Raw genomic sequence first — 57,671 nt, 5'->3', positions numbered from 1 at the left:
CAAACAACCATGTCGTCCGAAAAAGGTTTGATGAGGGTGCAATTGGATCACTACTCGAAATAAAATGGTGGGACTGGCCTTTAGAGAACATCAAACAAGCGATGAAAATTATGTGCAGCGGTGATATAGAAAAGCTCGCTAACTACTACGCTGAGCATATACAGTCACGTTAGAGAAGTCGGCAGCTAAACCCAAGTAGCTTTCAGATGCAGTATTCAGAGCGTCGCCACTGGCTCAAGTTCAAGTAAAACAACACTGTGTTGTAGCGAGCTCTTACCAAGTTATTTGAAACCGTAATCGGAGTAATGACACGCTTCCAAAGGGTTCCCTTTGCAAATAATAAGGGCCTTGGTTTGCTTGCTTTTCTGCCGATTTTTTATTTAAGCCCGCGAGACGTTTAAATCGCACCTGGGTATACGATATAAAATAGCCCAGTTCTGAACTGGGCTAAGTGTTTTTTACTCTAATCCTAAAGCTGAATGAGCGACGACAATTTATACTGCGACGTCTTCCTCTTCTAGGTTGGCTGCAACTTTGATCTCGTACTGATTGAAGCTAAAAACGCAGCCTCCATGTGTGCGCTTCGTGATCACTTGCTCATCACCAAACTGAACCGTTACGCGCGTAAAAACTCGCTCAGTGGCTTCTACAACATTTTCTTCTAGCAGAACTTCGAAATCAGTTTCTAACGTATTGAGTTTAGATTTGACGTCTTCAAGATGCTTATTATTGCGCTCTTTTAGACCATCAATTTGAGCTTGCTCCTCATCCGTTCGTTCCGCTTTTGGGCGCTTCTTAAATTCAAGTTCCTTACGAATGACTTCCATCGTACCTTCTTGAGCGAGTTTGTATTCCTCTTTTAACGAGCTGATTTTTTCTTTGTATGCCGTGTAGCGAGCAAAGGCTTCCACTTTTGTAGCCGTATCCCCCTCAACACCAAGCTGCAAACATTTTACCTTGTCGCCTACTTTTGCAACCCCACCACTTAAGGTTCCATTGCGCCCAGAAGCATCCAAGACGGTGAGATTATGGCCGCATTTAATATCATTATTCATGCTGTGTACGGCAAGCTCAATATCTTGGCCAGATTGAAGTTCACTAAACTGAGCGTAGTTAGCCTTGATCGACCCCTTGCTTTTGACATGGCAACTCTTGGGTTCACCATCGGGCACGGTATGACCAATAATGCCTTTACCTACTTCAATGTCACCTTGTGCTTGCACATCTGCCGACTCGATAAACCCACCGACGGTGACAGAGCCTGTCGCTTTTACAATCATACCAGACTCAATATCACCAGAAATAAACACATTTCCTTTAAACTTCACGTGCCCAGTATTAACGCCAACGCCATTAAGACACAATGCATTGTCTACCTCGATGGTTTTTTCTTTGATCATTGGCATGCCAGAGACCGTTGCCAGCAACAAGTTAGGATCATGTTTTGCTATTTCAGTGCCTTTACCTGGCTTGATTGGGCTATCCTTACCTGCCTGTGGGGGGATTATTTTCCCTTGAACAGTAAATCCTGGCGTCCCTTTCGTTGCTGGAGTCCGACGCATAACCTCATCACCCGCATCAACCGTAATGGTTTCACCCAGATTTTTTAAATCAATCTTATCGCTGTCTGAATTAGCTTGCTTGGGCTTGAGTACACGCTTGGATATATCTTTAACTAACGGCGTAAATATGGCGTCTTTGCCTTTTATGGGCTGCTTACCAACCGCAACAGGTTGGACAAAAGTTTCCCCAGGTTTGAGTTGCGAGCTGACTACCATGACTTTCTTTAGCGCCAATTTATTGATGCCTTTAGATACCTTAGCATTTGCCAACGCTTGCACTATCTCGGGACCACGCAAGCCGCGACCTCCATGTGCGCCTACAACACACATGCTCGCTAGCATGTCATTGTTGCTAAGTTCGACCGAGACTTCAGCATTACGTAATTCAGCAATGATGATGCCATCATAAGCTTCAGCTTTTCTCTCCCTAGCACAATTAATAAAGCGCACAACTTCGGCTTCATCGACAAACAACTTGCTTGCATCCATCTCAGCAAGTTGCTCAGGCAATTCCTTTTGATTTAGCTCACCACCCAGATCTACATCCCCGGGAATGTGAGCAATAATCTTCTTTTGGTCTTCAGACCATTTAAGACAGAGCTTCCACATATCAGCCACACCAGCTAAACATTTACTGCTTCAGTCTATCTAAAATCGTTTTTGGAACAAAACTCTCAACATCAAGAATCGGGCTCACATCACTAAAGGAGTGAACACTGATTTGTAAGCGTGTATTAAGGCCAGCAAACTATTATGAACTGCGTTTTACACTGTAAATCTCTTCACGATTTTTCCAACATCTTTGCATCGTTGCTCTTTTACATTATCTCTCATTGAGCTCAACGGTAATCGCCGTTGCAAAAACTTTTCATTTTAAGTTTACTTAAACTGGCTATAATAAGTTGATAGGAGGTTCTTTCGGTTATAGCTCAAATGCTGACTTTCATTGCCGAGTCTAACCAAAGAATGGAGAAAATCAGTCTGCATAGCAGTTCAGTTCATCAAGGTTTATCGTAGCGGTGACATTCCAATCGGGTGCTAGGACCTCATAGCCGGAAGAGACATGCGATGATCAATTGTGGAAAGTTTTAATCTATTTTGAGTTGGGGTATGAAGATGACTTGTTTTTAAGTTCAGAGCTGAGCGTAATGCACTTCGCCTATGTATTTAAAAGATGATAGCCATATGCGCCTAAGCCGCATCTAACTAGTCTACAGCCCACTCCCCTTCCCTTTGAACATTACTTGCAAAGCGACTTACGAGCGAACTCTAACAGCATAGACTTGCGTACCGTTTTGACCGTCCGATTAGTCCTTTCGGTCGTTTACACTGTAAATTTGGTTCTGCATCAACGGAGAATTTTTGGGGCCATAGCGATAGTAGGAGCCCTAAGTAGTTTGTTTGGATTTACAGTGTAAAATCAACGTGGCTAGTCGTCAGCGGTGGAGTACTGAAATACCGTTTACAGTGTAAATTTAATAGCCCCCTTTACTTTACACTGTAAATTTTGCCAGCATAACTTGTAGCTCAGAACGAAGTGTCGACTCTACTTGTTTTCGCCCCAATAGCCCGTATTGTCTTGCACACTGACTCCAGTCTTGATTTAACAGCAGCTTACTGATCATCAAATCAGACACTTCATCGAGGCCATTTTGCCAAAGCCATTGTTGAAGCCATACAGAGACAGATTCAAAACTATTTCCTCCGCAAGCATAATGCTCGATCAGAGATAGCTTTGTTTGATTCAATGGAGATACTTCCATTGGCAGAAAAAACAAACTACGGATTAAAGAAGGTTCTAATCGAGGATAAATTGAAGAAGCGCTCAACGAAATAAGTTCTTCGAATAGAGCTTTGGCCTCCTCAATCCAGCCTTGATAAGGTTGGGGACTGCACTGACGAATCATCAAAAGTGAATAGCAACCACTTGCAGCATCACGCATAGTTCCGAGGCGAATGGCGTCAAAACCAGAACGTTGCCAGAACCGAATCAACTCAGACGTCGCTCCAAAGCTGGTGGAAAGATAAGAGATATGAGATGGAGCATCCTCTTCCAGTTTTGCCAGCATCTGCTGGCCAATACCTTGCCCTTGAAACTCGGGATGAACAGCAATTCTCATCACACGAAGGGTAGAAAGCGCCCCAACTTCTGGATACCCGAGTTGATTAATAATGCTAACTGGAGCCAAATGCCCTTTGGGACGGCGTCTACCGAGTTGAATCTCTTTAACTAGGTTCTCATCAAGATTGCCCTCTTCCACTGTCATCATCACACCGACCACATCACTGTTATGTAGAGCAACGTAAATTTGGCTACATTCATCTTGCAATAAATGCAGTAAATCGCTAGGAGACGTTTGATAGTGCGCATTAACCAATAGTGCGAAACATGTATTCAACACGGAAGGATTAGAAATCAATTCTGACTTACGGAGATTGACCAATGTAATCTCGCCAATCTCAGCCACATTAATCGGTTCAAGCTCAGCGTTCAAAAGAAACGCCTCATATAACCATGTCTCTAGTTTGTCATTGGCGCTCCAACGGATAGGCTGTTGAAGATGGTGACTCTTCATTCCCGGTCTTTGTTCTTTCAACCATTCAACAAACTTAAGCGTAAACCCTCGACCACACCCTTCATAGCCATGTATCGTGCTCGAAAAGACCAAACGATGATAATGTTCCGTGATTTGCTTGAGCATTGGCACAGGGATCGCTGCGGCTTCATCGACCAGCAGTAAATCACAATCTGGTAAAGAAGAAAGTAACTCGTCGGGGGCAATAAATTGGATGTACCCTTGCCCTGCTTCCAATCGGTCTTTCTTAACTCGTTGTACGGTTGAAAGCAATCGCAAAGCATGCTGATAAACAGGTTCAACTGCTTTAATGTTTGGCGCAGTAACCAAAATACGCATTGCCTTTCGTTCAAGTAATTCCGCGCAAGCAATACCTAAAGCGCTGGTTTTACCTCGACCACGGTCAGCAGTCAGCACCAATGGACGCTTGCGATGTCCAGTTACAACTTTCTCAACCAAAGCTACCGCTTCTATTTGTTGCTCGAACTGGTTTTCCTTCGCACCAGATTGCACACTCGATAACTTCGGCAACGGACGGCTCTGGTCTATCACAGTTAGTTTTTGCCAATGCATTTGCATCCACAAATCAGCTTCGCTTGGATGCTCTGGTTTATTGGCGATAACAAGCAGCAATCCACCGCCAACCAAAGCACCAAGAGCAGCGGTAAAACTGTTGGCATCGACTCCGCTTCTCGCATCAAACAATAAAACATCGCACTCACGACCAAGCAGCATATTGCCTTGTTTGCCAGAGACACAAAAAGCCCCTTCAAGAGAACAATCACCGACACAGAACCAGGTCTGATTCGATTGATGTTTGTAAAAGTCAGTAATTAGCGCATCTTGCCATTCGGGTTCACCATAGATAGCCACGCCACGACGTTGAAACGTATCATGAGATTGAGTTTGAAGTTGAGAAAGGAATTCAGATTGAGCGAGCATTAGGTATATCCGAGTATTAAACCGACGCCATGTTATCACATCTCGATGCATGGAGACTTTGCCAAATTACAGACATAAAAAAACCGCCCGAAGGCGGTTTCAAAGAAGAAGAGATTTACTTCATTTTGCTCTCAACGAAAGCTAGAATCTCGTCCATCAAGCTGTCGTCAACTTTCTTCAAGTTAAGAGCAAGGTTGTTACCTTTGCGGCTGTAGCTTGCACGACCTTTAACAAGGTCGACTTTTTCAGCTTTCTTAGTCGGCTTCGCAGGTGCTAATTCTACAATCCAACTTTCAATGCTTTCTGTCACTTCTTTCGTTAAGCGAGCCACGCCTTGAGCCGTGCTTCGCTGCCACAAGTAGCCTTCGGACGTGCGGCACTTATCCAATAGATTTTGCTGCTGTTCACCCGTCAATGACGAAAATTGCTTATGCAGTTTCACGATAGTTGGTCGACCTAAGTCACCTACATTTGGGTAAGCTTGCAATAGTTCTAGAGGCAGAGCAGCCGCTTTTAATGCACCGCTCACTAAGGCTTCACTACACTGGAACATTTTAGCTAGCGCTTTCTGGTCTTCTGCTTCACCGCTTTCGAGCTTCGCCTGCATCTCTTTACCTTTTTCGTAGAGAGACAGAGGTTTGTGCGCGTTCGCTACATCAGAAAGGAACTTAGCATGATCGGTGTTGATACCATCAGCAACGTAAACCAAGAAGTCTTGTTCAGCCAAGATACAAGACATACGTCGACGGCTACCATCAAGAACTTCAATCTTTCCTTCTTGAGTACGACGACCAACCGCGGGATACTGCTGGCCACGCTCTTTCAATGTGACCAAAACATCCGACAGCGCATGTTCGTTTAAGAAGGACTGCTCACGTGCATTATCTGCAAATACCGTGGTATCTGATGCAACTTTATCTGCTGGGATACGAACCAATTCAAACTGAACTGTGTTCTCACCCGCAACGGCAAGTTCGATCGTTTGTGCTTTATCTTTTGCCGCCGTTTGCGCTTCTTGAGGTGTCGCAACACGACGCTTATTGGTTTTACCAAATAATTTCGCGTTTAATTCAGACGTTTTCAATGCCATTTATTCATTACCCCTGATTTAATGACGGCCAGTTAGAGTGCAGTACGCGCTCTAGTTCTAATGCACTCTTATGAACCGCATCTTGTGCCGTTGCGAGTGTTTTCTTACCACCTTCGAAGTCGCCTACGGTCAAGTCAAACACAGTACTGTAGGTGTCAGCACAGGTTTCGAATGCTCGACTACGAGGAATGGTTGCCATCATAACTTGGTCACCCAAAAGATAGTTCATTTCAGTTAGAACAGAAACTTGCTTCTTATTGTCGTCTTCAAACATGGTTGGCATCAGACGGACAAACTCGAGACCATTCCAATCTTCAGGGAACATCTCATAAACCGTAGGTAGGTGTTGGAAGAAGTTTACTGTTGAAGCCCAATCAAGACGCTTAGCTGCACAAGGAATCAATAGCGCGTTTGAAGCAAACATTGCATTCCAAACCAGCGGGTCAACGTGTGGACCTGTATCAATCATAATCACGTCGAAATCATTCGCGATTTTATCAATCAACTGCTCTTTCAAAAGACGAACGATGTCTAGTGATGGGTCTTCAGACAGAGTCTGCCACGCTTCAGCGTTGAACATTGCATCTTCTGGGAACGCTGAAATTGACTTCAAGTTCGGGTATTGCGTCGGCAACAGCACGTTCTTATGTAGGAATTCACGATCGATTTCAACGCCGTCAGGAACGTTGCCAAGCATGATATCAACCGCTGAGTAGATGTTGTCGTGCTCAGCCACACTGATTTGTGGGTTCAAGAACAGACGCAGAGAGCCTTGAGGGTCAAGGTCAATCAAACAGATACGATAGCGTTTATCTAGGTTTAGTGCCAGACACGCCGCTAAGTGAACCGCTGTCATCGATTTACCCGTACCACCCTTTTGGTTTTGTACGTTGATGATCCAGGGTTTATTCTCAGAATTCTTTTTGCGTTCGTGGAATTTTGGCACTTCTGCCGCATCCATTAGCATGTGTGCTTCTTCAAGCGTAATTGAATAATGGTTGGCATTATTCTTTGTGAATTGATGACCTTCCGCTTCCATCTTACCGATAGCATCATCCAGCTTACGGCGAGTCAAACCTGAACGGGTTTCCATCATTGCCTTAGACATTGGTGGGAAGTAGTTGTCACTACGCTCTTCCAAAACAATCTCAATACGGTCAGCTTGAACTTGTTGCGTAAGTTCTGCTAACTCTTGGAGATTTTCAATTGTTGTTTCTCTTTTCATGCCAAATTCCGTTGGAAGGATATCTGCATTTTATTGTACAGCACTGCAATCCAAAAACAACAAAAAGGTGCACAGACATTTTGAACAATCATCACACATAAAACACTAACAAACGACTGTTTTATGATTTAATCATAAAAATATAACAAAAATTAATCGAATATTAGCGAATAAAGCGATTGATACTTGTGTGGTTTTAAAGTGTTACGACGTCACTTATTTACAATGTAAATATAACGTTTTACCGGAACGATTATAAAAAGGTACTAAATTACGGATAGTGCGAGATGAATCTAGTATTTGATGATGATTCAGCTTTTTTATTTAAAAACACAAAAAGAACCGCCTTGATCATGCGTCCAGTACGTTTAAGTATGTAAAAGGGCAATATTAAACGGAAGTATGATCAAGGGTTCTTCATGATCATACTTCCAGTAAGAACAGAAAATACGAAAGCATGATCAAGGAACTTATGTGTCCTTGCGCGCGACATATCAATTTTTCATTGCGATCAAATTACCGGAAAAATGATCAAGCGCGTTTTGACCTCGGAAGCATGACTTTTCACGGTCAATTTACGGCAGAATGCAGATAGACTGGGGGATGGCAACAAAATAAAGACGTAAAACGCGGAACGATGAAATCAAGCATCATACAAAATGTAGCAAAGACAATCATGATCATGCTTTCGACGAATCCTTAAGAAACCTTTTCAGGTAACAACATTCAAATGAAAAAGCCAAGTTTTCACCAATTGAACATTTTACGCTCAATATTGAGAACAGAACGATGAAATACCTCTCTCTTGATCATCGATCCGGAGACAAAATGAGTCCACACAAGCGATAGTTGCTATAGAGTTCTCTTGGATTGACTCGATCTTCTGTGGATAAGTTGTAGAAAGATGATGATCATCGTTTCATGAGTGTTTTGATCATCTTTTCAGTGATTTAATGATCATGCTTGCGACATTCTTTGATCATGCTTTCTGCATTTCGTTGATCATTGTTTCGATAAAAACATGATCATAGTTCCGAAGAGGCACCCAAAAATAACCAAACAAAACAGTAAGTTACAGAGACTAAAATCACCAGATCAATAGATCATATAATCAAATAAGATCAGTTTAATCAAAAAGATCAGTTATTTAAAAACAAAGATTTTTTCTTTATTTATGATCTGTTTTTCTTTATTCTTCGGAACCATAGCAAAACTACGGCTAGTGTGATCTGGATCTAAAATGACAGCTGATGAAAAAATTCTGATTAAAGCACCAAGAAGCCATAAGGATGGACATCTTTTTGAGGTACACGAATCTTCTGCAGATTGGGTAGAACAATACCAACATTTCAAAGGGGTGACTAAAAGTATCTTAGAACTGCTTAATCTAATTTCATTACGTGGATTCAGTAGCAAAGATGGTTTAGTTTCTACGACAGAAATTGTAGAAGCCACAGATGGTCAGCTGACACGTGCGGCATTACAGCAACGTTTACGTGCAGCTGTAGGTATTGGTTTATTTACGCAAACCCCTGTTCGCTTTGAAGAAGGCCTTGCTGGAAAAACCATGCTTCATAAGTTTGTCAATCCTAACCAACTGATTTCTGCCTTGGGAGCCACCAGCTTGGTAACGGAGAAAGTTCGCCAAAATGAGAAGCAGAAACGCTCTAAGGCATTGGCACAAACGCAAGTAAACAAACGCTTACTTAATGAGCATGGCCTTAACACACCACCCATGATGAAAGATGAAGCGGATCAATTTGTTGTCTCGCCAACTAACTGGGCCGGGATCATCGACCAAGCACTAGCACCGCCTCGTACTCGTAAAAGCTATCAGAAATCGATGGTGTCGATCTCTGGTACTAAAGCTGTGATTGAAACGCGATCGTCGAAAAATATCATGACGGTGGACGATCTGATGACGCTGTTTGCGTTGTTTACGCTTACTGTACAATACCATGATCACCATAAAGATCAGTACCACATGGAAGCAGCTCATGTGCCAAATAAAACGCCTTTGTACATCACTGATATCCTATCGTTACGTGGCAAGAAAGACAGTGGCCCCGCTCGGGATTCAATCCGCGACAGTATTGATCGTATTGAATTTACAGATTTTCAACTGCATGAACTGACTGGTCGCTGGCTAAGTGAGAACATGCCAGAAGGCTTTAAGAGTGATCGTTTTCGCTTCATTGCCCGAACCATTACCGCATCGGAAGAAGCGCCTGTTGAAGGTGCCGACGGCGAAATTCGAATTAAGCCAAACTTATACATCCTAGTGTGGGAACCATCGTTTTACGAAGAACTGCTGACACGTGATTATTTCTTCTTGTTCCCACCAGAAATTCTGAAGCAGCATACCTTGGTATTCCAGTTGTATTCGTTCTTCCGTAGTCGAATGGTACGAAGACACACCGATTGCATGTTGTTAAGCGAGTTGAATCAAAAACTTGCTCGTAACATTGAATGGCGAAGATTTTCTATGGATCTGATCCGAGAGTTGAAGCGCTTGTCAGATGGTAAGGGAACGGAAGATCTTTTCGTCGTAAATCTTTGGGGATACCACTTAACGATCGAAACGATGATCCAAAGTGGAAAAGTCACGGATTACCAAATCGATATCAAATGCGATGTGGAAGAGGTGTTACGCTACTCTCGCGCCCGAACCACCAATGCAGGAAAGCGTAATATGGCGCCTACGCTGCCAAACCCACTTCGCAATGAAATGGTTACCCGGCAACAGCTAGACGAGCTCTCAGGTATCATAGACGGCGAATTTGAGCCTATTCAACGTAAAGCGCCTTCTCCACGGGGCAATTTGGGCCGCCGAGTGAAGCAGAAAAAGCACCTAGTAGAGATCAACGCAGATGAGATCACCATTACTCTATCCAAATACACCTCCCCAGAGGCGCTAGAACGCAGCATAACGGCTCTATCGGCAATGACAGGGCACTCCTATGCCTCAATTAAAGAAGAGTGTTCTGAGTTCATTGACAAGCTTGATTGGCTGAGAGTTGGAGAGGAACCACTTCCATACGAGACATTGAGTAAGACGGTTGAGCTATATAATGGTCAAAATGATATCAAGCATCTCACTATTGAACGTTTGATTGCCGGTTTGGCGGTTCGTCGTAAAGTATGTAGGCAGGTGTTTGAAGGTCATGTGGATGATATGGTAATTAGAGCGCTTGATGAAATGGCAATCTAATTACCTGCATTAAAGTGTTATTTGAGCAATAAGTATGACTGATTGATTCTAAATGTAACAATGATTTTCGCTGATAGAATCCAGACTTAACTCTTACAAGGGGCTGACATTGCAGTGCAATTCAGTGACTAATATCTATCTCGAATAGACAACCTTTTGTCCTTTCTGATGATTAATAGATTGGCTCATATTGTTACATTCATTCTGAATAGACTTCGCGAGTTTCCTTTTGGGGACTCGCTTTTTTTTTGCCTCAGCTTTGTTAAAGTGCATGAATATGCAAGTGATTTTTTATTGTTCGCAATGTTGCTTAATCTTGATGTTTCACTGCAATAATTGACTAAATGTCTGGAATGTATTTGGCTAAAATAGATTTTTACCGTGAATATTGATGCAAACTTAAGCTTTATTATTCATGTGGTACTTGGTTTCTTGCAAAATGATGACTTTTCTCTGACAAAATTGTCATTATGTTGCGTTAAATTTTGTGATGTGAGTCACGCGCTAACGTGCTCACGTTAACATGTTATTTTGGACCTTTTTGGACCATATTGTCATATTCAATAAGAATTGACTTAGCGAGTCTCTTGCGCAAGAGACTCGCTTTTTTTCATTTAAACTTCAGCTCAATTTACCTCTTAGTTAGCCATCTTTCTTTTCATTTCATTCCAACCAAGATAGCTCATCACCTTAACATGTGCACTGATTAGCGTGTCCGAGTTTACCTTCCAGAGGGCTTGCTCTTGTTCATTTTGCTGATTGCAAAACTCTAGCGACAGTACGGTGACATGCTGTAGCCGCTTTAAGCACCAATCTTTAATTAAAACATCAGTCATTGCATCACAAGCCGTATGCTCTAACTTTGCGCTAATGTACTGCAACGTTTGAAATGCTTTATATGGGTCCTGATGCCTGGCATGTTGAAACACTCTAAGTCCACCATCTAACCAACAGGCAATGGCTTTACTCTGTTCATCAGTTAGCTCTGGGCCAAACACCGAAACAGGTGCTTGATATAAGATCACTTCTAAGGTTTCTACTTGATCATGCTTCCGATTTTCATACCAATCTGAAATCTGATCTTGCCAGGTCATTAAGTCCATTAAGCTGCCTCAGTCCATTGTTTTACAAAGTGGTTTGGCCCAATTTGATCGTAGTCTTCTAGCACAATACTGCTGCGACTTCGGATCTCATCGGCATCTATGGAATAGTTTGGTTCACTTTCTACTAGGTTGCCAAATGGAAGATCAGGATCCGGTACTGCCGAGATCAATAACTTAGTGTATGGGTGCTGAGGGTTCATTAGGATCGCTTGCGTATCCCCCCCCACTCTACGATCTGTCCCTTGTACATAACTGCGGTTTCTTCAGCGATGTAATGCGCTGTTGCAAGGTCATGAGTGATGTATAAGAAACCGATACCCAGCTCTTGCTTCATACGTTGCATTAGATTCAATACACCCAAACGAATCGAAACATCCAGCATAGATGTGGGTTCATCAGCAAGAATGAGCTGCGAACCAACTGCAAGCGCGCGTGCTAGATTGACGCGTTGGCGCTGACCGCCACTGAGTTCATGAGGGAACTTATTCAGTGTTTCCTCTGGCAGTTCGACTAAATCCAGCAGCTCTAGTAGCTTAGCTGGGATTTCTTTGTCACTCTTCACTTGCTTATGAATCTTCAGTGGGCGAGCTAAGTGATGACGAATGGTATGGGTTGGATTCAAAGAGCCAAATGGGTCTTGGAATACCATTTGAACCTTACTGCGGTAGTCCTGGAGCTCAGCGCGAGCAGTAATGTCGTTGATGTTTTTTCCGTTAAAAAGGATCTCGCCATCACTGGCTGGATACACCTTGGTAATTAATCGCGCACACGTACTCTTCCCGCAGCCAGATTCGCCCACTAGCGCGAGCGTTTTACCTGCATAAAGATCAAAGCTCACGCCTTGAAGCGCGCGGAAGGTTTCTTCTTTGGCGAAGCCACCACCGACTTTGAATTCCTTGATCACATTTTTCATTTGGATGATCGGTTCACTCATGCTGGCGCTCCTTCCGTCTGCGGTTGTTTATGCACATCGTGGATATTCGGGAATGAAGCCCAAAGTTTTTGGGTGTATTCGTGTTGAGGGTGGTTACGGATTTCGTAGGAGCCGTTTACTTCGACAATCTTGCCATGCCGCATAATCGCAATGCGGTCGCACAATTGGCTCATTAGCGCTAAGTCGTGAGTGATGAAGAGTACCGAGAAACCAAATTCATCACGTAGCTGATAAATTTGCTGCAAAATCTCGCGTTGTACTACTACATCGAGAGCGGTAGTAGGTTCATCCATAATGATTAGTTTGGGATTGAGAGAAAGGGCAATCGCAATCACCAATCGCTGACGCATACCACCAGAGAACTGGTGTGGATACTCGCCCAAGCGGTTTCGGGGGATATTGACGAGATCGAGAAGCTTCTCGGCACGGTCCTTGGCTTGCTCGTTGGTTAATCCTTTGTGGTGGCGTAATACGTCGGCAAACTGTTCTTGAACGGTGAGAACGGGATTTAGCGAGTTCATGGCACTTTGGAATACCATCGCAATCTCGCTCCAGCGCAGCGTATTTAGCTCATTGTCAGGCAGACGAAGGATATCCTTGCCTTCAAATAGAATTTGTCCACCAGAGATAAACGCGGGCGGCTTGTGTAGACGGTTGATAGAGAAAGCAATGGTACTTTTGCCACAGCCAGATTCTCCAGCCAGGCCAAATATTTCGCCCTTTCCAATATCAAAGCTCACCGATTTAACAGCGTTGAAGTCACCGTTATCAGTGATGTAGTCCACGCATAAATCTCTGATCTGAATAACGGGATCAGAGTGGAATGCCTGGCTCAGGTTAAGTTCACTCATAATTACACCTTACCAATACAAAAGATAATTATTATCATTATCAGGTGTATGAGGTTTACGAAAGATAAAACCGTCTAATCAGTGAAGTGACTCGAAAGTTGAGTGTAATAAAAAGATTTTTTTCCGTTATGGAAGTGTGAACTAGTGAGGGAAAAATGAGAGCTGGATCAGCTTACTTTTCGTAGGGGGAATTCTTCAAATTTAATCGCTATAAACGTGGTTTGCAAAAACTAAATGATGAATCTATTAACGAGTTGATGAAAGGTCGAAAGGGGTCACATTTCCCCACAGTTTTTCTTACCTCAGCGGTAGGGGTTTGCTATAGATTAGCCATCGAAAACATGGTGTGTTCGGAGGAAATATGTCCATTAATTCTATCGACCATGAAGAGATGAGCAACATCGCTCACAAGTGGGAACTCCCAGAAGAAGAATCCGTTGTGAGACCTGAGAAAACTGTGAAGTCTGCCGAAGCAAGACGTCGTATTGAAGCACTTCGTGAAATCCGTGAAAGCGGCTTAAGCATCGAAGAAGCAAGGGAACTTGGCTTAATTCACTAATTCTCACACTGCGGAATAAAACCTTGGGGTAGTCATAAGGCTGCCCTTTTCATTTTCTGATTTACACCAAGTTGTTTGACTTTCTTATCCTGCGTTACTAAACATTATATCAATAGCGATATGCTTTTTGTTGACTATTGAATAGCAATGTCAGGAGTACGATTATGGTTGATCAGATCCTTTTTTATGAACCCGATGAATCTCACGGTTTCCTCTCCAACTTTTGCCAAGTTCCGATCAAAGTCTCTACCCAATTTTGGCCCACCAGCGAACATTATTATCAAGCTCAGAAGTTCAGCGACCCCGAACTAAAAAATAAGATTCTCATTGCTAAAAGTCCCGATGAAGCCTTTGCTTTAAGCCGCAAACATCAGCACTTAGTGCGTGAAGATTGGGATGAAGACAAGCTCTCTGTGATGGCGTTTATCGTACGTGAGAAGTTTCTGCAAAACCCTCAGCTTGCTAAAAAGTTGATGCAGACAGGGAGTGCATGTCTAACAGAGCATTCGCACAAAGATGCCTTTTGGGGCGACGGCGGTGATGGTTCCGGTCAGAATCATTTAGGTGAGATTTTAATGAACGTACGTGCTGAACTTAAACACCGAGAACCTTACAACTTGGTTCGCTTTGTCGATAGAGCCAAACTGCCCACTCAATGGGGGACATTTGTTATGCATGGCTTTATCGAGAATGCGACAGGAAAAGAGCATCTTGCGTTGGTGTATGGTGAGCCCTCAAAAAGAGAAGCGCCACTGATTCGTTTGCACTCAGAATGTTTAACCGGTGATGCGCTGTTCAGTACGCGTTGTGATTGTGGTTTTCAGCTTAATCGTGCATTGCAAAATATTGCGGAAGAAGGCTGCGGTGTGCTGCTCTATCTTCGTCAAGAGGGCAGAGGGATTGGCTTAATCAACAAGATTCGTGCGTATCATCTTCAAGATGAAGGTGCTGACACTGTTGAAGCCAATGAGCGTCTTGGCTTTGCTGCCGATATGCGTGATTACGCGTTTTGTAAGGGGATGCTGGAGCATCTTGGAATCGATGAAGTGCGTTTGATGACTAACAATCCACGTAAGCTTGCAGCGCTGAAGAAGGTGAGCATCAACGTAGTTGAGCGAGTGCCATTACAAGAAGGCAATAACCCCAATAACCAGCACTACTTACTAACCAAAGCCAACAAGCTCGGCCACATGTTCGACCCTAAGTTTGTAGAACAAGATTAGTTGCTGAAACGAGATAAAAATCAAACCGCCAGTTTTTTGAAGCTGGCGGTTTTTTCATGACTGATTAGGTGTGAACGGCTAGATGTATTTTTTGATGATATCGTCGATTTTCCCCGAACTTTTTAGTTCAGCCAGGCGCTTATTGATAAAGCTCTGTACTTTTGGATTCATCTTTGGAGAGAAAGCTAAATAGATAGGGTAGTCAGGAATCACAGTACTGAAAGATTGAATTTGGAAGTTTTCCATTGGCAGCTCTAAACGTTTTATGTTGTACACCACGCGCGATTCCATCTCGACAAAGGCGGTATCACCAGGAGTGCGTTGTAGGACGCGGTAAGCGGCGTCGTAGTCTTTCACGCGCATTTCATTGACGGTGCCGTTTTCAAAGAACGGACTTAAGTTCGGATAATCAAAGCCAAGCAACAGTACGATAGAGCGACCTTGCATGTGCTGCATATCGCTAAATTTGAATGGCGCTTTACTGCTCGAAACCAGTACGTGTTTTACAGTGTAAATAGGTTGTTCAGAGAGGTTTTCTGATTGCACCTTGCCCCAATTTGGGCTGCCATAAGTGACCCAATTCTCCTCGCCGCCCGCTTCAAGTACGGAAATCATGCGCTTAAATGGGTAAGTGTGGTATTTCACCTCATAATCGGATTCGGCAAAGATAGCACTGACGATGTCAGTCACAATTCCGGAATGTTGTTCACCTTGTTGTTCTATTTGGAATGGTCGAGCTTGCTCAGAGATAACGTAGTAGTTCACTTCGCTCGCCATGGTGTGTGCGCTTAAGGCCATAAAACTAAAGCCTAATGTACGTAAGAGTCCTTTCATCCTAACCTCGATTATTGTCGTGACGTGACTATATTTATAGTAGCGCATGTTTAAGGGAGCGATTTCATATGGAGACAAAAGAGCGAACTCAACGTCGGTTTAGTATCGGCAACCAGCTGATGCTGGCGATTTTTGCGTTGAGTTTAATCTTTACCGTGATCATTTCTTCCATCAGTTTGTATCGTGACTTCAACGATGATTTGGCTCGCTTGGATAAAGAACTGGAACAGGTGAAAACCAGCTACCTTTCTAGTTTTTCTGCCAGTCTGTGGGTAGAAGATAGAGAATTGCTGCACACCCAAGCAGAAGGGGCGATGCGCCTGCCCTCAGTGGACTACCTAAGAATCGCGACACCGGATGAAGTGATCTTCGAACTAGGCACTGCTTTGACTGAAGATCGGATCGAGCGACAGTGGCCTTTGCAATATGACACAGGGGCAAAAACGTATGATCTTGCTCAAGTGGCGGTGCAATCGGATCTCAGCCCGATCTACCAAGGGGTATGGCAAACCTTCTTTTTCCTCGTGATCGCGGAAGCGATCAAGATCTTTTTACTCATCCTAGGTGTTTTATGGGTCACGTTTCGTTTGATGGTGAAACCATTGCAGTTGCTTTCTGGTGCGGTGAGTGATTTCAGCGGTGGCCATGTACCAAGCAAGGTGCAGCTTCCTAAGCGTTGGTTTTTCGACGAAGTGGGTTTGTTAGAATGCAAATACAACCGCAGTGTTGAGCGTGTCAGTGAGCACCAAGTAGAAATCGAAGCTGCGCGCGACAAAGCCGAGATCGCAAACCGTAAGAAGAGCGAATTCCTTGCCACTATGAGTCATGAGATTCGTACACCAATGAATGGAATTATCGGTGTTGCCTCTTTACTCAGCGATACCAAGCTTGATGAACAACAAAAAGACTTGGTCTCCATTATCAACAGCTCGTCAAACTCGCTGATGGTAATCATCGACGACATACTCGACTTCTCCAAAATCGAAGCGGGCAAGATTGAACTGGAAAGCACGGTTTATAGCCTACTCGATTTGTTGCAGGAGGTGGGACGCCTTCACACTGTCAAAGCCCAACAGAAGGGGCTACAACTGGTTTGCGATATCGATCCTAAGTTACCGCTAGAAGTCGAAGGGGATGTTGGCAGACTTAAACAAGTGTTGAGCAACCTGCTCAGTAACGCGGTAAAGTTCACTGAGCGCGGGCACGTTAAGTTGATGGTGTCACAAGTGAGCCGAGAAGAGGGGGTTGCGAGCGTGCATTTTCGAGTGGTGGACTCTGGTATAGGCATCGCCAAAGAAAACCAACAAGCGGTATTTGAGAAGTTCCAACAAGCAGATGGCAGTACCACGCGTAAATACGGAGGCACAGGTCTTGGTTTAGCGATTTGTAGCAGTTTAGTTGAAGTCATGGGGGGGGAATATTCGCCTGACCAGTGAACCCGGCCTAGGAAGCTGTTTTGAATTCACCATTCCACTCAATATCGTCAGTGACAAGCTGATCGCCTCCAATACGATTAATGTCCTTGAGTTTCCAAATGGTGACACCAATACCTCTGAAAATACTGAGCTAAAGCCTGACAGTGGAAAACCATGGGTACTGGTGGTTGAAGATACTGAGGTCAATCAGAAAGTAGTGCGTATTATGTTGGAGAAACTCGGTATGCAAGTTCGAGTAGCTGAACACGGTGAGGAAGCACTTAAACTGTGCCAAGAGCATCAATTCGATCTGATTCTGATGGACTGCCAAATGCCAGTGATGGATGGTTTTGTTGCTACAGAGAACATTCGCAAGATGGGCGTTTGGGGTAAGCAAGTACCGATTGTTGCTTTGAGTGCGAACGTTATCAAAGAAGATCAGCGACGATGTTTTGCTATTGGGATGAATGAATTTGTTGCTAAACCAGTGACAAAAGAACGCTTGAAGCAAATTTTTGAGCAATACCTGCCGGAATCATTGCAAACGCGATCCAACCCCAAACATGCAACTTGAAATTGATCAAGTAAAGTGTGTTTCACTTCTTAAATGCTAAATCTGTGTGTTATAGTGCGCGGCTAGTATTTAAGTACCTTGAGGCTGTACATGTCGTTCAATCTATCCCTATTGCCGCCTGACGAGAAAAACAAAATCGAACTTGATAAGCAAGCGTCGTTTTTAGTTTGGAAGCTTAAAGAGGCGAAATCTGGTCCTGAGGTAATAGAAGAACAGCTGTCTAAGATTAACGATGCTGATGAGAAAGTGTTTTTTCAACAGGCAGTCGATAAGTACAAACGAGTGATGGGTGTCGCGTAGAGCGGAACGTGGCTATGGTGCAAATCACAGCGGCGAATGAGGTATTCTCCCCATTTCTTTGCAGGGTGAAAAGGTAAAATTCTTCACTCTTTGCTAAAATCCTTCGCATTAAATTTGAATTTAGAGAGACATCCCGATGGGAAGAAGTTTTGAAGTGCGCAAAGCCTCTATGGCGAAAACTGCAGGCGCAAAAATTAAAGTTTATTCCAAATACGGTAAAGAAATTTACATGTGCGCGAAAAACGGTGGTGGTGATCCAGACATGAACTTGTCTCTGAAGCACCTGATCGCAAAAGCGAAAAAAGACCAAGTTCCTGCACACGTTATCGATAAAGCGATCGACAAAGCGAACGGCGGCGGTGGTGAAGACTACACACCAGCGCGTTACGAAGGCTTTGGCCCTGGCGGCACAAGCGTGATCGTAGACTGTCTAACAGACAACGGTAACCGTACATTCCAAGACGTTCGCCAATGCTTTGTTAAAGTGGGTGCGAAAATTGGTGTTGAAGGTTCTGTTTCTCACATGTTCGATCACCAAGCGGTATTCCAATTCAAAGGCGAAGATGATGAAATCATCCTAGAAACGCTAATGATGGAAGACGTGGACGTTACTGACGTTGAGCTAGAAGACGGTGTTATCACTGTATTCGCACCTCATACTGAGTTCTTCAAAACAAAAACTGCGCTTAACGGTGCATTCCCAGATCTAACGATCGACGTTGAAGAAATCACATTTGTTCCTCAAACTCACACGCCAGTTGCGGGTGAAGATGCAGAGAAATTCCAGAAGTTCCTAGATCTTCTAGACGACTGTGACGACGTTCAACAGGTATACCACAACGGCGAACTATAATTCGGTTTTCCAGTTGTAAAAAAGGCTTCCCGAGGGAAGCCTTTTTTGATCGTATAGTTTGCCTGTTTTATTGTGACTAGCGTTTAGGTGTTTCGGTACTTGGAATAACACAGTGACATGATCACGCCAAAACAGATACCTTGGGTTAGCATCGCCGTACCACCGTAGCTAAAGAACGGTAGTGGGCTCCCCATAACCGGCAATAAGCCACTTACCATGCCTGTGTTGATGAAGGCGTAAAGGAAGAAGCTCATCGCCAATGCACCGCTCACTAAACGACTGAAAAAGTGCTCAGATTGGCACGCCAGCAGCATTACACGCGCGGTAATGAACAAGTACAATCCCAACAACACCACACAGCCAATAAAGCCCCATTCTTCTGCATAGGTCGAAAAAATAAAGTCGGTATGGCTTTCTGGAATAAAGCCTAGCGTGCCTTGAGTCGCATTCATCCACCCTTTGCCCTTCATGCCGCCAGACCCAATCGCAATCAATGATTGAATTATTTGGTAGCCTGAACCCAGAGGGTCCGACTCAGGATCTAGGAACTGGGTGACACGGCTTTTTTGATACGACTCCATGACAAAGAACCAGAGTATTGGAGCTAGTGTAAGGACGCTCACTAAAAATCCACCAATTATCTTCCAGCTCATGCCTGCAAAAAACAGAACGAATAGCGTGTAAATGACGGTGAAGATAGCCCCATCTAGATCTGGTTGTAACGCGATCAATCCTGCAGGAATAAAAGTGATCAACAGACAGAAGGCGATTTTTCTAAAGTCTGGACGTCCACCTTCAATATGTAGCATCCATGCAATCATAATAGGGATCGAAAGCTTAATTAGCTCAGAGGGCTGAAAACGAAAGAAGCCAATATCGAGCCAGCGCTGTGACCCATTAGTACTATCACCAAACAAGGCAACGGCAGCCAAAAGAGAAACGGCAATGACATATAAATATGGTGCTGAGCGTTGATAACTGGACGCAGGAATCGACGACATCACCAAAATACACACCAGAGTCAAACCGCATCGAGCGAGGTGTTTATATAGCATAGCTTCATTGAATCCACTGGCACTCCATAGAGTGAGCGAACTCAATAGCATGATCGGAATGATCGCCATCAAAAGTGGCAAATCAATCCTAGGGAAGAAACGCTTGTTCATCTTCTACAACCTAAAAACGCCCCAAGCGGGGCGAAAACAACCAGAACTCAGCGAGCTCAAACTATTCCGATGCTAAGAATCCAATTTGGAAATAACAGACACTACGCAAGGGTGTGCAAAGAGAGGAGTGTGCGACGCTGCCTGTTATGGGTAAGCTGACTTGGAAAGTCGTGGGATGGATAAATACACCAGGCTGAGGTTTTACGCCACACTTTTTATAAGGTTGAAATGGAAATTGGTACAGACAGCGCAATGAAATGGGCAGATTCGCCTTAAGTATTGTGCACTTAAGGCGATGGCGTGATTACGCTTGGGATTTTTCTGCTTTATGCGTGAAATGGTATAGCGCCCAAAGCACAAACAAAGTCACGGTGAGCTCCCAAGCTCGAAGGAAGGTGCTTTCCAAGCCTAACTCGTTACTGGTCATGTAGAGTTGAATCGGCAACATGGTCGCCAATAACGCATCGGTATGGACATCTTTGGCTGGGCCTTTTGCTTTTGCCATTGATGCGGTAATCATAAAGGCAAGTAGACCCAATACGATGGTGTAGTAACCGAACGTGGATTGATGTCCTGCCATCAGTAAGGTGAACACTACGGCTAATGCGCAGCCACCCACTTGAGTTTGAAAACGGCGGTCAACCACGTCGATAAAGCTTTTGTGTGTGGTTTGTGTTGCGGCGGCAATCACTGGCACCAAACAAAACGTTGCTGAGATGATGTCGACAATCATCAAGAACGCCACACCAAGCCCAATCAGCACGAGTGAAATAGCTCGGTTCTCAAACGTGATTGGCTCTTCTTCAAATGCGGGTGGTTTGCCGCCACGTTCAACAGGGAACAGAGCTACCATGATTTTCGCGATGACCACGGTAATTAGCATCGACAGCAAGATTTCATGAATGCGCATTGGCATGTCCATGGTGGTGTGCTGAGCAAATACCACAATCAGAATCCAGTTGAAGGTTGGCATGAGCATCTGACCTTTCTTCGGCGGTGTGGTCGCTCTGCGGCGCATAAAATCGAAGAAGAACAAACTAATGGTCCATACCACAAATGGATGCTGTGAAAACACTTCGGTCACCACCAATGCTGCGCTTGCTGCTAATAACGTAGGCAGCAAGGTGCGAAGCAGACCAAGCCAAGAATAGTCTTTGTTCTTGGTCATGATGATGGTTGGGTACAGCGCCAGATAAACTGGAGAATCAAGATTCAGAAGTTTGCCCAGCACCATACAAGTCGTCACAGTAAGGGCAACACGCAGTGCTTCATTGCGCTCAGAGAGACTTTGAAACAGTTTTTCGAAGGTCCACATGGTTCACCTCCTAGTAGATGTAGCGGAACATCGCCACCAAGTGAATCCAAGCCGAGCCAATGACATCCATAACAGGATTGCCGCTTTCAACGATCACACTCGCTCGTGAACCAGAAATCATCGAAGGATCCAGCTCGTTAACTGTAATGCGGGTGCGCACTTTCTGTTGTTCACGGATCCAACGAGTATCATTGGTCACGCTAGAAAGCTGTCCATTAGCATTGTTGGTATCGTAAATCGCACGCTCTTGGCTGCTGACTTCACCAGTAAACACTTTGCCCGGTAGTGCATCGAAGGACACCAACACTTCGCGACCATTAGTTAGCTTATCAATACCTTTTTCGTTGAAGTCAGCACTGATCCACGCATGGGCTTCGTCCACCAGCATCAATGACGCTGTGCCTTGTGTAATGTAGCTGCCTGATTGCAGTTGCAAGTTCGTTACTACGCCTTCGGTTTGCGCCACGATTTGGGTGTGGCTTAAATCCAGCTCTGCACTGGCAAGTTTTGTTTCTGCCAATTCAATAGCCGCTGTGCGGTCTTGAGTAGAAAGCTCTGCCTCAATGCGTTTCACTTCTGCGTTCGCCGCTTCAACCGCGCTGCTGGCGACTTGTGTATTGGTGATCGCGTCATCAAGTTCTTGTTCAGTTGCCAACCCTTTGTTGCGTAGTTTCTGGTTACGCGTCAGTTTTTGCTTCGCGTTATGGTATTCGAATTCGCGTTGACTTTGGGTTTGTTTCGCTGCTGCCAATTGTTGCCATTTCGCGGAATCTGATTCACGTGCTTGGCGCAGTTCGGCTTTCGCTTGTGCCACTTTCAATTGGTAACTGCTGGCATCGATAGCAAAAAGTGGCTGACCTTTTTCAACCAATTCACCGTTATTCACCATCACATCTGTGATCACGCCAGATACCTCCGGCGCAATGGTTGCGACATTACGATGCAGTGTCGCTTGGGTGGTGAAAGGGGAAACATTGTCTGAGGTGACTAAAAAAGCGGAGAACAAAGCTGCCGCTGAAAAAACAGTGTATATCGCGTATTTATAAAAATTTTCTTTCACGTCTGTACCTAGTATTCATTCGTTATTACGCGCCGCGTTCACGGCATATTCGGGTCTCTTTTCTACGTGGGCTAGGTTATACTCATCTAAAATTGGAAAAAATAACCAATGGAAGAAGTATGAATTCCATATTTGGAAACGTTGATGATTTGTACCTGTTTTGCTCAGTGGTTGAGCAAGGCTCTCTACTCGCGGCAGCGAAAAAGCTCGAACTGCCGGTCTCTACCATGTCTCGTCGTTTATCGGCGCTGGAAGCACGTCTAGGGCTGAGATTACTGGAGAAGAAGGGACGTGAGTTGGTGGCAACCGAGACAGGCTTACAGGCGTTTGATCAACTCAGCAGTGCGATGGCGCAGATTGAATCTGGCATTTTGCAGCTCAACCAACAAAGCCAACAAGTCGAAGGGCGAATTCGATTGGTGATGCCAAGCCGCTTCTACAATGACTTGGTCGACAAGGTGGTTGAGGATTACATCAAAACCTACCCAAAAGTGACCATTGATCTTCTGCTTAGCCAAGTGAATTCGATTCCAGAAACCGATCGCGATCTGGTGGTGACGTTCGATTTGGATGGTTTGGACGATATGATCGCGCGCCCGTTGTTTAAAGTAGAGCACGCTTTCTTTGTTAGCCCTGAATACCTAGCGCAAGCGGGCGGTAATATTGAAACCTTACAAGATTTAGCCAAGCAAGACTGGGTAGCCAGCACACACACCACACAAGTGCCTATCTATCAGCAAGACAAGCTGGTGGACATGCTCAACTGCAAGCCGCGCTTAGTGGTCAATGACATAACTGCGGTGATAAAAGCGGTGGAAAACGGTTTGGGAATTGCGTCGATCCCATTACGCCACGTTAAGCCTGAATTGAATCTCGTGCGTGTCGCACCATCCTATAGCCGCGGGGATCGCGAAGCCTATTTGGTTTATCGTCAGCGTAATTATCAGCCTAAAGCGCTGACCTTAATGGTCGAAGCGATTTTGCAGGCTTCAGAGGAGCGAAACCATTCATCCTCTCTCAATACCATTCACTCCATATAACTGCCATTGGTCGCATGCAAAAGCAGCGTGCGATCTTCTCCCTTAATCTGAAACCATCAAATCACGTTCAACTAAGGACAGTACATGATGGTTTCTCAATCTCGCTCAATCAAAGCTCTTAAACTGGCAAGTACATTTATCGCCGCATTTGCACTCAGCAGCAATTTGGCTCTGGCTAATCCAAGCGAGCGCACACTCAGTCAATTCAACCAAGCAGCGCAGGGTGACTCTGGCTTAGTTGATACCGTTTACGGCGAATTATCCAAACAACTCGAAGAGCAGGGCGCAACGCCGGTGACCTTGGTGTATTTAGGTAGTGCTGAAACGTTGCAAGGTCGCGAGGCGTTTATGCCTTGGAACAAGATGAAGTTCACCGAGCGCGGTCTTGCCACTATCCAAAAAGGTTTGGATCTAATGGCGAATCAGCCAGTACCACTGCAAGAGCAACAACGCTTACAAGGCTTACCGGAATACCAATTAGCCACCGCCATGGCAGCCACTACCTTTACCTCTCTGCCAGACATGTTCAATCACTTTGAGCGCGGCTACGAGCTGTACCTTTCTCTGCTCGATGAACCGAGTTTTAGTCAGCAACCTTTTGCGGCAACGTCTTGGATTTATCGCTACGCCATTGAAGCGGCACTGCGCGCTGAAGACGTTCAACAAGCCAAAACATGGTTAGCGCAAATGGAGCAGTTGGGTGACAGCAATTTAGAAACGCAAACCGCGAAAGCGCTGCTAGCCAAGTATTAGGGAGGCGTCATGATCGTTTTTAATCAACTGAGTCGCGATTACGCCCTTGGCAGCCAAACCGTACGTGCATTGCGAGACGTGTCTGGTGAAGTGTTTGCCGGCGAAATGGTGGCATTGTGCGGGCCGTCTGGCTCAGGCAAAAGCACCTTACTTAACGTGCTTGGCATGCTGGATACTCAATACCAAGGTCAGGTGACATTTGCAGGCAGCCCATACCCAACTGGACAAATGCAGGCTGCGAAAATGCGCCGTGAAAAGCTTGGCTTTGTATTTCAAAAATTCAATCTTGTCCCCGTGATGACAGCGTTGGAGAACGTGGCGTATCCGCTTCATCTCAATGGCTTTTCAAAAGCAGAGCAAACCGAGTTCGCCACACAAATGCTAGAACACGTTGGCTTGGGCGAGTTTATTCATCACATGCCAGACAACCTATCAGGCGGTCAGCAACAACGCGTGGCAATTGCTCGTGCGTTAGTACATAAACCAGCGTTGGTGATTGCTGATGAGCCAACCGCAAGCCTTGATAGCCAAACTGCCAACAAGGTCATCGACATTATGAAAGGGCTCGGACACGAGCTTGGTACCACTTTTATCGTCGCCACACACGACCCTCGTATGGCATCCCGTTGTGATCGCACCATTGAATTGGTGGATGGCAAAATTACCCAAACGCACGCAAGTGTGGAGGAGGTTTCATGGGCAAGCTAATTCCAGTTTCGGTTCGCCTTGCTTGGTTGAACCTGCAACGTAATCGCCGTCGCAGTTTATTGTCGATGCTGATCATTGCCATTGCGGTGTTTGCGTTAACCAGTGCGGGTGGTTTTGGTCTGTACACCTACGACAGTTTGAAAGAATCGACAGCACGTGACACGGGGCATCTGACGTTAACCACGCCAGGTTATTTCGCTAAAGAAGAAGAGATGCCACTGAGTAACGGTTTAACTCACGCCGACGACATCACCAAGCAATTGATTGGCTTAAACGAAGTGCGAGGCGTGCAGCCGCGAGTTGAATTCAGCGGTTTGATTTCCAACGGCAACAAGTCCTCGATCTTTATCGGCATTGGCGTCAACGAGCGCGAATTCGATATGAAGGGACCGTTTTTGGATGTGCGCGAAGGGCAGACGCTGTCCAACATTCATGCATCGCGTTATGACCCAGCAGAACCAGAAGTGATGCTCGGTGTTGATTTGGCGAACAACCTAAGCGTGCATGTTGGTGATTGGATTACCTTGCTGGCAACCACGACCGACGGTGCATTGAACGCGTATGACTTCAAAGTACGTGGCATCTACTCAACCGGCGTACCTGAGCTTGATAAACGCCAGCTTTACGTGCACATCAACAGTGCGCAATCGCTGCTCGGTTCAGACAAAGTCAGCGCGTTATCTGTCTTTCTGTTCGATACCAGTTTAACTAACCAAGTCGAGCAACAAGTGGCTTCGGTTCTGAGTAAGCAAAAGCAGAACTTTGGTGACCAAGATATTGAGATTACGCCTTGGCAAGAACGTGCGTTCTTCTACCTCAAAGTGAAAGATTTGTACGACCGTATCTTCGGCATCATGGGCGCAGTAATGGCGTTGGTGGTCTTTGTTGCGCTGTTCAACACCATGACCATGTCGGTCACCGAGCGTACACGTGAAATCGGCACCTTGTCAGCACTTGGTAGCTACCCTCGCGAAATCATTGCTGGGTTCTTGCGCGAAGCGGGGTTACTAGCGGTGATTGGCAGCTTAATCGGCGCTTTGTTTACTGCATTAGTTACCATTTTACTGATGGTCGTGGATGTGCAAATGCCGCCACCACCAGGACGCACAGAAGGTTACCCATTGACGATTTACTTCTCTTGGGAGCTGGTGGCTGTCGCAGGATTTGCAGTATTGATGATTTGTTTGATTGCGGCGTTTTTCTCGGCGCGCAAAGGAGTGAACAAGCCAATTACGGAGGCACTGATTTATGTTTAATTTCAAATCACTATTACCAATTGCACTGCTGACGGTAAGCGGCATCGCAAGCATGAATGCCAGTGCGAATGAAACTGCGCTAGATGCACTGCAAGTTGCGCAATTGATTGAAAAAGCGGACAGTTACCGCTTGCACGATGATTCCTCCAAAGTGGTGTCACTGGTGCGCTTATATCAAGACCAAGAGTTAGATAAAACTCGCCTCTATCACGTGTACACGCGCCCAAATCGTGAATCACTGGTGGTGTTCAAATCTGCGGTTGAAGCCGGGCAAAAGATGCTGATGATGGGCGACAACTACTGGCTGCAAATGCCAAAGAGTCGCCGTCCGATTCGTATTACGCCGATGCAAAAGCTGCTTGGTGAAGCGTCTATCGGCGACATCTCAACCCTGACGTGGAGCCAAGATTATCAAGGTGAATGGAAAGCGACAGAAACTGTTTCGGTGAATGGAGAAAGTGTTGCGGCTTATCACCTTGCCTTAACCGCGAAAACCAAAGGGGCGAGTTATCAGAAGATCGACTTGTGGTTGTCTGAGCAAGATGCGTTTCCAATCAAAGCTGATCTTTACTTGCGCTCTGGCAAACTCGCCAAGCAAGCGCAATACGGACGTGCAACCGACAACGGCGAAGACTACGTCAGTGAGATGACCTTGCTTGATAGCATTCAGCCGAGCAAAAAAACCGTTATCGAGTACCAAGAAATCGTGCCTTGGCAACTGGACAATAAGTTCTACAATCCAAGCTATTTGTCTAAAGCCAACACGACTCAGCTTTAGCTTCAACTCCGTAAACAGAGCGATTAAAACGAGCAAGGAAGTCACATGAAACCGCACCAGCTTAACCTTAACAAAAGCACCAGTCTGTTGATTGCTGCGTCATTGTGTGTGGGCGTTGCAGCCCCAGTTTTTGCCAATGATGAACTGAGTTTTGAGTGGGATTGGGCTGTCAGTTACGAAACTACCAAGCAGCGTGATAGCGCATTTATGCAGGCGCAGGGCAGTTCTCGTGATTCACTTAATGCACTGTTGGATGTGCAGGTGAATTATCAGAACTTCAGTGGTTTGTTCGCTCTGTATAGCCAAGGTTTGTACCTCAATCAACAAGGAAAGAGTGATTGGTGGAGTGAAGCTGATAACCAATTGCTGATTAGAGAGCTGGCTTGGCTAGGGGAGTGGCAAGTCGGTGATACCACTCTTGATGTGAGTTTGGGTAAGTTACGCGTGGATTGGGGCGTGGGTTATGGCTACCGACCTTTGGATCTGTTTAAGCCTTATCGACAAAACCCGGTTGGCTTAGTCGCAGAAGAGGGGGCGGGTGTGTTTTCACTCTCACACTACGATATGGCAGGCGAGTGGACGGTGATTGCAACGGATTCAAGCTGGGGGCAACAAGACCAGAGTGCTCTTGATCAAGCCGCAGAGCAGCAAGGTGTTGGTATTCGTCGATACGCGCTGGTGGGGGACACCGAGTATCAACTTATTGGTTATTACGATGATGTGCGCCGAGGTTTACTCGGAGCCAGTGCCATTGCGGTGTGGGATGAATCCATCGCCATGCACGGTTCCATGCTGTGGCAAAAGCAAAGTGTTGGGTATCAGTTTCAGCAGGATGATCTTTACCAACCCGTTTCGGTTGAGGACCAGGGCAGCGCATTCCAAGCCTTAATTGGATTGAACTGGGCAAACCAAGCCGGACACAACGTGATTGCTGAATATTGGTACGACAGCCGTGCATGGTCGAAAAGCGAATGGCAACAAGCAATAGAACGTGGTGAGCTACTCTCTCAACCCCTTAATCCCCAAACGTCTCTGCTTGCAACAAGCTACGCCCAAGGGTTTCAGCATGCCAATATCGTTCAGCATAACGTAATGCTGCACTGGAGTTGGGATGTAGAAGCGTGGGCGGCATGGAACGGTAAAGCGGATATGGGCTGGCTAAGTGATGTAACCCCTACGTTGGATGTGATGTTGTCGCCACAAGATGGTGGTGTGATTGTCACCCAGTGGCTTAACTACCAATGGATTGATACTGGCGATCAAAGTGTAGAAGTGGAAGTTGCCGCACGCTTTTTAACCGGAGACGACCAATCTGCTTACGCACAAATCAATGATAAGTATATGATTGTATTTAATATCAAAGGGAAATTCTAAATGTGTTCAGCAAAATCAGTGGTGAAAAGTGGATGGCCGCGTAGCTTATTAGTGACCACGGCATTTTGTCTCTTTATTGCAGCAATGACGCTCTCGGTTTGGGGCGGTCCATTCTACATTCATGTGGCGGTTAGCTTTGGATTTGGCTATTCGGCTATCTTCTTCTCATGGCTTGTCGACCGCCTATTTCCTACCATTCCTCGTTTGGCGGAAGTGGCTATCTCGCTGACGGCTTGCCTATTGTTTGGTGTGGTGAACGCCCAGCTTTGGCTTGGGGAATACTTCGGTATCTCAAGTATGCTGTCGGTTGGTCTCATGGGGTTGTTATTCAGTGCCATGTGCTTTTTCTATTTCTATTCACGCGAGCAACATGCGATCGCTCAGCGAGAGTTGGAAGCCATCAAACGCGAGAAAGCAGAGCAAGATCGTGCGCTGTTGCTGAGTCAGCTTAAGCAGATGCAAAGCCAGATTGAACCGCATTTTTTATTCAATACCTTGGCAAATATCAGTGCGCTCATGTCGCAAGATGTCGATAAAGCCAAGCTGATGCTAGAACAGTTAACCGCGTTACTCCGTGCAACGCTTAAAAGCTCACGCGAAGAGCACACCACCATAGACAATGAAACGGCGTTAATTGAGGCTTACTTAGGTATTCAACAAACTCGTTTGGGTGATCGACTCAGTTACAAGGTTGAGGTGGAAGAGGGGTTAGGCAGAACCGAGTTACCGCCGATGATGCTACAACCCTTAATCGAAAACGCCATCATCCATGGTATTGAGCCGAAGCGAGAAGGTGGTGAAGTCAGCTTGCTCATTAAGCGCGAACAGCAGAACTTGAAGATTGAAATCAGAGACACAGGTGTTGGCTTGAATCACGTTAGTGGGCACATGGGTTCAGGCGTGGGTTTAAGTAATCTCAAGCAGCGAGTTGAAGCTTTGTTTTTAGGTAAGGGAGAGGTCTCCATTAGTGAGTCTGCTCAAGGTGGCGTTTGTATTCGCTTGAGTTGGCCAATTGAATCGTGATTAGGGAAAGATATAAATGAATACTGGGTTTACTGCGATTATTGCTGATGATGAACCGTTATTGAGGCGTCATCTAGATAAAAGCCTAGCTGAAGTGTGGCCTGAGCTAGAGGTAATTGCCAAAGTTGCGAATGGTGAACAAGCATTGCAAGCCATTGAGCACAACCAACCTGACATTGCGTTTCTCGATATTCGTATGCCAGTTTTGGATGGCATGACACTAGCGCAAAAACTCAATCAACTCGCCAATCCACCTTTGATTGTGTTTGTCACCGCGTACGATGATTACGCCATCAAAGCCTTTGAACAAAATGCCGCCGATTATTTGCTCAAGCCTATCTCGGATGAGCGTCTCCTGACGACGTGTGAAAGAGTGAAAGCACGCCTTGCTAAGCGAGAGCAAGAAAGTAGCAATGTGCAGATGAGCAGCTTGTTAGAACAGTTACAGCAATTATCCGCTCCACAAACGCCGCAATATCTTCAGTGGATTAAAGCGACGCAAGGGGAAGATATCCATCTGATTGCCACGTCTGATGTGCTGTATTTCAAAGCGGAAGAAAAATACGTTTCTGTGTATGCCCAACAAGGGCAAGGCAAAGTGCAGGAGTATTTGATTCGCACATCGTTGAAAGAGTTGTTAGGGCAGCTTAATCCAGAACAGTTCTGGCAAGTGCACCGATCAAGCGTGGTGCAAGTGTGTAAAATTAGCAAAGTAAACAAAGACTTTGCCGGAAGAATGTTTGTGCATGTTGGGGAAAACAAGCTCCCCGTGAGCCGTGCATCTCAAAGTTTGTTCAAAGGGATGTAATCGCTAGAACTGCTCACTCTTTACACTGTAAACTCGCAGCTCTTAACCCACATTATCAAGGAAGATAAATGAGCTATCGCGTAACCCTGCTAAATGCGACGGGAGAGTTGTCTCCACTCGCTGAGTATTTGCATCAGAAACTTGATGATCTGAGCTCACAACTTTCTAGTTACTTTGATCTCAGTAACATCGACCTGACCGTTAGCCCGTTTGATCGCAATGATGTACCGCAGACGGGGATTGGTGGCTATTGCTTAAGCGCCTATCGTGTAGAGATTCTGCTTGATACTCAACGTGCAGATATTAAAAACGTTATTGAGAAAGAACTGGCTGCGGTGCTAGCGCATGAGTTGCATCACCTGTTCCGTATGCGATCGGGAGAGAATGGCGTTGCGCTTGGTGATGTGCTGATTATGGAAGGTTTAGCTTGTCATTTCGAACGTAAGGTGAATGGAGGCATCACTCCGAGCTTGTTTGAGCAAATCAAAGATCAAGATTGGCGTCCTTTCTATGCTGAGATGAAAGACAAGCTGACCAGCTTAGATTACAACTTCGACGCTTACTTTCTTGGCAGTGATGAAAGCCGCTGGCCGAAATACATGGGGTATTGGGTTGGGTACAACCTTGTCGCTGAATATCTGGTGGACTTTCAAGGCTCTGAGCTTGATTTAGTCGGAGCAAAAGCCGAGCTTTTCTATCAATAACTCCGGCACAAGCCAGTCATAAAAACAAAAAGCGCCTAAGTCATCAGACATTAGGCGCTTTTATCGTTTTATAGTGATGACCTCTCCGAAGAGGCGAGTGTGCTTATTCGCTGATTGTCACTTTCTCAATAATGATTGGATCGCATGGCACATCATCATGACCAAGCTTAGAGGTCGTTTTCACTTTCGCGATGCGGTTTACGACATCCATACCTGCGATCACTTTACCAAACACTGCGTAACCCCAGCCTAGGTTGGTGGTTGCGGTGTGGTCTAGGAAATCATTGTCTTCCAAGTTAATGAAGAACTGTGCCGTTGCAGAGTGCGGTGCATCGGTACGCGCCATTGCGATAGTGCCAACAAGGTTCTTTAGACCACGGTTTGCTTCGTTCGCAATCGGTGCACGCGTTGGCTTTTCTGTCATGTCTTCGGTGTGACCGCCACCTTGGATCATAAAACCATCGATAACGCGGTGGAAAATGGTGCCGTCGTAGAAGCCATCTTCACAGTATTTTTTGAAGTTCTTTGAACTAACTGGCGCTCGTTCTAGGTTCAGTTCAATTTCGATGTCACCGAAATTGGTGGTCATAATAATCATCTGGTTTTGCCCTTGTAGGTGCTAAGTTGGCGGCATTATAGCTAAGTCGCATTATGATAGCAGAAATAAAAACAGCGACGTTTTGGCGTCGCTGTTTGCATGTTGAGTGCTTGAGGAAAGCTCTAAACCGTAAAGCGACCGACCAAGTCGTACAGTTCGTTGGCTTTGTGGTTGAGGTTGCCACTGCCTGCACGGTTTTGATTCGCAAGGCTTGCCGACTGACTGCTTTGTTGAGAGATCACTTCGATGCGTTGTGAAATCTCTTGGCCAACTTGGCTCTGCTCTTCAGTTGCCGTAGCGATCAGCGTGTTCATGTCCATGATATTAGCGATGGACGCTTGGATTTCTTGTAATGCAGAGGAGGCAGCACGAGCTTCTTCAACGGTTGCTTCACCACGCGCTTGGCTGGACTCCATTGCCTTCACAGCGGCATCTGACCCTGACTTCAACTGTTCAATCATTTGATGAATCTCACCAGTACTGTCTTGAGTGCGGCTCGCTAACTGACGAACTTCATCAGCTACGACTGCGAAACCGCGTCCTTGCTCACCCGCACGCGCTGCTTCGATTGCAGCATTCAACGCCAGTAGATTGGTTTGTTCGGCAATGACTTGGATAACTTCTAGAGAAGACGATATGTTTTGTACATCGCTCTCTAAGCGAGAAATCACTGAGCCTGCTTCAGATACTTCTACAGCCAATGCTTCAACAGAGCTCGCTGCGGAGTCTACGATGTGCTTCGCTTGTTGTGCATTCTCATCGGCATCTTTTGCTGATTGCGCAGCTTGGTTGGCGTTGCTGGAAATCTCGTGCGCCGTTGCTGTCATCTCGGTCATTGCCGCAGCGACTTGCTCGGTTTCTTCTCGCTGACCAGAGGCAAGTTCGTCAACTTGAGAAGCTCGCTGAGACATATTGTTGGTTTCAGAAACGACTTCTTCACCAACATGGCTCACACTCTTAATAATACCCTGTAGGCTTTCTACAAACTTATTGAAGTTGTTACCGAGCTGTTTGAACTCAGGCACATTTGATTCTTCCATACGCGCAGTCAAGTCTGCATCGCCTTGTGCGAAAGAGTGAATTGAAGCATCAAACTGCTCAATAGGCTTCATGATACTGCGGTTAACAAACACAGCGAAGACCGCAACGATGGCGGCAATCGAGACACAGAACAGAGCGATAGCAGTCAGTGTTGTGTTGAGAGCTTGGTGCGCGGCTTCTTCCATGTTTGCCACAATGGCATCGATATCGTCAGTGTAGAAGCCCGTACCCAGCATTAGATCCCATTCAGGAATAAAGACCGAGTAGCTTAGTTTTGGTAGGGCTTCGCTCTGACCGAGTTTCGGGAAGTAATAAGTGGTGAACTCGCCAGTTTTGGAGTTTTTGAGCAAGTCCTGAATCAGGTAGTTGCCTTTCTTATCCTGCAAGTTATAGAAGTTTTCCCCGATGCCTTTAGTGTTTTTACCCACCACCACACGCACGCCTTTTGAATCGTAACCGAAGATGTAGCCGGATTGACCAAACTCTAACTGTTTCAAGGTAGGCAGTGCTTCTTCAAGTGAGGCGTTTTGAGCGAGTAGCGGTTCGACAGCGGAACGCGCCATTTGGACGTAGTTTTTGAGCTCGGCTTTTTTCATCTCCATCATCTGACTTCGCGTCTGCTCAATTTCGTGTTTGTTGTAGGCGGTGGTTTGTAAATAGGTAAACCACATCATACCTATGGCTATGGTTAGAACAGGTATGATGGAAAGAATATAGAGTCGCTTTCTTATGGTTAGATTCATGTAGACTTCCTTACTTCTCGGCTCTGCGATACAGCGTTATGGGCTTGTCCCCACAACTGTTATGTTCATATTTTGTTCTTGTTATGGTTAAAGACTACCCGAACTAAACTGAGAGAAGTATTGGAAATTGCAAATCTAAGACTAAGGTATTATCTAAACTGGTAACCGATCACATTTAACGTGAACACGAACCGTTATTGCAGCGAGAAGTGCCCGTTAACCAGTAGGAGACGCGATAGCGGTTTTTGGCAAATTTGAGGTAAAGCCAGTCCGCAACAGGTTTGATAATGCGCCAACGCAGTGGAGCGTATAACCAACCACGACCAACCAACTGCCATGCTCGATGAGTTACATCCAACCCAAGCAGAAGTTCGTCCTTCTCGTTGAGGGCGTGCAAAATGGTGTTGGCTTGCTCAGGGTCGATTTGCGGATAATCGGCAAATGCGTCGCTGTAGATGTCGACGGTTTTGATCAACTGCTTGTTATCGCGCTGTTTTAGTGCGTTCATCTCTTTGGCGCACAAGGGACAAGTGCCATCGTAAAATACGGTCAGTTTGGTCATGATTGAGCTCATTGTTGGCTATTCTTATCCCTTTTACGCGATTATTTTTCTTTTAGTTCATTGTCTTGCAAGTAATGCTGCCAATTATCACGGATGTTGCCGTAATTGAATTGGCAGAACTCTTTGCGATCGCGTAAGTAATCTTTTTCTACTTCATCGAGCAAGGCTTTGTATTGCTCAGGATCACTGCCGTAAACCAGACACAGGGTAGAGAAGTAACGCTGCAGATCGAAACTGTGCTCATCAATGTACTCGCCAAAATCGTAGTAGTCCGGTCTGTCGTCGGATTCGAATGCGAACATGTCCGCAGCACTGATCGCCACATCGGCACCGTCATCAACGTAATCAATCAGCAAGATGGTGGCGAAGTTATCGACCGCATCCTCTTCTTTACCCAATACAGGAATGTTTTGATCGGCAATGTAAGCGTGTCCACCTTCGTGCAATAAAGTGTGCAGCAAAGTATCGAGTGCGCCCGTTTTCGGTGCTTTACCGTAACGTTCTTGGTACTTGTTGTTGGTAAAGTAATTGAATGATTCTAGATAGAAGGTATAGGGAATGTGGATGGTGTGGGATTCTGGATCGTAAAGCGGACCATCTTCACCACCGTAGGTCAGCGTTAATGTGTGATCAAACGGGAAGTAATCATCAGAAAGCTGGACAAAGATGTCGTTCACTTCACTGTTTTCAATTACTTGTGCAGCAAAGCGATCGTCGGCCGTTTCCGTTGGGAGGTATTCGATTTTAATGTTTTCGCTCGCAGACGCTGTGGCAGCAAACAGCAGCAGAGAGGCAAAGGCAGAGTGACTTTTCATTTTCGGAATCTTGTTATTTGTTTGGTTTGCTTGAAAATTATACATGGTTTTTATAGTGTGCGCGTTGGAGGGCACATTCATGAATAATCCATTACTACTGCAACCCCGCATCCAATAGGCGTCGTTGACTGAGAACGCAGCAACAACGCCACGAGAAATCGTTCCGTGGCATACATTTACTCTATTGAGGTAACTGCCATGAAAAAACACTGGTCCAAATTTCAGTACCTGCACCAAGTGGTGCAAAACCAAAATATCCACATCAAAGGCACCCACAGTTACTACAGTGATTGTTGGGATAACGGCTTTGAAGATTCGGTCGTGCGCTATCTGCATGGCGATGAAGTCAGTAAAGCGTGGCAGCCAAGGTGGGAAGTCGATCAGCTTTACATTGGTGACTACGTTTGTATCGCGGCTGAAGCGGTCATTTTGATGGGCGGCAACCATAATCACAGGACGGACTGGTTCTGTCTGTATCCGTTCCTTGATGACGTTGAGCAATCTTACCAAGGCAAAGGCGATACCGTGATTGGTGACGCAGTTTGGATTGGCATGCGTGCGATGATCATGCCCGGTGTCACCATTGGGGAAGGCGCAGTGATTGCCGCCAACAGCGTGGTGACCAAAGATGTCCCGCCTTACACTGTGGTCGCAGGATCTCCGGCAAAGCCTGTTAAGCTTCGCTTCGAGCAAGACACCATTGATAAGTTGCTTGATCTGCAAATTTATTCGTGGAACGAGGCTAAGTTCGAGGCGCTTCGTGCTTTCATCTGTAGCAATAATATTGAACAGTTGATCGTTGCGGAAGCAAACTATGAAGGTGGCGAATAACACTGAAATGAGGAAAATTTTCAGCGATATGTTATAATCCCGCTCCGTTGTGACGAGAACACTTGTTGCAAGCTTGAGAATTTCCCTGGATTCGGCTCGTTCAAAATTCCATGAGTCAGAGTTTTTAAACTACGATGGGATACAAGCAAACCCAAATGTTAGGGCGCCATTTCGGCGCTCTATTCGTTATGACGGGAAGGAACTTTGCTCGATAGTGATGATCACTTTCTGTTTATGTAAGGGAGCCCGATAGCGGTTCAGAAAGTGTCACTCGAACAATACTCACAACATGATATCCATCTCGTACAAGCAGTCATTTTTGCTTGTCTATGAAGGGGATAAGAAGGAGCTTAACAGGCTCCTTTTACATTTTAGGGCTTGCGAATAGCGCGTAAATCAGAACATCGCTTAACGACCGTCCCTTAAACTAGCCTAAGGCGCATTTAACACAACCTTTTGAGTATTTTCGGAAAAATTTGGCGAGAAAATTTGCTATTGAACAGAGCTTAAACTAACACTCAATCATTACGGAGGATGAAGAGAACAATAATAAGAGGCGATATGAATCATTTAATATCTGTAGGTGCACTGGAATCCTTTTTGGTTGCGATCAGTGTGCTTTTTTTGGGGCATTTTATTAATGCTAAACTACCGATCTTAAAGAAATTCAACATACCTGAGCCGATTGTAGGTGGCTTGATTGTGGCCTGCATCATTACTGCTCTTCATTTTAACGGCATCGATTTGGAATTCGACTTGCCGTTGCAAAATACATTCATGCTGATGTTCTTCTCTACCGTTGGTTTGGCAGCAAATTACACTCAGTTAATGAAAGGGGGCGCGAAGGTTTTCATCTTCTTAGCAGTCGCGTCGTTCTACATCATCATTCAAAACGGTGTCGGTGTTTCACTGGCAGCGGCATTGGGTTTAGATCCGCTGATGGGGCTTATCGCTGGTTCGATTACTCTATCAGGTGGTCACGGCACGGGGGCGGCGTGGTCACAAACTTTCCAAGACGTTTACGGTTTGAATAACGTATTGGAAATCGCGATGGCGTCAGCAACATTCGGTTTGATCATCGGTGGTATCATCGGTAGTCCGGTTGCGCAGCGTCTGGTCGAAAAGAACAACATCGAATCTGAGTATGGTCGTGGTGGTCGAGATGCCAAAACCCACGAGAAATTCCCAGAGTTGGTGACGTACAACGAGTACGAAGAAGACAAAGTAACCGCGAAAAAAGTGGTTGAGAAACTGTTCTTCCTATTGATCTGTGTAACAGGCGCTAAGTACGTAGAACAATGGGTGAGCACTTACGACATTCAATGGCTGATGATTCCAGACTTCGTTTACGCGTTGTTCATCGGTGTGATCATCACTAACTTCTTGGAAGTGACCAAGATTCGTAAGTTGGATGCCGAAACGGTCGACATGTTAGGTACGGTGTCGCTGTCTCTGTTCCTAGCTATGGCTCTGATGAGTCTGAAACTGTGGAACATCTTCGACCTAGCAATCCCATTCTTGGTGATTCTGGGCGTGCAGTCAGTGATTCTGGCTATCTTCACCTACTACGTAACGTTCAAGGTGATGGGCAGCAACTACGATGCTGCGGTTATCGCAGGTGGTCACTGTGGTTTCGGTTTGGGTGCTACTCCAACGGCGGTAATGAACATGGGTTCTATCGTAAACCGCTTTGGTCCATCACCACAGGCGTTCATGGTTGTGCCGATTGTTGGTGCCTTCTTCATCGACATCGTTAACTTGATCATTCTACAAGGCTACATTTCGTTCCTTGGCTAGATAGATTAAGACGTCAAATAAAACAAAAGGTCACAGTGTTGCTGTGACCTTTTTTGTATCTGGCGTTCGCCAACGATGAGCTTCGTCTGTCTATACGCAAGCTTTCATTTTCAAGCGGTTCTTGTTGTCGCGATTAGCAAGCACTTGCTGGTGGTCATCAATTGTCCCCAGTGTTTTCGCCATGCGATCGTAAAGCACAACGTTCACCGTCGCGGCTAGGTTCATACAACCATGAGTTGGTACGTACACCACATGATGCGCCTTATCGATCATCTCTTGCGGCAGTGAGCCGTCCTCTGGTCCAAACACATAAATCGCGTTCTCTGGGTGAGTGAAGTGCGGCAGCGCCGTTGCGCCGACCACTAACTCAACACAAACGATTTCCACATCGTCGGCAACATTAGCGGTGAGGTCTTCCATCTCCATTAATTGAATGCGCTCTTGTGAGTTCTGGGTGTCGGTCTGAAATTTTACTGCGCGGCTGTAGCGTGTGCCGTTGTAACGAACTTGCGCGGCGTCGTAGCAGCCTGCGGCTCGTAATACTGCGCCAACGTTGGTTGGACTCTTTGGGTTGTACAGTCCAATAATGGCTGTTGGCTTGGTGGTCATGGTTGGTGTTCTGCTTTTCAAAAATTCTAGATAACAGCGCTGGGCGCATTAAGCGGGGGATTATGAACTTAACCAAGCAGAAGCGCTATCGCTACAGGCTGATTATTTTTGCGTTGAAGCAAACAGAATGAAGATTGATGGTGTTGAAAATAAAAAAGCGAGGACAGTACCTCGCTTTTGATGTGTGGTTTTGCTTGTGCTTTTTAGTTCACAGTACGGCTGAATTTGATGCTAGCTGTCCAAGCAAGCAAACCGATGAAGGCGTAAATACCGACATTCAACCAACCCGCATCTGGAATCGCGCTGAACGGGTTTGGCGCAAGAATCGCGTGCAGTGGTAGGTAGAAAATCGCTGAGAAGAACTCATCCAGACCATAGAAGTTGAACATCGCAATCGGCATCCAACGCAGTGCGTAAATACCAATCAAGATCACCAACAGTGGTGAGTTCACTTTCTGTGAGATTGCCATTGCGGTTAATGCGAGCGGCAATAACAACACGCCAGCCACTACCATTCGAAGCAAAAATTCAATCCAGTTTAGCAGTACGAAACCCAATGATGCTTGGCGATACAACAACGCCAACTGGTGGTCAGTTGAAACATTCAACATCCACAGCATAAAGTCGGCAGCGAAAACCAATACCGAACACACCAATGGAATCACCAATAAACCAAACGTCAGCTTCACCAGATGGGTTTTCACGTCACTGACAGGCATACTGCGCCAAAACATGATACTGCCCTCTGAGCGCTCTTTACGTAGCGTTCTTGGGAAGTATTGAGTGCCAAGCAGGATAGACAACAAACCAATGCCGCCGGTGATCAGCATGTTGACGTCATCGCCGAGCTCTTTGTGGATGTCACTGACATCGCCGCCAAAGCTCATTTGGAAGAACATATTGTGTTGCAGTGTAGAGCTACTCATTAAGCTGACAAACAGCAGCACGCCACAGGCAAACATAAATAATGGCACGCGTGTAACCAATGGGTTCTCTAGCCATTCTTTACGCAACATCGCGACAATCGATTTCATTATGCTGCCTCCTTCTGCAATGCCAAGAACAGATCCGCAAGCTTGACGCCATACACATCACCCAGCCCTGCAATTTGTTCTGCGTATTGTGATGACAGCAACCATTTAGTCGTGCCTAAGCCCTTTTGCGATGACAGTGGTTTCAGCGCTTCGATTTGTGCGCGATGCTCATCACTGGCATCGAGAATGAAGTAATCTTCGCTGATGCTGTCCATTGAGGTTTGCAGAACAGGTCGACCGTGTTTAAGAATTAGCACGTCCGTCAGTAGATGTTCGATTTCCGATACTTCATGGCTCGCAATGATCAGCACACGCTCGCCGTCGTGGAACCATTCCAGCAAATGACGGTAGAAGGTATCGCGATAAACCAAATCCAAACCAAGCGTTGGCTCGTCTAGAATCAGAATCTGCGTATTGGTCGCGATGACGACGGCCAAGTGCAATTGCACCTTCATGCCTTTCGATAGGGATTTGATGCGAGCACGCGGCTTGATGTCGGTTTGACGAAGCAGGCTATCAGCTTTGCTGCGATTAAAACCTGGGTGTACGCCCTCGGTGTAATCGAGCAGCTGAGCAACCGTCATCCAGTTTGGCAGAACGTTCACATCTGAGATGTAAGATAAGCTCTGCATGATTTTGTCGCGTTGCATGATTGGCTCAAAGCCATTGATGCGAATGGTGCCCTGATATTCGTGTGCACCGAGTAGGGCGTTAATGAGAGTCGATTTACCCGCACCGTTATGACCTAGCAAGCCAAGCACCTGACCCGCTTGTAGATCAAAGCTCACGTCATGCAGCGCTTCCCCCTGCTGACGATATTGCTTGGAGACGTGTTTTACACTGACTAATGCGCTCATTGGTCACCTTCAATATGTGTTTGGATTTGTTGGATAAATTCATCAAGAGACATATCCAGACGTTGTAGTGTGTCGGCGATCTGCGGAATTTGTTGCTCAAGGAAACGTGCTTTTTCATCAGCAAGCAGCTGCTTTTTTGCACCTTGGGCGACAAACATGCCTTGCCCACGTTTCTTCTCAATCAATCCTTCATCAACCAATAACTGATAGCCCTTCATGACCGTCAGGTGGTTGATCTTCATATCCGCAGAGACACTGCGTACCGAAGGCAAAGCTTCGCCCTCTTGCCAGATGCCTTGCAATATTTGCTGGGTGATCTGGTCAGCCAACTGACGGAAAATCGGTTGGCGATCATGCCAATGCGTCATGATTGGTTTCCTTGGCTGAGTTGGTGTTATATATATGTATAACACCTTGGCGATGGGATAGAAAGCGCCAATCTTCTTGCGGTGTTTTCTCAATCACTTTTGTCGAGGAAAATTCGCCAAAGTTTGCACCAGAGTTTCACGCAAAATTTGCACGCAATCGCATACGTTTTTGCCTTCAAAAACTGGTAAAAAATTGTTCACTTCTCATAAGTTGAGAAGAGCCAAAAAAACCAGAAAATTGCGCCACAAAACTTGGTGAAAAAGTGTGTTTTTTCATTGAGTGAGAATTGGGTGAATATCCGAGCTATTACTTTCTTATTTAATGAGAATTGAGAGGGTTTGCACCCTAGAAAACCACACGTTCAGGAGGCACTCTGACCTGCCTAAATACCGCTCAACCTGCGAGTTGTTACTCAAAGGATGAGAAAAAGGAGGCAAAGAGGTTTTATGAATCAGGTCATTTCTGTTGGTCCACAAGAGTCGTTTCTCGTCGCTATTTGTGTGTTGTTCTTGGGACAATTCGTTAACGCTAAATTACCGATCTTAAAGAAATTCAATATTCCCGAGCCAATCGTGGGTGGTTTGATTGTCGCATGTGCGATCACCGCGATGCACCTCAATGGTTTGGATTTAGTTTTCGATTTACCGCTGCAAAACACTTTCATGTTGATGTTCTTCGCTACCGTTGGCTTGGCTGCGAACTACACCCAGTTGATTAAAGGCGGCGCTAAGGTATTTATCTTCTTAGCTGTAGCATCGGTGTACATTCTTATCCAAAACGCGGTCGGGGTCTCTTTGGCAACCGCGCTCGGCTTAGACCCGCTAATGGGCTTGATTGCAGGTTCGATTACGTTGTCTGGCGGTCACGGTACGGGCGCAGCATGGTCGCAAACCTTCCAAGACATGTACGGCTTGCACAACGTTCTAGAAGTAGCAATGGCATCCGCTACCTTTGGATTGGTGATTGGTGGCATCATCGGCAGCCCAGTAGCGCAGCGCTTGATCGATAAACGTAACCTTGAATCTGAATACGGACGCACCAACCAGACTCACGAACGTTTCCCTGAACTGGTGACCTACAATGAACACGAAGAAGACCGCGTGACGGCGAAGAAAGTGGTCGAGAGCTTGTCGATCATTTTGTTGTGTGTCACTGGTGCCGATTACTTAGAAGGTTGGGTTAGCAGCTTTGGCATCAAATGGTTGATGATTCCAGACTTCGTTTACGCACTGTTCATTGGTGTGGTGATCACCAACATCATGGAAGTGACTAAAGTACGCAAAGTGGATGTTGAAACGGTCGACATTCTTGGTACGGTTTCGCTGTCTCTGTTCCTAGCGATGGCACTAATGAGCCTAAAACTTTGGAACATCTTCGATTTGGCAATTCCGTTCCTCATTATTCTTGCGGTGCAATCGGTGATTCTGGCGCTCTTCGCTTACTACGTGACGTTCCGTGTGATGGGCAGCAACTACGATGCAGCAGTCATCGCGAGTGGTCATTGTGGCTTTGGTCTGGGCGCAACGCCAACAGCAGTCATGAATATGGGCTCTATCGTTAATCGCTTCGGTCCATCACCACAAGCCTTCATGGTGGTGCCTATCGTTGGCGCGTTCTTTATCGACATCGTCAACCTAGTGATTCTGCAAGGCTGCATCTCTTTTATTAAGTAATCAGCCACGCTCCACAAAACTAAAGCCAGTCCCGAGAGACTGGCTTTTTTGATCTAACGTACTTCTTCTCCTGAATGCGTTACCGCTAGGGCTTTCGTTGTTTAGATTCTCAGGCAAGTTACAGTGAAAAACCGTCAACTTCCGGCATGAGAGCCAAATATAAACCGTACGTGCTAGGGTTTATAGTCACCATTAAGTTTGTTTGTTAAGGATATCAACCTCTTGTAGGTCTTTAGGAGAATTATGGGCCTCTTAAAACGCATTCTGGGATATACGTGTGAGAATACGCACTATCAAGTCAATCGCGTCCAATCACACTATGTTTCTATTCCTTGTGAAGCTTATTGTAAAACGACGGATGCCTGTCTGATTCATCTTTACAGAGATAAGCATCAACGTTTAGCCGAGCGCTTCATTAACCGCTCTACTTTTTATTACTCGGATAACGAAGATCCCAATGAACTTGTGACTTTATTGGATCTCGCTTGGCGTGGTTTATGCCCGAAGGCTCAAGTTCCGGCGGTGAGAAAGGTCATCTACGAAAAGCAGCAGGAAGTACTTGAGAGCCTTCAAGGTATGGACAGCTACATCTTGCTGGTTGGTTCATGGTTGGGTGTGGAAGTCAGTAATTTCAAACGCAATGTGCAAAGCAAGCATCAAGAAATGATAGAAGATCGCTTATTGATATTTGGCGAGGAAGCGGAGGCGTTTCCTATTACGGAGGAATATGGTAGCGAGTTGTATTTTTATAAGTACCAACTGCTGCTGGATATCACGATTAGGGCTAATGAACTCAACGTAAAAAACGTCGTAGCCAGGTGCACTTTCCGATGGTTTGATGCGATCTTAGCGGGCATTTTTCTGGGAAGGATGGAGCGAGAGGTGATTGAGGAAATCCATGATATGCACAATTTCCATCAGAACGTGCTCAATCAGATTTTTGAGCTGGCGGGAATCGGCTCACTAGAGCAGTTTCTTTTAAACGTTAAGCCAGCGTAGAAGTATAATAAGCGTATCAACCGTAGGTAGGATGATACGCTTTCACACTTTCTAGCCTTTTTGATGCAATTTCTCATAGGTTGCAAAGCTAAAAGCGCAGGCTGAAGAAATAAGATCTTGTTTGATGATGGTGACTGCATTGGCATCACTATTGGCGTAGTGCTTGGTAAAATGGACTTCTAGTGTACCTTTGTCTCGGTACCCACTCATTACGGGTTTTATTGATATCTCCTGGTTCAATCCTTCCGCTTCGTTGGGTTCGCCTAAGCTGAGTACTTTACCTACATATAACCTTCGGTCTGATAAGGTTAGCATGACCATTTTGTCCCCTTTTTCTAACGCAGATTTAAAGAGAAAGTCATCCAGTGAGCTGTCGGAAAAGACTCTCGCATTAAGCCGTTCTTTTGGGCTAAACGTCATGTAGCGAACGCAATATTTGATGTAGGCGAGTAGAGACCAGAATACAGGCACAAGCAACATCGAAAACGTAATCATGGTTACCCAGGTGAGATTGATAACCTCTTGATTGGTAAATGCACCAAGTTCGTAGAGTAGGCTCGATGTGAACTCATAAGGTGTCTGTGCAAATAATGCGTCAGGCAACCATTTTATCGGAGCAAAATGTGTGATGGCTGCGAAAAAATACGCGTATCGATTAATGATCAAGACTAAGCCTAAGGCGATAAACAAACATATCATGCCTAAGTTTGCGCTTTTTAAGTATAGGTACTGCCCTTCATAACGGTGCACCTTATATCGATAGAACGGATGGATATGACAAACCAAAAAACCACTTACCAAGATTGGTAAGATTAGCAACAAAAACAACTATTTCTCCTCAACGAGTAACCGAGCTCTTTCATAAATATTGTTCGTCATTAGGTCTTGATGAACCTCTTTGGCAGATATAAACACGGTTCCCCTGCCAACGACTTTTAATGATGTGTAAGAATGATTGATCTTTCTTGAAAGGTGCCGTTCCTCTTTCGTTCCCCAAAGACCGAAAGTAAAAAATCGAATAATTCGCTCCATAATTCCTTCGAAAAAAATGGTATATCTCAGGTGATCTAAAAAATATAAACAGAAACCTGGATAGTGTACCAACCTAGCTGTGTTATATCGAATGAGCGAATAATAAAATGGTTGTTATTATGAGTTATTAAATAACAAAGGCAGAATTTTCTGTCTGTTTTCTATAATAAACAGCCGCTTATCATGTTAACTGCGTTTTTTTACCAGAAAATACACCAATAAATACGAAATGTAGAAATACCATCATATTATTTTGAAAATATCTCATTGATTATGGCACATGCTGTTTTCAGTGAGGGGAGTGATACTCTCAGAAAAAAGCATCAGGTTATTCGCATATGTTTTTCCATCAAGTTCAATCAAAGAAAGTCACATTGAAACCCTACCGTTCGAAAAGGAGCTTACTCGTTCGGATCTCCAATTACCAAGGGTTCATCGCCATTAACGGAAACGAAGTGTCATTGTTTAACAATAGCTTACTGGTTATCCCGGAAGGGGGGGGATGGTGGAGTGCGATCTGCTTAGGCAGGGTGATGAGAGCTCATTTGAGGTCGTGACTCTCAACAAGACTGACATCAAAAAGATGAAAGTGAAGCTCGAAAAGCTTAATGATCTCATCTTAAACAAAAACAAGAATGAGTCATTTATTCTTTATAAGAGTAAAGAACTGTGTGAAATTTTTTACTCAAATAGACAACTTAACAATTGCCAAAAGCTGAAAAGCATTAAAAATATCGCATTGAAGCAGAGTATCTTTCACTTGGTATTATTGCTGTATAAAAAAGGCGTGGATGTCAGCATATTGTTTAACAGTGATTATCACATATCGTTGTCTTCTCGTTTAGCTAAGCTGTTTATGTCTGAACCAACGAAGAAATGGACGTTAGACTTGGCGGCGAGTTGTATGTTTACCAGCCCTTCTACGTTACGTAGAAACCTCTCTAAGGAAGGTGGAGCCTTCTCGCACATCCTCAATGATGTAAGGTTAGGTATCTCCATCAACTACTTAACGTTCACGTCATACAATGTTTTAAAAATCAGTGAACTCAGTGGTTTCAATAGCTCGGCGTACTTTTGTACGATCTTTAAGAAGAAGTATGGTGTAACGCCTCAGGAGTTCAGAAAAAACTCCAAAGAAAACAATGTCTAATGGCGATGGTTATGTGGTAGCTCAGCGTTAGTTTGAGAACTGAGACCTAAAAAAGTAGATGGCATGGGTTAGTAAATCTTTATCCATGGAAGATAGAGTATCGTCATTTTTCTTGAGCAGAATGTCGAGTGAAATGATGAGTCCATCGCTCATGATGGAGCTTAATGGCAAAGAAAACTTCGAGAGATATAAATCAGTGGTGGTTTTGTATAACTTGATATAAACCGTTGTAAAACAAGATGTAATTTGAATCTTTTCACTGCAATTGCTCAAGGGTGATGAAAAGTCTGTGTTTATATAGCAGTTACTCGACATCGAATAACTAGGTAATAGAGGGATCTTTTTAGGCAGAAACATAAAGTTATAAGTATTAATTTAGATTGTTCTTAATTAGTTGTTTATATCAATGTAACGAAACTATAAGAATAAGTCATTGCGCTATCTGTCTATTGTGTTTTGATGTTTCTTCCTAATAAATATCATAATTTATCTTTTTGCTCATATTGTATCTGTCATTGATTAAACCTTATATATCAATTGAATTTAATTGGAAAATTGAATAAATAATAAAGTTATTGGTAAGAATAAATGAACTGATTTTTAATGATTAGCTATAAGCCAGTGTTTCTCGTTTTGGGATTCCTGTTATCTAAACTCGCATTATTTATGTATATCCCTTTTTTGATGGCTGTAGTGACAGGGACTCAAGGGGCGTTAGATTTTGGTTTATCAGCAACCATTACCCATGTTGGGGGATTAGTGTGCGTGGCGATTGGAGGAAAAACGTCAATCGCTCTCAAGGTAAAAGATGCGTTTTTGATCACCACGCTAGTCTGGGTTCTAGGCAGCGCGTTTGCGTCACTTCCCTTTGTATTCATCAATGAAATCAGCTTCACCAACGCTTATTTTGAAACCATGTCTGGTATCACCACGACTGGGTCTACGGTTCTTGCAGGTCTTGATAACATGGCACCCAGCATATTGCTTTGGCGTTCGCTGCTCCAGTGGTTTGGTGGCGTAGGGTTCATCGTGATGGCTATCGCCATTCTACCCATGATCAATGTTGGTGGAATGCGACTTTTCCAAACCGAATCCTCTGATTGGTCTACAAAAAGTGCGCCTCGAATGAAGAGTGTTGCCAAGAGTATTTTATCAGTTTATCTGCTGCTGACTTTTCTTTGTGTGATGAGCTACTTGCTATCTGGCATGACTGTATTTGATGCAATCAACCACGCACTGACCACCGTCTCTACCGGAGGGTATTCAACGACCGATGGTTCTATGAATGGCTTCTCGCCAATGGCTCATTGGGTAGCGATCATCTTTATGTTTGCGGGTGGTATGCCATTCATTCAATTTGTGGCAGCAATCAACCAAAAGAGTCTCTCTTGCTTAGTGAAAGACGCGCAAATCAGAGCTTATTTTAAGTTGGTGGTTGTGTTGAGTTTGGTTGTTGCTTGCTGGTTGGCATTGAAGCTCGATTATCCGTTTATCGACGCGATTCGTATTGCGACCTTTAATATCGTTACGGTGATGACCACCACGGGTTTTGCATTAGACGATTTCTCCAGTTGGGGTAGTTTACCAACCATTTTGTTTTGCTTCGTTCTGTTGATGGGCGCGTGCTCTGGCTCAACGTCAGGGGGCTTCAAAATCTTCCGAATTCAGATAGCGACCTCACTCCTTAAAAAACAGGTTTTTCAGTTGGTACACCCTTCTGGCGTCTTTACCTTGCGTTACAACAAAGCGCGTTTGTCAGACAGTATTGTGCAAGGTGTAACGGCATTCGCTTTTGTTTATGCATTAACGATTATCTTTATCGCAATGCTATTGGCAATCATTGGCTTAGACCCTGTCACTAGCTTGTCCGGTGCCATTACTTCGGTGGCGAATGTTGGTCCTGGTCTTGGTTCCATTATTGGCCCTACTGGTAATTTCTCGACACTGCCAGACGCAGCAAAATGGATCTTGAGCCTCGGAATGCTAATGGGACGCCTAGAGATCCTCACCATTGTGGTCGTTTTGTCTCCTTGTTTCTGGCGTATTTAACCTCGCCGATTTTTCTAACACTCACTTGGTGAGCTCCTCAGGTTTTTATTTTTAAATGACGATTATGAAATTGGTATTTTTTGCGAAAGAGATTAATCACTTTATCTTGCGTGTTCATGCTGTGGATGGGAGAAAAAATAAAGAAATTAGAACGTTAAGGCAAGGCTTATGTCGCACCCTACAGTTTGAAGGCGCGGGGTTTGAGCTCTATTCCTTGTTAGAACCAACACATGATATCTCCAAGGCTCAAGTGATACGTCTCGCTAAGGACAAATTAAGAATTCTGGTTCGAAAGTTCAAAAAGGAATTTGAAGAAAAAGAAGATGACACCTTCGCTGATTTAGAGAATCAAATTATCGATTATTTATTTAACTCTGAGCAGAAGGTGAGCCTAAAAGAGCTCTCTCAAAACCTTTATATCAAGGGGGCTTATGACCAAGAGACGCTCGTTACCACCATGAGTCGGTTGGTAAAAAATAACAAGGTGAATGTGATCCACTCGGGGCTGGGCAGTATGTATTACATTAATTATCGCAATAACTGGGTCTATGATGGTGACAACCAATCCTACATCCAATGTAAATGTCATTATCACTGTGCAACCTGCGAGCTGAACTTAGACTGTGCCTATCAGCCAAAACACAAAATCGTGCGTGAATTCTATAAGTTGATTGATGTTGGTTTGGCTGTCGCTACGGGCAAGTTGGAGAAAGAGAGTGATAGCTTGCTTGGTGACACCATTCGCTTTTACTCGAGTATTAAAACACCGAGCGAGACAAGAATATCGGAGGGTGTGGATTACACCGTGATCAACTCAACGGATGATCAGTTCGTTGTCATTGATAACTTGGGCGACCCATATAACGTGTTATTGGAAGACTTAAATTGGTTTCGTATGGATTTGGGTAATCAATGTAAGAGCAAGCAAGAGAAGGTCGCCGTCAAAAGGCGTTTTGCCAGTGGTTACGAGTCAAATAATAAGACCAGAGATTGCATTGTTCAGTGCTTGTCATCTATCGGCGGCGCTTCGGTATCGGTCGATACGTTAATGATAAAGCTAGGGTTGTTAAGACTGCCCATCGAAAAAGCGCTGTCTCTGCTTGAAGAAGAAGGGGTGGTCACAAGCCTAACTGAGGCTAACACCAAGAAGTTCCATTTATGCTAGCCGAGTTCCTCGCTTTTCGCCGGCATACTATCCTTTCCTATCAAATCACGCCATCTTCACGATGGCACTGCGACCAGTTTTCTACAAGGGTAGGGGAGTGATTTAGATTTGAAGTCATATAACTTCATTTATGGATTGATTATCTATACATGTCGCACAAAGAATCGACTATCTTGCTAGTATGCTTGACAGTATATAGATGTTAATTATTTGATAGCAATGTTTTTTCATAATATTAATGCCAGCAATTTTAGGCTACACAATTACAGAACTAAAAAGACGATATTTGCCAGAGTCTCAGGTTATCAAGGAGAGATTAATATTAATGGTTCTCCCGTTCAGGAGTTTAACGATAGCTTAATTATCATTCCAAAAAACTCGTTTGTTTACGTTAATATATCAAAATTAACCGAACGGTCAGAATTAGATTTCATTAGCTTAAATGATTTTGATATTGGATTTATTAAGCAAGACCTTTATGAGTTAAACAAGTTTATCTTTGATAAGAGAAATAGAAAATTGTGTCGTTCAAGTGATGGCAGAAATTTCTTAAAAGCTCATAACAAAGATTTTTGTGATGTTTTTTTAATGAATCGCGTCGTTGATGGGCACCGTTGTATGGGGCGGTTGAACAAAGCACTGCTTAGACAGAGTGTGGTTGAACTTCTGATTCACCTACATCTGGAAAACAAAGACATCAATATCGTCTTAAACATGAAAACTGATCTGTCGGTTTCTGAGAGATTGTCCAATCTGCTTATGCGTGAGCCGAGGAAGCATTGGACGCTTGAGGCGGCGGCTCTGTCTATGGCGACCAGCATCTCTACCTTGAGGAGAGGGTTATCAGCAGAGCAGAAGTCTTTCTCTTGCATCCTCAACGAGGTGAGGCTCAATGTCGCGATTCGGTATCTGAAGTTTAGTAACTTCAGCATATTGAAGATAAGCAACCTGAGTGGATTTAAGAGCTCTGCCTATTTCTGCACTGTGTTTAAAAAAAATAAGCAGACCACCCCTCAACAGTTCAGAAGCCGCTTCAGAAAATCCATTGTTTAAGTTTGTCGGTTTCCGGTAATTCACTCTTATCTCATCGTTTAGCAATGATAGAAATTGTGAGTAAATTCACTGTTTATATTTTTTATTTAGTAACGCTGAAATAGTTTTAAACATTCCATTAATAATGAAGTGATGCTGACATTTATATTGTAATCTTTTGGGCAAAATGTCTAATTTAGACTCCGCTTGATTCCTGTATATTGTGTCCATTCGTTACAGCATCGATATAGAAATCCATGTAATTGTGTAAGTTTATTAATAGTGACGCTATAGGTGAAATTAAAGAAGAGAATTATTAAGTATCTCTTTTTTCACTAGGCGTTATTTATTACTCGTGATTTCTATTCCTATTCAGCGTTATTCGTTGAAGTTTGACCTATTTCACTCGTTACCAGTGAAACAGTAATAAGCATTTTAATCCTAATTTTTAATTTAAAGGTAGGTAGAAAGGTATGTTCATATGACAGATTTCCAAACGACAACGACTGACAAAACCAATACACCTCGTGTTGAACAAGGTTTTGGTCTCAATCGTCAGTGGTTAGCGTCTTTGACATTAAAATTTGGTGCTCATGCTGAAGGCAATTCTAGTGTCACACGATTAAATACCCTACGACACTTTGGACCCCTGATTGTCCAAAGACCTTTCTATCCTGAGGGCAAAGATGGCTGTTGCCATGTCTACATTCTGCACCCGCCTGGTGGCTTGGTGAGTGGTGACGAGCTGAACTTCAATATTGGTGTACAAAGTGACGCTCACGCTTTAGTGACAACCCCCGCCGCAAACAAGCTGTACAAAGCCGACCGCAACTTGGTGCCGTGGAAACAACACACCAACTTGGATGTTGAGGATAACGCCATTTTAGAGTGGCTTCCTCAAGAGTCGATTGCTTTTGATGGTTCTATTGGTGACCAAACTTGCACGATTAACTTGGGTACAAATGCCAAGTGTCTTGGCTGGGAAATTACCGTTCTAGGGCGACCTGCTAGTGAGTTGCCATTCAACAGTGGATGCATCACTCAACAATTTAACCTCTACCAAAATGGCAAACCGCTGTGGCTTGAAAGACAAACGGTCGACCCGACTCATCCGCGTTTTCTCGGTAAGTGGGGACAAGGTGGTTCAACGGTTCACGCCAATATGTGGGCGGTGGGTCTAGACGATCCAAAACAAGCCATCTTAGCACTTCGAGAGCACATGCCAGCATCCGATCGCTGGGCGGTGAGTGAGCGACGTGGCGTGTTGGTCATCCGTTATCTCGGTACCGAAAGAAACGAAGTTTGGGACTTGTTCCAACAAGCGAGAGAGGTATTGCGTCCGCTGCTCATTGGTATGGAGCCGGTGATACCAAGAATCTGGCTGACTTAATCAAACTCGAATTATAACGCCTTATTAAACACCTAATAACGCGATTTTATATTGAAAATCATGAAACGGAGTAAACGATGGAATTAACACCTAGAGATAAAGACAAATTACTTTTGTTCACTGCAGGTCTGCTTGCTGAAAGACGCAAAGAAAAAGGCATCAAGCTGAATTACCCAGAATCTGTTGCGCTGATCAGCTGCGCAATCATGGAAGGTGCACGTGAAGGGCGCACCGTTGCGGAAATGATGAGTGCAGGTCGTGAAATCTTAACTCGTGCTGATGTTCAGCCTGGCATTGCTGAAATGATTGAAACAGTACAAGTAGAAGCAACTTTCCCTGACGGCACAAAGCTAGTGACTGTGCATAACCCGATTATTTAAGGAGACCGCCATGTTTGCAGGTGAATACCAACTAAAAGCAGATGACATTGAGCTGTGTACTGACCGCACAACGATCCCAGTGAAAGTTTCTAATACGGGTGACCGCCCTGTTCAGGTTGGCTCGCACTACCACTTTGCTGAAGCGAATCGCGCTTTATCTTTTGACCGAGAGCTTGCTTACGGTCACCGCCTAGCGATCGCCGCTGGCATGTCAATCCGATTCGAACCAGGTCAAACCCGCGAAGTGGAGCTGATTCCGTTCGCTGGCTTACGTCAAGTCTACGGTTTCCGTGGCGACGTGATGGGCTCACTAGATAACAATTCTAAGTAAAGGTAATAGTAATGAAGATTTCTAGACAAGCGTATGTAGACATGTACGGTCCTACAACGGGCGACAAAGTCCGTCTGGGTGATACAGAGCTATGGATTGAGATTGAAAAAGACCACACGCACTACGGTGAAGAAGTCGTATTTGGTGGCGGTAAAGTCATCCGTGACGGTATGGGTCAGAGCCAACGTTGTGATGACGCAGTAATGGATACGGTTATTACTAACGTTATCATCATGGATTACTGGGGCATCGTTAAAGCTGACGTTGGTCTTAAGCAAGGTCGTATCGCGGCAATTGGTAAAGCGGGTAACCCAGACGTACAGCCTAATGTTGATATCATCATTGGCCCTGGTACTGAAATCATCGCAGGTGAGAACCAAATTCTAACCGCAGGTGGTATCGATACACATATCCACTTTATCTGTCCGCAACAGATTGATGAAGCGCTGATGAGCGGTGTAACGACCATGATTGGTGGCGGTACGGGTCCTGCAACAGGCAGTCTAGCGACAACCAGCACATCGGGTCCTTGGCACATCGGCAAGATGATGCAAGCGGTCGATGATCTACCAATGAACATCGGTCTACTAGGTAAAGGCAGTGCAAGTACGCCTGAAGCGCTTGAGCAACAAGTTAAAGCGGGCGCGATGAGCCTGAAGATCCACGAAGACTTTGGTGCAACAGCGGCATGTATAAACAACGCCTTAAACGTAGCAGATCGCTACGATGTTCAGGTTGCGCTTCACTCAGATAGCTTGAACGAATCAGGTTTCCTACAAGATACGTTGGCTGCATTTAAAGATCGTTGTATCCATACCTACCACACGGAAGGTGCGGGCGGTGGTCACGCTCCAGACATCATTGCAGCTTGTGCACTACCAAATGTACTGCCTTCTTCAACAAACCCAACGCGTCCGTACACCATCAATACTGTTGATGAGCACTTGGATATGTTGATGGAGTGTCACCACCTAGATCCAAACATCCCTGAAGACGTTGCATTTGCTGACTCTCGTATTCGTCGCGAAAGTATTGCCGCAGAAGACATTCTTCACGATATGGGCGTGATCTCGATGATGTCATCAGATTCACAAGCAATGGGACGTGTAGGTGAAGTGGTATGTCGTACTTGGCAGACAGCAAACAAGATGCGAGTACAGCGCGGTCTTCTTCCTGAAGACCAAGATCTTGGCGCAGATAACTTCCGTGCGAAGCGCTACATCGCGAAATACACCATCAACCCAGCCATCACTCACGGTATCGCACACGAAGTTGGCTCGATTGAAGTGGGTAAATTCGCCGACTTAGTGCTTTGGAAACCAGCATTCTTCGGCGTTAAACCATCTATCATCTTGAAAGGTGGCATGATCGCAGGCGCTGCGATGGGCGATCCAAACGCGGCAATCTCAACGCCTCAACCGGTGCATTACCGCAACATGTTCGGCTCTTTGGGTCGCGCAGTATCAGCAACGCGCATGACGTTTGTCAGCCAAGCTGCGATGAACACTGGCCTAGAAGAAAAACTGGGTCTGAACAGCCCGCTTGTTGCGTGTAAAGACGTTCGTAACAAGACCAAACAAGACATGAAGCACAACGACGTGTGTCCTGAACTGACCGTTGATCCACAAACTTATGAAGTAAGTGCGGATGGCGTTCTATTGACGTGTGAACCAGCAACAGAAGTTCCGTTGGCTCAACGCTACCATTTGTTCTAATTAACAGTAAGGGCTTGCAATGCTTGAATTAACAAAACGATTAGATGCCAATCCTGAGTGTGAGGTATTCGATAGTCTTATTCTTCCTTATGAGTTGCGTATTCGAGGGCGTCTTAAAGGAGTAACGGAAAATGGACATGATGTCGGTTTGTTTCTCGATCGTGGACCTGTATTACGTGATGGCGATTTGCTAGAAGCGAAAACAGGTGAGGTGATTCGTGTGCTTGCAGCGAACGAACCTGTCACGACAGCTTACATCAATGGCACACTTCCTCTTGCTCGCCTTTGTTATCACTTAGGTAACCGCCACACATTGCTAGCGGTTGGTCAGGATGATGACGGACGTTGTTGGGTACGAATGACGCCGGACCATGTTCTCGAAGAATTGGCACTGCTGCTTGGTGCAACGCTAACGCATCATCAAGCGCCTTTTGACCCAGAGTCCGGTGCGTACGCACATGTTGGTCGTGAGCAATCTGATGATCACTCTCATGGTCACCATCACCATGGACATCAGCATGAACACTAATACTTCTGATCGTGAAGTCGGTGATCTAGCACTACTTGGCTTGATGCAATTTATTAGCCCAGCACTTCCTATTGGTGCGTTTGCTTGGTCACAAGGGCTAGAAAGCGCTTTTGAGCTTGGTTGGGTGAAAAACGAAAAAGAGCTTGGTGCATGGCTAGAAGGCGTGCTTGATGACGGTTTAGCCCGTTGTGAATTACCTGTGTTAGCACGGTTATATCATGCGTGGGCGAATAGCGATTGCCAAGAAGTGACGTTTTGGAATGATTGGCTGCTAGCGAATCGTGAAACGTCTGAGTTATGTGAAGAAGACATCCGTCTTGGTCAAGCATTAATAGACTTACTGACCAATCTTGAAATGCACCCTCAGCTGCATGTTGAAGGGGCAAAACAGCTTCAAGAACCTGGATACGTGACCATGTTTGCTTGGGTTACACAGCTAAACCACATTCCTGTTCGACAGAGCTTGCTGGGCTTTGCATGGGGATGGTTAGAGAACCAATTAGCGGTGGCATGTAAAGCGCTGCCGCTGGGGCATACCGCAGCACAGCGCTTGTGTATTCGACTGCAACCTAAGCTTGTTGAAGCGGTTGAAGCAGCCCTCTGCTTAGAGGATTGGGAGCTAGGTCCAACGCTTCCTGGCTTAGCGCTAGGAAGTGCAAAACATGAAACGCAATATTCAAGACTATTTCGAAGCTAATTTGCTTTAAAGAACAAAAGGAAAATTAATATGACACAGTGTTTACGTGTTGGTGTAGGCGGTCCTGTTGGTTCTGGTAAAACAGCGCTGCTACGTAAATTGTGTAAAGCACTTAAAGATCATTACAACATCGCGGTTGTAACGAACGATATTTACACCCGTGAAGATGCGGACTTCTTGCTCAAGCATGACGCGCTGCCATCGGATCGTATTCTTGGCGTAGAAACAGGCGGCTGTCCACATACTGCTATCCGTGAAGACGCTTCGATGAACCTAGCGGCGGTGAACGACTTACAATCGCGTCATCCAGACCTTGAGCTCGTGATGATCGAATCTGGCGGTGATAATCTGGCCGCGACATTCAGCCCAGAGCTGTCTGACCTAACGATCTACGTTATTGATGTGTCTGCAGGTGACAAGATCCCACGTAAAGGTGGTCCAGGTATCACTAAGTCAGATCTATTGATCATTAATAAAATCGACATTGCTGAATATGTACACGCGTCACTTGATATTATGGATCGTGACGCGAAGAAGATGCGCGGTGACCGTCCATTTATTTTCGCGAACCTACATGATGGTGTTGGTTTAGAAGAAATCATTAGCTTTATTTTGAAAGAAGGCATGCTACCTGATCGTAGATAGCTTCATTCTTCTTTTAATATTAAAACTATATTTATTCTAGCGTCTCCCTACGCAAATTTTTAACTCTGTATTAATTAAGCCATACCAGTATTTAATCACTGGTATGGCTTGTTAATGCTTATTTTTACTTTCAAATAAGCATTAAATTAAAAAAACAATATTATTTTAATTAACATTTTGGGGCTATTTATGTCTGAAGTTAGAGCTGAGTCCACATCTGGACCAGAAAAGAAAATGAGCAAACCACTTGCTTATATGTTTATTATGATTGGTATTATTGCGTTAGCGTTCTCGGCAATCATGGTAAAAGAGGCCAACTTTGAACCAGCAACTAACGCGTTTTTACGTTGTTTAGTAGGTTTCTTAGTTTTAATTCCTTTTGCTGTCTCTGAAATTAAAAAGAAAGGCTTAATTAACAAATCAGGTTTTGCACTCGCTATCGTCGCTGGTATTTTCCTTGGCCTTGATATGACGTCTTGGAACTTTGCAATCTTCTTTATTGGTGCTGGTATTTCATCTATCCTGCTTAACCTACAAATCATCATCATGCCATTGCTTGCCATGACTTTTGATAAGTTCAAACCGGAGAAAAGCTTCTGGTTCCTAGTACCGATTATGTTGTTCGGTATTGTTCTCGCGGGTGGTGTTCTAGAGGGTGGTCCATCTGAAGGTCCAAGCACCATGTGGGGCTACCCAATTGCACTAGTGGGTACGATTCTGGGTATTAAATCCGGTATTTGTTACGCGCTATACCTCTACACTAGCCGTAAGTCGGGCACACTGAACGCAGGTCGCTACTTCCAGCCACTGATGTGGGTATTCCTTGCTCAGCTTATCCCTGCTGCGATTGTTATGGCGACGACGCACGGTTTCAACATTACCACGGGTGTTCTTGTCGACGGCAAACTGCCACTATCAGCAGCTGATGGTTCGATTGCTGGTGATGCGATTAATATGAGCAACTGGATCTGGATTGTGATCTTAGGTGTTGTTGGTCATGCGGTTGCTTGGGTATTTGTACAAATTGGTTCGGTAAACTTGGACCCAACCGTTGTCGCAGGTCTATTGCTATTAAGCCCAATTACTACCGTTCTTGTTGCACCATTTACAAGTGGTGAGTCGGTGACGCTATTGCAGTCAATCGGTGTGGTGATTGTACTCGTTGCGGTGGCGTATCAGAATGGTCTGCATACTGCCGTGCTAAACAAGTTCAAAGGCGAGCCAGCTAAAGTGGAAGGCTAAGCTTCAGTTCTTATAGACAAAATATAAAGCCCAATATTAATACCAATATTGGGCTTTTTTAGGTTTTGTGGATTATGAGTTTCGATTGTGTTTGTTTGACTATGAGGAAGTGATTAATACTTGAGTGTCAGCAGTGATGAGCCGTTGTTTTCTCTAGAATACTGCCTGAATTTTGAGGGAGTTAAACTGTACTTTCGTTTGAATGCATCACAGAAATAAGCCGAACTACCAAAGCCGCAACGATGGCTGATCTCACTGACATTGTAGGAAGTGAACGTCAGCATATTGAGTGCAATGCCCATTCTTACGTCTAACAGCAATTGGCTGAAAGAGACGTCTTCTTTATTCAAGTGTCTTCTTAGCGTGGAAGAGGAGATGAACAGCTTGCTGGCGACTTCCTCAATTTGCCACTTATGAGTCGGATCTTGGCTTATCATTCGAGTGATGACTTCTCGCTTTGATTGGTAATGATCGGACTTGAACATTCGAATAATATCCATTTCGTAGTAACTCATTGTTAAAAATATAAAAAATAGAGACTCTTCAACCAGTAACACCTTTAAAGCATGGTTGCTTAAGGTGTCATGCCCCTCTTTTAATAGTTTGAATCTGTCCTTTATCTCGAAGTTGTCACTGATAGCGTAAGAGATATTATTGGCACCAAATGCCCGCTGTGGAACTTTAGCAATCAGAGAGTCGATCGTATGGTTGGATACAGTCAGTATTTGAACCTCAATGCACTGTGTCGGGCTCTCGCTGCGTAAGTCACACCAAACCCGGCTGTATTGAGGAATCATCAAGATAGTTGGGGAGGTAATGGCGATTTTACTGTCATTGATGGACACCAGTCCTTTGGCTTCAGAGAGATATATTATGTAATGATGTTCCACATAAAACTCTCTGAGCGTTATCGTTTTACAGTCAATTACTTTTCTATACTTCATATCTATTATCACGATTGGAAATTTAGCTATTTGATATAGTAGTTTTTCAATTAACTTTGCTATTCGTTTCACATGAATAAAGGATAGGGCTCTATTTCTAAGTAAAATGAATATATTTCTAAATCATAAATAAAAACATATTTTTTATTTTCTGTTTTTATTGACTAAGGTTTTTTTTATTTGATAATGGCTAAATATTAACTAG

General features: G+C 44.8%; 51 protein-coding genes and 2 pseudogenes (1 of these 53 only partly in view). 32 read left to right on the top strand and 21 right to left on the bottom strand.

Annotated elements, in window-relative coordinates:
- Positions 1-173: the 3' end of a CatB-related O-acetyltransferase gene (locus B853_RS17715; protein WP_038885884.1), read on the top strand. It extends 487 nt beyond the left edge of the window; the window shows 173 of its 660 coding nt (coding positions 488-660); its start codon lies off the left edge, out of view; it ends in the stop codon at positions 171-173.
- A 321-nt stretch (positions 174-494) separates the two neighbouring features.
- Here the strand turns inward: B853_RS17715 and B853_RS17710 are convergent, their stop codons facing one another.
- The 4 genes from B853_RS17710 to B853_RS17695 all read right to left on the bottom strand — a co-directional run bounded on the left by B853_RS17710 (position 495) and on the right by B853_RS17695 (position 7,395).
- Complete coding sequence (locus tag B853_RS17710; protein ID WP_038885886.1) at positions 495-2,171, bottom strand: flagellar assembly protein A; 1,677 nt, start codon at positions 2,169-2,171, stop codon at positions 495-497.
- Positions 2,172-3,055: 884 nt separating this feature from the next.
- Positions 3,056-5,080 (bottom strand): tRNA(Met) cytidine acetyltransferase TmcA, encoded by a 2,025-nt coding sequence (locus B853_RS17705; RefSeq protein ID WP_038885887.1) that lies wholly within the window; start codon positions 5,078-5,080, stop codon positions 3,056-3,058.
- Positions 5,081-5,195: 115 nt separating this feature from the next.
- Positions 5,196-6,170 (bottom strand): ParB/RepB/Spo0J family partition protein, encoded by a 975-nt coding sequence (locus B853_RS17700; RefSeq protein ID WP_010453702.1) that lies wholly within the window; start codon positions 6,168-6,170, stop codon positions 5,196-5,198.
- 7 nt (positions 6,171-6,177) lie between these two features.
- Positions 6,178-7,395 carry an AAA family ATPase gene (locus B853_RS17695; RefSeq protein ID WP_010453700.1) on the bottom strand — a complete coding sequence of 406 codons (1,218 nt, stop codon included), beginning with the start codon at positions 7,393-7,395 and terminating at the stop codon, positions 6,178-6,180.
- 1,240 nt (positions 7,396-8,635) lie between these two features.
- Here B853_RS17695 and B853_RS17690 point away from each other — a divergent pair.
- Positions 8,636-10,606, top strand: coding sequence for a replication initiator protein RctB domain-containing protein (locus B853_RS17690; protein WP_038887746.1), 1,971 nt, complete (start codon positions 8,636-8,638; stop codon positions 10,604-10,606).
- Between the two features lie 638 nt (positions 10,607-11,244).
- Here the strand turns inward: B853_RS17690 and B853_RS17685 are convergent.
- From B853_RS17685 to B853_RS17675, 3 genes and pseudogenes are all read right to left on the bottom strand, one after another.
- A complete protein-coding gene (locus B853_RS17685) occupies positions 11,245-11,709 on the bottom strand; it encodes a hypothetical protein (protein ID WP_038887744.1) in 465 nt (154 codons plus the stop codon).
- A pseudogene (locus B853_RS17680) lies at positions 11,709-12,643 on the bottom strand (ATP-binding cassette domain-containing protein). The gene B853_RS17685 and the pseudogene B853_RS17680 overlap by 1 nt, the downstream one beginning before the upstream one ends.
- The gene (locus B853_RS17675) at positions 12,640-13,494 is read right to left on the bottom strand and encodes an ABC transporter ATP-binding protein (protein WP_038883369.1); all 855 of its coding nucleotides are present in this window, start codon (positions 13,492-13,494) and stop codon (positions 12,640-12,642) included. Before B853_RS17675 ends, B853_RS17680 begins: the two are co-directional and overlap by 4 nt.
- 361 nt (positions 13,495-13,855) lie before the next feature.
- On the opposite strand from B853_RS17675, the gene B853_RS17670 reads away from it, so the two are divergent.
- Together B853_RS17670 and ribA are read left to right on the top strand one after the other, a co-directional pair.
- Complete coding sequence (locus tag B853_RS17670; protein ID WP_010453691.1) at positions 13,856-14,053, top strand: PA3496 family putative envelope integrity protein; 198 nt, start codon at positions 13,856-13,858, stop codon at positions 14,051-14,053.
- 164 nt (positions 14,054-14,217) lie between these two features.
- Complete coding sequence (gene ribA, locus B853_RS17665) at positions 14,218-15,276, top strand: GTP cyclohydrolase II (protein ID WP_081641152.1); 1,059 nt, start codon at positions 14,218-14,220, stop codon at positions 15,274-15,276.
- A 78-nt stretch (positions 15,277-15,354) separates the two neighbouring features.
- Here ribA and B853_RS17660 read toward each other — a convergent pair whose 3' ends face one another.
- Complete coding sequence (locus B853_RS17660; protein WP_038883368.1) at positions 15,355-16,110, bottom strand: substrate-binding periplasmic protein; 756 nt, start codon at positions 16,108-16,110, stop codon at positions 15,355-15,357.
- 68 nt (positions 16,111-16,178) lie between these two features.
- Between B853_RS17660 and B853_RS17655 the strand changes: the two are divergent.
- The 3 genes and pseudogenes from B853_RS17655 to B853_RS17645 all read left to right on the top strand — a co-directional run bounded on the left by B853_RS17655 (position 16,179) and on the right by B853_RS17645 (position 19,252).
- A pseudogene (locus B853_RS17655) lies at positions 16,179-18,099 on the top strand (ATP-binding protein).
- Positions 18,100-18,189: 90 nt separating this feature from the next.
- Positions 18,190-18,399 carry a DUF3283 family protein gene (locus B853_RS17650; protein WP_005428896.1) on the top strand — a complete coding sequence of 70 codons (210 nt, stop codon included), beginning with the start codon at positions 18,190-18,192 and terminating at the stop codon, positions 18,397-18,399.
- Between the two features lie 136 nt (positions 18,400-18,535).
- The gene (locus tag B853_RS17645; RefSeq protein WP_005428886.1) at positions 18,536-19,252 is read left to right on the top strand and encodes a YebC/PmpR family DNA-binding transcriptional regulator; all 717 of its coding nucleotides are present in this window, start codon (positions 18,536-18,538) and stop codon (positions 19,250-19,252) included.
- A gap of 83 nt (positions 19,253-19,335) precedes the next feature.
- Here the strand turns inward: B853_RS17645 and rodA are convergent, their stop codons facing one another.
- From rodA to B853_RS17630, 3 genes are all read right to left on the bottom strand, one after another.
- Positions 19,336-20,418 carry a rod shape-determining protein RodA gene (gene rodA / locus B853_RS17640; protein ID WP_010453683.1) on the bottom strand — a complete coding sequence of 361 codons (1,083 nt, stop codon included), beginning with the start codon at positions 20,416-20,418 and terminating at the stop codon, positions 19,336-19,338.
- 304 nt (positions 20,419-20,722) lie between these two features.
- The gene (locus B853_RS17635) at positions 20,723-21,733 is read right to left on the bottom strand and encodes a DUF2955 domain-containing protein (RefSeq protein ID WP_038883363.1); all 1,011 of its coding nucleotides are present in this window, start codon (positions 21,731-21,733) and stop codon (positions 20,723-20,725) included.
- Between the two features lie 10 nt (positions 21,734-21,743).
- A complete protein-coding gene (locus B853_RS17630) occupies positions 21,744-22,793 on the bottom strand; it encodes an HlyD family secretion protein (RefSeq protein WP_038883362.1) in 1,050 nt (349 codons plus the stop codon).
- A 119-nt stretch (positions 22,794-22,912) separates the two neighbouring features.
- Between B853_RS17630 and B853_RS17625 the strand changes: the two genes are divergently transcribed.
- The 9 genes from B853_RS17625 to B853_RS17585 all read left to right on the top strand — a co-directional run bounded on the left by B853_RS17625 (position 22,913) and on the right by B853_RS17585 (position 31,237).
- Entirely contained in the window at positions 22,913-23,833 is a 921-nt protein-coding gene (locus tag B853_RS17625) for a LysR family transcriptional regulator (protein ID WP_038883360.1), read from the top strand.
- An 84-nt stretch (positions 23,834-23,917) separates the two neighbouring features.
- Positions 23,918-24,586 carry a hypothetical protein gene (locus B853_RS17620; protein WP_017189795.1) on the top strand — a complete coding sequence of 223 codons (669 nt, stop codon included), beginning with the start codon at positions 23,918-23,920 and terminating at the stop codon, positions 24,584-24,586.
- Positions 24,587-24,595: 9 nt separating this feature from the next.
- A complete protein-coding gene (locus B853_RS17615; RefSeq protein ID WP_038883359.1) occupies positions 24,596-25,294 on the top strand; it encodes an ABC transporter ATP-binding protein in 699 nt (232 codons plus the stop codon).
- Positions 25,282-26,550, top strand: coding sequence for an ABC transporter permease (locus B853_RS17610; protein WP_020197809.1), 1,269 nt, complete (start codon positions 25,282-25,284; stop codon positions 26,548-26,550). The genes B853_RS17615 and B853_RS17610 overlap by 13 nt, the downstream gene beginning before the upstream one ends.
- Positions 26,543-27,328 (top strand): outer membrane lipoprotein-sorting protein, encoded by a 786-nt coding sequence (locus tag B853_RS17605; protein ID WP_038883357.1) that lies wholly within the window; start codon positions 26,543-26,545, stop codon positions 27,326-27,328. The genes B853_RS17610 and B853_RS17605 overlap by 8 nt, the downstream gene beginning before the upstream one ends.
- Before the next feature lie 45 nt (positions 27,329-27,373).
- Entirely contained in the window at positions 27,374-28,702 is a 1,329-nt protein-coding gene (locus tag B853_RS17600) for a hypothetical protein (RefSeq protein WP_038883355.1), read from the top strand.
- Entirely contained in the window at positions 28,703-29,725 is a 1,023-nt protein-coding gene (locus tag B853_RS17595; RefSeq protein WP_038883351.1) for a sensor histidine kinase, read from the top strand.
- 16 nt (positions 29,726-29,741) lie between these two features.
- Positions 29,742-30,533 carry a LytR/AlgR family response regulator transcription factor gene (locus tag B853_RS17590; protein WP_038883349.1) on the top strand — a complete coding sequence of 264 codons (792 nt, stop codon included), beginning with the start codon at positions 29,742-29,744 and terminating at the stop codon, positions 30,531-30,533.
- 68 nt (positions 30,534-30,601) lie between these two features.
- The gene (locus tag B853_RS17585; RefSeq protein ID WP_038883347.1) at positions 30,602-31,237 is read left to right on the top strand and encodes a DUF2268 domain-containing putative Zn-dependent protease; all 636 of its coding nucleotides are present in this window, start codon (positions 30,602-30,604) and stop codon (positions 31,235-31,237) included.
- 103 nt (positions 31,238-31,340) lie between these two features.
- Here B853_RS17585 and B853_RS17580 read toward each other — a convergent pair whose 3' ends face one another.
- The 4 genes from B853_RS17580 to B853_RS17565 all read right to left on the bottom strand — a co-directional run bounded on the left by B853_RS17580 (position 31,341) and on the right by B853_RS17565 (position 34,996).
- Complete coding sequence (locus B853_RS17580) at positions 31,341-31,835, bottom strand: peptidylprolyl isomerase (protein ID WP_010453659.1); 495 nt, start codon at positions 31,833-31,835, stop codon at positions 31,341-31,343.
- 122 nt (positions 31,836-31,957) lie between these two features.
- The gene (locus B853_RS17575; RefSeq protein WP_029561180.1) at positions 31,958-33,619 is read right to left on the bottom strand and encodes a methyl-accepting chemotaxis protein; all 1,662 of its coding nucleotides are present in this window, start codon (positions 33,617-33,619) and stop codon (positions 31,958-31,960) included.
- 175 nt (positions 33,620-33,794) lie between these two features.
- On the bottom strand, positions 33,795-34,181 hold the full coding sequence (locus B853_RS17570) for a thiol-disulfide oxidoreductase DCC family protein (protein WP_038883345.1): 387 nt from the start codon (positions 34,179-34,181) through the stop codon (positions 33,795-33,797).
- 41 nt (positions 34,182-34,222) lie between these two features.
- Positions 34,223-34,996, bottom strand: a complete 774-nt coding sequence (locus B853_RS17565) for a DUF4344 domain-containing metallopeptidase (RefSeq protein WP_038883374.1) — start codon at positions 34,994-34,996, stop codon at positions 34,223-34,225.
- 198 nt (positions 34,997-35,194) lie between these two features.
- Here B853_RS17565 and B853_RS17560 point away from each other — a divergent pair, with 198 nt between their 5' ends.
- Both B853_RS17560 and gltS (B853_RS17555) read left to right on the top strand, forming a co-directional pair.
- Positions 35,195-35,827 carry a CatB-related O-acetyltransferase gene (locus tag B853_RS17560; protein ID WP_038883343.1) on the top strand — a complete coding sequence of 211 codons (633 nt, stop codon included), beginning with the start codon at positions 35,195-35,197 and terminating at the stop codon, positions 35,825-35,827.
- 561 nt (positions 35,828-36,388) lie between these two features.
- Positions 36,389-37,624, top strand: a complete 1,236-nt coding sequence (gltS, locus tag B853_RS17555; RefSeq protein WP_010453649.1) for a sodium/glutamate symporter — start codon at positions 36,389-36,391, stop codon at positions 37,622-37,624.
- Positions 37,625-37,714: 90 nt separating this feature from the next.
- On the opposite strand, the gene B853_RS17550 is transcribed toward gltS (B853_RS17555), so the two are convergent.
- The 4 genes from B853_RS17550 to B853_RS17535 form a co-directional block, all read right to left on the bottom strand.
- On the bottom strand, positions 37,715-38,233 hold the full coding sequence (locus B853_RS17550) for an RNA methyltransferase (RefSeq protein ID WP_038883342.1): 519 nt from the start codon (positions 38,231-38,233) through the stop codon (positions 37,715-37,717).
- 203 nt (positions 38,234-38,436) lie between these two features.
- Positions 38,437-39,267: a membrane protein gene (locus tag B853_RS17545; protein WP_038883341.1), complete on the bottom strand. Its 831-nt coding sequence runs from the start codon at positions 39,265-39,267 to the stop codon at positions 38,437-38,439.
- The gene (locus tag B853_RS17540) at positions 39,267-40,124 is read right to left on the bottom strand and encodes an ABC transporter ATP-binding protein (protein WP_038883340.1); all 858 of its coding nucleotides are present in this window, start codon (positions 40,122-40,124) and stop codon (positions 39,267-39,269) included. The genes B853_RS17545 and B853_RS17540 overlap by 1 nt, the downstream gene beginning before the upstream one ends.
- Positions 40,121-40,492, bottom strand: coding sequence for a GntR family transcriptional regulator (locus B853_RS17535; protein ID WP_009706721.1), 372 nt, complete (start codon positions 40,490-40,492; stop codon positions 40,121-40,123). Before B853_RS17535 ends, B853_RS17540 begins: the two co-directional genes overlap by 4 nt.
- 447 nt (positions 40,493-40,939) lie before the next feature.
- Here B853_RS17535 and gltS (B853_RS17530) point away from each other — a divergent pair, with 447 nt between their 5' ends.
- Together gltS (B853_RS17530) and B853_RS17525 are read left to right on the top strand one after the other, a co-directional pair.
- Entirely contained in the window at positions 40,940-42,166 is a 1,227-nt protein-coding gene (gene gltS, locus B853_RS17530; RefSeq protein WP_038883339.1) for a sodium/glutamate symporter, read from the top strand.
- 243 nt (positions 42,167-42,409) lie between these two features.
- Positions 42,410-43,165: a hypothetical protein gene (locus tag B853_RS17525; protein ID WP_038883338.1), complete on the top strand. Its 756-nt coding sequence runs from the start codon at positions 42,410-42,412 to the stop codon at positions 43,163-43,165.
- A 51-nt stretch (positions 43,166-43,216) separates the two neighbouring features.
- On the opposite strand, the gene B853_RS17520 is transcribed toward B853_RS17525, so the two are convergent.
- Positions 43,217-43,993 carry a hypothetical protein gene (locus tag B853_RS17520; RefSeq protein WP_038883337.1) on the bottom strand — a complete coding sequence of 259 codons (777 nt, stop codon included), beginning with the start codon at positions 43,991-43,993 and terminating at the stop codon, positions 43,217-43,219.
- A gap of 1,060 nt (positions 43,994-45,053) precedes the next feature.
- Between B853_RS17520 and B853_RS26535 the strand changes: the two genes are divergently transcribed.
- The 12 genes from B853_RS26535 to B853_RS17455 all read left to right on the top strand — a co-directional run bounded on the left by B853_RS26535 (position 45,054) and on the right by B853_RS17455 (position 56,522).
- A complete protein-coding gene (locus tag B853_RS26535) occupies positions 45,054-45,347 on the top strand; it encodes a helix-turn-helix transcriptional regulator (protein WP_238788164.1) in 294 nt (97 codons plus the stop codon).
- A gap of 603 nt (positions 45,348-45,950) precedes the next feature.
- On the top strand, positions 45,951-47,396 hold the full coding sequence (locus tag B853_RS17505; RefSeq protein ID WP_038883335.1) for a TrkH family potassium uptake protein: 1,446 nt from the start codon (positions 45,951-45,953) through the stop codon (positions 47,394-47,396).
- 64 nt (positions 47,397-47,460) lie between these two features.
- Entirely contained in the window at positions 47,461-48,561 is a 1,101-nt protein-coding gene (locus tag B853_RS17500; RefSeq protein ID WP_227741883.1) for a hypothetical protein, read from the top strand.
- 219 nt (positions 48,562-48,780) lie between these two features.
- Positions 48,781-49,614, top strand: coding sequence for a helix-turn-helix transcriptional regulator (locus B853_RS17495; RefSeq protein WP_038883333.1), 834 nt, complete (start codon positions 48,781-48,783; stop codon positions 49,612-49,614).
- Between the two features lie 460 nt (positions 49,615-50,074).
- The gene (locus tag B853_RS17490; protein WP_038883331.1) at positions 50,075-50,983 is read left to right on the top strand and encodes an urease accessory protein UreD; all 909 of its coding nucleotides are present in this window, start codon (positions 50,075-50,077) and stop codon (positions 50,981-50,983) included.
- A gap of 77 nt (positions 50,984-51,060) precedes the next feature.
- Positions 51,061-51,363, top strand: a complete 303-nt coding sequence (ureA, locus tag B853_RS17485) for an urease subunit gamma (protein ID WP_009696559.1) — start codon at positions 51,061-51,063, stop codon at positions 51,361-51,363.
- A 10-nt stretch (positions 51,364-51,373) separates the two neighbouring features.
- Entirely contained in the window at positions 51,374-51,694 is a 321-nt protein-coding gene (locus B853_RS17480; RefSeq protein ID WP_009696560.1) for an urease subunit beta, read from the top strand.
- A gap of 11 nt (positions 51,695-51,705) precedes the next feature.
- Positions 51,706-53,409 (top strand): urease subunit alpha, encoded by a 1,704-nt coding sequence (gene ureC / locus B853_RS17475; protein WP_038883330.1) that lies wholly within the window; start codon positions 51,706-51,708, stop codon positions 53,407-53,409.
- 19 nt (positions 53,410-53,428) lie between these two features.
- Positions 53,429-53,938: an urease accessory protein UreE gene (gene ureE / locus B853_RS17470; RefSeq protein ID WP_038883328.1), complete on the top strand. Its 510-nt coding sequence runs from the start codon at positions 53,429-53,431 to the stop codon at positions 53,936-53,938.
- Positions 53,928-54,635 (top strand): urease accessory protein UreF, encoded by a 708-nt coding sequence (locus B853_RS17465; protein ID WP_081641151.1) that lies wholly within the window; start codon positions 53,928-53,930, stop codon positions 54,633-54,635. Before ureE ends, B853_RS17465 begins: the two co-directional genes overlap by 11 nt.
- A gap of 30 nt (positions 54,636-54,665) precedes the next feature.
- Positions 54,666-55,280 carry an urease accessory protein UreG gene (gene ureG / locus B853_RS17460; protein ID WP_009696564.1) on the top strand — a complete coding sequence of 205 codons (615 nt, stop codon included), beginning with the start codon at positions 54,666-54,668 and terminating at the stop codon, positions 55,278-55,280.
- A gap of 189 nt (positions 55,281-55,469) precedes the next feature.
- On the top strand, positions 55,470-56,522 hold the full coding sequence (locus B853_RS17455; RefSeq protein WP_038887857.1) for a DMT family transporter: 1,053 nt from the start codon (positions 55,470-55,472) through the stop codon (positions 56,520-56,522).
- Between the two features lie 113 nt (positions 56,523-56,635).
- Here the strand turns inward: B853_RS17455 and B853_RS17450 are convergent, their stop codons facing one another.
- Positions 56,636-57,412, bottom strand: coding sequence for a helix-turn-helix transcriptional regulator (locus B853_RS17450; RefSeq protein ID WP_227741949.1), 777 nt, complete (start codon positions 57,410-57,412; stop codon positions 56,636-56,638).
- Positions 57,413-57,671 lie beyond the last annotated feature (259 nt).

Source organism: Vibrio rotiferianus CAIM 577 = LMG 21460 (genome assembly GCF_002741985.1).
In the GTDB taxonomy this organism is placed as follows: Bacteria; Pseudomonadota; Gammaproteobacteria; order Enterobacterales; family Vibrionaceae; genus Vibrio; species Vibrio rotiferianus.
This window is presented reverse-complemented; position numbering and strand designations above follow the sequence as displayed.

What these genes read in the sequence shown, in the direction of transcription:
- B853_RS17710 (WP_038885886.1), bottom strand. Translation starts at nt 2,171, where the DNA reads ATGTGGAAGCTCTGTCTTAAATGGTCTGAAGACCAAAAGAAGATTATT.
- B853_RS17705 (WP_038885887.1), bottom strand. Translation starts at nt 5,080, where the DNA reads ATGCTCGCTCAATCTGAATTCCTTTCTCAACTTCAAACTCAATCTCAT.
- B853_RS17700 (WP_010453702.1), bottom strand. Translation starts at nt 6,170, where the DNA reads ATGGCATTGAAAACGTCTGAATTAAACGCGAAATTATTTGGTAAAACC.
- B853_RS17695 (WP_010453700.1), bottom strand. Translation starts at nt 7,395, where the DNA reads ATGAAAAGAGAAACAACAATTGAAAATCTCCAAGAGTTAGCAGAACTT.
- B853_RS17690 (WP_038887746.1), top strand. Translation starts at nt 8,636, where the DNA reads ATGACAGCTGATGAAAAAATTCTGATTAAAGCACCAAGAAGCCATAAG.
- B853_RS17685 (WP_038887744.1), bottom strand. Translation starts at nt 11,709, where the DNA reads ATGGACTTAATGACCTGGCAAGATCAGATTTCAGATTGGTATGAAAAT.
- B853_RS17675 (WP_038883369.1), bottom strand. Translation starts at nt 13,494, where the DNA reads ATGAGTGAACTTAACCTGAGCCAGGCATTCCACTCTGATCCCGTTATT.
- B853_RS17670 (WP_010453691.1), top strand. Translation starts at nt 13,856, where the DNA reads ATGTCCATTAATTCTATCGACCATGAAGAGATGAGCAACATCGCTCAC.
- ribA (WP_081641152.1), top strand. Translation starts at nt 14,218, where the DNA reads ATGGTTGATCAGATCCTTTTTTATGAACCCGATGAATCTCACGGTTTC.
- B853_RS17660 (WP_038883368.1), bottom strand. Translation starts at nt 16,110, where the DNA reads ATGAAAGGACTCTTACGTACATTAGGCTTTAGTTTTATGGCCTTAAGC.
- B853_RS17650 (WP_005428896.1), top strand. Translation starts at nt 18,190, where the DNA reads ATGTCGTTCAATCTATCCCTATTGCCGCCTGACGAGAAAAACAAAATC.
- B853_RS17645 (WP_005428886.1), top strand. Translation starts at nt 18,536, where the DNA reads ATGGGAAGAAGTTTTGAAGTGCGCAAAGCCTCTATGGCGAAAACTGCA.
- rodA (WP_010453683.1), bottom strand. Translation starts at nt 20,418, where the DNA reads ATGAACAAGCGTTTCTTCCCTAGGATTGATTTGCCACTTTTGATGGCG.
- B853_RS17635 (WP_038883363.1), bottom strand. Translation starts at nt 21,733, where the DNA reads ATGTGGACCTTCGAAAAACTGTTTCAAAGTCTCTCTGAGCGCAATGAA.
- B853_RS17625 (WP_038883360.1), top strand. Translation starts at nt 22,913, where the DNA reads ATGAATTCCATATTTGGAAACGTTGATGATTTGTACCTGTTTTGCTCA.
- B853_RS17620 (WP_017189795.1), top strand. Translation starts at nt 23,918, where the DNA reads ATGATGGTTTCTCAATCTCGCTCAATCAAAGCTCTTAAACTGGCAAGT.
- B853_RS17615 (WP_038883359.1), top strand. Translation starts at nt 24,596, where the DNA reads ATGATCGTTTTTAATCAACTGAGTCGCGATTACGCCCTTGGCAGCCAA.
- B853_RS17610 (WP_020197809.1), top strand. Translation starts at nt 25,282, where the DNA reads ATGGGCAAGCTAATTCCAGTTTCGGTTCGCCTTGCTTGGTTGAACCTG.
- B853_RS17605 (WP_038883357.1), top strand. Translation starts at nt 26,543, where the DNA reads ATGTTTAATTTCAAATCACTATTACCAATTGCACTGCTGACGGTAAGC.
- B853_RS17600 (WP_038883355.1), top strand. Translation starts at nt 27,374, where the DNA reads ATGAAACCGCACCAGCTTAACCTTAACAAAAGCACCAGTCTGTTGATT.
- B853_RS17595 (WP_038883351.1), top strand. Translation starts at nt 28,703, where the DNA reads ATGTGTTCAGCAAAATCAGTGGTGAAAAGTGGATGGCCGCGTAGCTTA.
- B853_RS17590 (WP_038883349.1), top strand. Translation starts at nt 29,742, where the DNA reads ATGAATACTGGGTTTACTGCGATTATTGCTGATGATGAACCGTTATTG.
- B853_RS17585 (WP_038883347.1), top strand. Translation starts at nt 30,602, where the DNA reads ATGAGCTATCGCGTAACCCTGCTAAATGCGACGGGAGAGTTGTCTCCA.
- B853_RS17580 (WP_010453659.1), bottom strand. Translation starts at nt 31,835, where the DNA reads ATGATTATTATGACCACCAATTTCGGTGACATCGAAATTGAACTGAAC.
- B853_RS17575 (WP_029561180.1), bottom strand. Translation starts at nt 33,619, where the DNA reads ATGAATCTAACCATAAGAAAGCGACTCTATATTCTTTCCATCATACCT.
- B853_RS17570 (WP_038883345.1), bottom strand. Translation starts at nt 34,181, where the DNA reads ATGACCAAACTGACCGTATTTTACGATGGCACTTGTCCCTTGTGCGCC.
- B853_RS17565 (WP_038883374.1), bottom strand. Translation starts at nt 34,996, where the DNA reads ATGAAAAGTCACTCTGCCTTTGCCTCTCTGCTGCTGTTTGCTGCCACA.
- B853_RS17560 (WP_038883343.1), top strand. Translation starts at nt 35,195, where the DNA reads ATGAAAAAACACTGGTCCAAATTTCAGTACCTGCACCAAGTGGTGCAA.
- gltS (WP_010453649.1), top strand. Translation starts at nt 36,389, where the DNA reads ATGAATCATTTAATATCTGTAGGTGCACTGGAATCCTTTTTGGTTGCG.
- B853_RS17550 (WP_038883342.1), bottom strand. Translation starts at nt 38,233, where the DNA reads ATGACCACCAAGCCAACAGCCATTATTGGACTGTACAACCCAAAGAGT.
- B853_RS17545 (WP_038883341.1), bottom strand. Translation starts at nt 39,267, where the DNA reads ATGAAATCGATTGTCGCGATGTTGCGTAAAGAATGGCTAGAGAACCCA.
- B853_RS17540 (WP_038883340.1), bottom strand. Translation starts at nt 40,124, where the DNA reads ATGAGCGCATTAGTCAGTGTAAAACACGTCTCCAAGCAATATCGTCAG.
- B853_RS17535 (WP_009706721.1), bottom strand. Translation starts at nt 40,492, where the DNA reads ATGACGCATTGGCATGATCGCCAACCGATTTTCCGTCAGTTGGCTGAC.
- gltS (WP_038883339.1), top strand. Translation starts at nt 40,940, where the DNA reads ATGAATCAGGTCATTTCTGTTGGTCCACAAGAGTCGTTTCTCGTCGCT.
- B853_RS17525 (WP_038883338.1), top strand. Translation starts at nt 42,410, where the DNA reads ATGGGCCTCTTAAAACGCATTCTGGGATATACGTGTGAGAATACGCAC.
- B853_RS26535 (WP_238788164.1), top strand. Translation starts at nt 45,054, where the DNA reads ATGTCTGAACCAACGAAGAAATGGACGTTAGACTTGGCGGCGAGTTGT.
- B853_RS17505 (WP_038883335.1), top strand. Translation starts at nt 45,951, where the DNA reads ATGATTAGCTATAAGCCAGTGTTTCTCGTTTTGGGATTCCTGTTATCT.
- B853_RS17500 (WP_227741883.1), top strand. Translation starts at nt 47,461, where the DNA reads ATGAAATTGGTATTTTTTGCGAAAGAGATTAATCACTTTATCTTGCGT.
- B853_RS17495 (WP_038883333.1), top strand. Translation starts at nt 48,781, where the DNA reads ATGTTTTTTCATAATATTAATGCCAGCAATTTTAGGCTACACAATTAC.
- B853_RS17490 (WP_038883331.1), top strand. Translation starts at nt 50,075, where the DNA reads ATGACAGATTTCCAAACGACAACGACTGACAAAACCAATACACCTCGT.
- ureA (WP_009696559.1), top strand. Translation starts at nt 51,061, where the DNA reads ATGGAATTAACACCTAGAGATAAAGACAAATTACTTTTGTTCACTGCA.
- B853_RS17480 (WP_009696560.1), top strand. Translation starts at nt 51,374, where the DNA reads ATGTTTGCAGGTGAATACCAACTAAAAGCAGATGACATTGAGCTGTGT.
- ureC (WP_038883330.1), top strand. Translation starts at nt 51,706, where the DNA reads ATGAAGATTTCTAGACAAGCGTATGTAGACATGTACGGTCCTACAACG.
- ureE (WP_038883328.1), top strand. Translation starts at nt 53,429, where the DNA reads ATGCTTGAATTAACAAAACGATTAGATGCCAATCCTGAGTGTGAGGTA.
- B853_RS17465 (WP_081641151.1), top strand. Translation starts at nt 53,928, where the DNA reads ATGAACACTAATACTTCTGATCGTGAAGTCGGTGATCTAGCACTACTT.
- ureG (WP_009696564.1), top strand. Translation starts at nt 54,666, where the DNA reads ATGACACAGTGTTTACGTGTTGGTGTAGGCGGTCCTGTTGGTTCTGGT.
- B853_RS17455 (WP_038887857.1), top strand. Translation starts at nt 55,470, where the DNA reads ATGTCTGAAGTTAGAGCTGAGTCCACATCTGGACCAGAAAAGAAAATG.